Here is a 54,978-nt window from a genome sequence, read left to right on the forward strand (position 1 = left end):
GGCGCGGCGCAAGCCGCGTTGGCTGCGCTGGCATCAGCGGCTGCGCCGCCAGGGCGAGCCCCGTCCCCTGCGGCTGGCGCCGCTGCACATGGACGTCCATGCCGGCAATATTATTCATAATGAGTCCGGCCTGAGGCTGATCGACTGGGAATATGCCGGCGATGGCGATATCGCGCTGGAGCTGGCCGCGGTGTGGATCACGCCTGGCGAGCGCCGTCGGCTGGTAGAAGCGTATGCCCGGCGGGCGGCCATCGACGCGCAGCTGCTTTGGCGGCAGGTTGCACTCTGGCGCCCGTGGGTACTGCTGCTGATGGCGGGCTGGTATGAAATGCGCTGGCGGCAGAGCGGGGACCGGCAATTTATCACGCTGGCAGATGAAATATGGTGTCAGTTAGACAACGAACGTAAAGGATAAGAGAGGTCAGTGTGGGCCCAGTGATGTTGGATGTCGAAGGGTATGAGCTGGATGCGGAAGAGCGAGAGATTCTGGCGCATCCGCTGGTGGGAGGGTTGATCCTCTTTACCCGAAATTATCACGATCCGGCGCAGCTGCGCGAGCTGGTGCGCCAGATCCGCGACGCCTCCCGGAACCACCTGGTGGTGGCGGTCGATCAGGAAGGGGGCGGGTTCAGCGTTTCCGCGAAGGGTTTACCCGTTTACCGGCGGCCCAGTCTTTCGCCGCGCTGCTGGGGATGGAAGAGGGGGGCAAACTGGCCGCCGAAGCCGGCTGGCTGATGGCCAGCGAAATGATCGCCATGGATATCGATATTAGTTTTGCGCCAGTGCTGGACGTCGGCCATATCAGCGCCGCAATCGGCGAACGTTCTTATCATGAAGATCCGCAGAAAGCGCTGACGATGGCGCGTCACTTCATTGACGGGATGCACGCCGCGGGCATGAAAACCACCGGCAAACACTTCCCGGGACACGGGGCGGTGACTGCCGATTCGCACAAAGAGACGCCGTTCGATCCGCGGGCGGCATCGGTTATCCGCGACCATGATATGGCGGTGTTCAAAAGCCTTATCGCCGAGCAGCGTCTGGATGCCATTATGCCGGCGCATGTGATTTACCCGGAGCTCGATCCGCGTCCGGCCAGCGGCTCGGCGTACTGGCTGAAAACGGTGCTGCGCGGCGAACTGGGCTTTGACGGGGTGATTTTCTCCGACGATCTGTCGATGGAAGGGGCGGCGATCATGGGCAGCTATGCCGAACGCGGTCAGGCATCGCTCGACGCCGGTTGCGATATGATCCTCGTCTGCAATAATCGTAAAGGCGCGGTCAGTGTGCTGGATAACCTGTCGCCGATCAAAGCAGAGCGTGTTACGAAATTGTATCATAAAGGTTCCTTTTCCCGTCAGGAGTTAAGGGATTCAGCCCGTTGGAAAACGGTGAGTGCCCAGCTGGAGCAGCTTCATGCGCGCTGGCAAGAGGCGAAGTCCGCGTAACGCTCTACGGGGCGTTGTTGTCTGGTGAGGATGCGATGATTATCTATTTACACGGTTTTGACTCGAACAGCCCCGGTAACCATGAGAAGGTGATGCAGCTGCAGTTTATCGACCCGGACGTGCGGTTGATTAGCTACAGCACGCGGCATCCCAAGCACGATATGCAGCATTTGCTGAAAGAGGTCGATAAAATGCTGCAGCTCACTGCCGATGACCGGCCGCTGATCTGCGGCGTCGGCCTTGGCGGCTACTGGGCGGAGCGGATTGGTTTTCTGTGCGATATCCGCCAGGCGGTGTTCAATCCAAACCTGTTTCCGCATGAGAACATGGAAGGCAAAATCGACCGACCGGAAGAGTATGCTGACATCGCCACCAAGTGCGTGACCAACTTCCGCGAGAAGAACCGCGATCGCTGCCTGGTGGTGCTTTCCCGCCAGGACGAGGCGTTGGACAGCCAGCGTTCCGCCGATCTCCTGCACCACTATTATGAAATTATCTGGGATGAAGAGCAGACCCATAAGTTTAAAAATATCTCGCCGCATCTGCAGCGGCTGAAAGCGTTTAAAACCCTCGGCTAACTGCTTTTCCCTTGTTCCCAAACCCGCGTCGGGTTCACCACGCGGGTTTTTTCATGTCTACACTTATTGGTTTCGCTGAAAAAATACGCGACAAAACTTGATGCACATCAATTTTGGTATGACCAATGCACCGTTCATGGTATTCTCGACAGTGCTGAATGGTTTCATTAACGTAACTTGTTGTTAAATAAAGGCTATTTCAATAACTTTTATTTAACAATTGGTTAATAATTTTAGGGGTACACATGACTACGCCATTGAAAAAAATCGTAATTGTGGGTGGCGGCGCTGGCGGACTGGAACTGGCAACTCAGCTGGGGAGAAAGTTAGGGCGCCATAAGAAAGCGAAAATCACCCTGGTGGACCGTAACCACAGCCATCTGTGGAAGCCGCTGCTGCACGAAGTGGCCACCGGTTCTCTGGATGAAGGCGTTGATGCGCTGAGCTATCTGGCCCATGCCCGCAACCACGGTTTCCATTTCCAGCTGGGCTCGGTGGTTGATATCAACCGCGAAGGGAAAACCATCACCCTCGGCGAGCTGCGCAATGAAAAAGGCGAGCTGCTGGTGGCTGAGCGTAAACTGCCGTACGACACGCTGGTCATGGCGTTGGGCAGTACCTCGAATGACTTTAATACCCCTGGCGTAAAAGAGAACTGCATTTTCCTCGACAACCCGCACCAGGCGCGTCGCTTCCATCAGGAAATGCTCAACCTGTTCCTTAAATACTCTGCTAACCTCGGCGCTAACGGTAAAGTAAATATCGCCATCGTCGGCGGTGGCGCCACCGGCGTGGAGCTCTCCGCTGAGTTGCACAATGCGGTGAAACAGCTGCACAGCTACGGCTACAAAGGGCTGACCAACGAAGCGCTGAACGTCACGCTGGTCGAGGCGGGTGAGCGCATTCTGCCTGCGCTGCCGCCGCGCATTTCCGGGGCAGCGCATAATGAGCTGACTAAGCTGGGCGTACGGGTTCTGACGCAGACCATGGTCACCAGCGCGGATGCGGGCGGCCTGCACACTAAAGATGGCGAATATATTGAGGCGGATCTAATGGTCTGGGCGGCGGGGATCAAAGCGCCAGATTTCATGAAAGAGATCGGCGGCCTCGAAACCAACCGTATCAATCAGCTGGTGGTCGAGCCGACGCTGCAGACTACCCGCGATGCGGATATTTTCGCCATCGGCGACTGCGCCTCCTGCGCCCGTCCGGAAGGCGGCTTTGTGCCTCCGCGGGCCCAGGCGGCGCACCAGATGGCTACCTGCGCGCTGAACAACATCCTGGCGCAGATGAAAGGCAAACCGCTGAAGGCATACACCTATAAAGACCATGGCTCGCTGGTGTCGCTGTCAAATTACTCCACCGTCGGCAGCCTGATGGGTAACCTGATGCGCGGTTCGATGATGGTGGAAGGGCGCATTGCGCGCTTCGTGTACATCTCCCTGTACCGTATGCACCAGATTGCTCTGCATGGTTACTTCAAGACCGGCCTGATGATGCTGGTCGGGCGCATCAACCGCATCATTCGCCCGCGCCTGAAGCTGCACTAATCGCTGTCGCGACCCGGAGGCGCGCTCTGAGGGCGCCTCCGGGCTCTTCTGCTGGAACCGCAGAGATCCCGCTCGGAATCCTCTGAATCCCTTTGATTTGCAGCGAATTCTCGCACTTTTCATCCGCTATCTGATTTGCGCCCTCCCGGCTCCGGTTGCAAAATTGTATCAACAGCAACAAAGGAGGAACTCCCGTGAATAAATCTATGTTGGCGGGTATAGGGATAGGCGTGGCTGCCGCGCTGGGCGTTGCAGCTGTCGCTGGTCTCAACGTGTTGGATCGCGGCCCGCAGTATGCGCAAGTGGTCTCCAGTACACCGATTAAAGAAACCGTGAAAACGCCGCGTCAGGAATGCCGCAATGTCACGGTGACTCATCGTCGTCCGGTACAGGATGAAAACCGCATCGCCGGTTCGGTGCTGGGCGCGGTGGCGGGCGGGGTGATTGGCCACCAGTTTGGCGGCGGTCACGGACGCAGCGTGGCGACGGTCGTAGGTGCGCTGGGCGGCGGCTATGCAGGCAACCAGATCCAGGGCGCGATGCAGGACAACGATACCTACACCACCACCCAGCAGCGCTGCAAAACGGTGTATGACAAATCCGATAAAATGCTCGGCTACGATGTGACCTATAAGATAGGCGATCAGCAGGGGAAAATCCGCATGGATCACGATCCCGGCAGCCAGATCCCGCTGGACAACAACGGCCAGCTGGTCCTGAACAACAAAATCTAAAAACAGATTTGTGTAGTGATTAGCCCCTCAATCGCTCAGGCTGAGGGGCTTTTTTTATCAGAAGGTTAAGGCGTAGTTCAGACCAAAGGTGCGGCCACGACCTTTGTACTCATACAGCGATGAACTGCCGTAGGTTGGGCTGTAGAGCAGCGGCGCGCGCTGGCCCCAGATAGTGACATAGTCTTCGTTAAGCAGGTTTTCGATACTGAAGGTCAGTTTCCCCACCGGCAGCGCGTAACTACCGATAAAATCGACGGTGTTATAGCCTTCCAGCTTGTTACCGGCGGCGTCGCTGAGGTCAAATACCTGCTGACTCTGCACGCGCAGGCTCCACGGATCCGGCGCCCAGCCCACCCAGGCGGTGGCTTTAGACGGCGAGGCGAGGGTGACGTCCCATTTTTGCCAGCGGCCGTCGGTCTGCACCTGGGATTTCAGCACGTTAAAGTTACCGCCGACGCTCCAGTCGCTATCCGGAATAAAGTAGTCGACCGCCCCCTCAACGCCGTAAATACGCCGTTTGTCGGACTGAACGTCGATGGTCATGTCGGTGCGGTTGACGACAATGGTCTTATCCGAGGTCGAGTAGTACGCCGCCAGCTGGGTGCGCAGGTTATCGCCAGTGTAGCGCCAGCCCAGCTCGTACGAGTTAACTTTGATCCCCTGCAGCGGCGAGTCATCGACGTTGACGCTGGAGATCAGCGGCAGATGACCATTCACCGCAGCGCCATATTTACCGATGCCATAGTATTTACCAGGGTCCGGTAGCTCGACACCCTGCGAGAAGTTAAACCAGGTTTGTTGACGCTCGGTCAGGTGGGCCACGATCCCGGCGTTAAACAGGAAATTGTCATAATCGGTTTTGCCGCCTTTGATGGCGTCGGCGGAGCGCGCTTTGCCGTTGGCGATATCCTGCTGCTGGGCGTAGCCGACAAAGTCGTCGACCCGGTTTTCGGTCCACTGGTAGCGTACCCCGCCGCTGACGGTAAAGATATCGTTCAGATCGTAGCTGGACTGCAGGAATGGCGCGACATTGGAAATACTGTATCCCGGGTAGCGGCCGGTTGTGTAGATCGATTCGTTGTGCAACCCGCCGGAGGCCATCGATTGTGGCAGATCGAAGAACATCTGGTTGGCATTAAAGGTCTCATGATCGGCGTCGAGACCCCAGGTGAGATCCCACCCCGCCAGCGGTTGGCTGTTGAGGGTCAGCTTGGCCCCATACTGATCGGTATCCTGCTGCGACGAGGAGAAGCTACTGACCTGACCTTTCGTGAGCGTCGGGAACGGATAGAAGGTGAGGGACTCATCGCGATAGTACACCTGGCTCACCAGATTCTGGCCGAAAAAGTCGGCATCGGAGTACTGGAGGCTGATCAGATGGCGTTCGGTGCCGGGGATACGGTCGGAATTGAGCCCGTCGGTGGTATACGCTTTGCCGCCGCTGGTGACCGCGGACATGTTCTTCCCGAGCCACAGACCGTAGTCATCATCGCCCTGGCTTTTATAATACTGGGTGACCAGCTGCAGCTGGCGGTTATCATCGATCTCAATCGTCCCCGTCCCCATCACGTCGAGGCGGTCAGAGTGCTGGAGCCCCGTTTGGGTATTATCGAGGATCAGCGCATCGTTATTGCCGTCGTACCAGCCGCCGAAACGCTGATAGGCTACCGACAAGCGGCCGGATGCGTGGTCTGTTCCGCCGCTGACGGCCGCCGCGACGCGCTCATCATGATCGTTGCTGTTCGCAAAACCGCTCTTGCTGCCCACCTCAAGATCGACCTGACGATCCTGCTGCCCCTTTTTGGTAACGATGTTGATAAGCCCGCCGGTACTGCCCCCGCCGTACAGCGAGGTCGCTCCGGAGATCACTTCGATATGTTCGATGTTGAATGGATCGATGGCGTCGAGCTGGCGGCTGTCGGTGCGTGAGGAGTTGAGTCGGACGCCGTCAATCAGCACGACGATCGCGCGCCCGCGCATGTTCATCCCATAGTTGGTCCGCCCCTGGCTGCTGACGTCGATGCCGGGGATCAGCTGCGCCAGCACGTCTTTGAACTCTTTCCCGCCCTGGACCTGCTGCTCAATCTCCTGGCCCTCAATGACCCAGGTGGTTTGGGCCATTTCGGCCACGGTGCGATGGGTGCGGTTTGCGCTAACGATGATGCTGTCTTCATCAGACTGAGCCGCCAGCGCAGGCAGCGTGCTGGCCAGCAGCAGAGGGTGGAGCACCCAGAGGCGCTTTTTCATATCCATTCCTTTTATGAGCAAGTTGCTTTGTCGTTGTTATGGGCCGGCGTCGGCCGGTATTCGTTACAATGCGAAACATCTGGAAAAACTCAAAAAAGGATTTTGCACATAATGAATATCGCAATCAATATCATTTGCGTTTATCTTGCGCGAGAAAAGGTAATAAAAATCAATCTATTTTGTGGGGATAAAGCCAACAGGAGAGCGGATCCGGCGGCAGAATACCGCCGGAAGCAGGGCGCATCAGGACCCGAGGACCTGCGGCCAGAGACGGAGAGTGGTATCGGTGATTTGCATCAGCTTGTCGAAATCCGCGCCTTCCCGGGCGCTAATCGACATCCCCTGCAGAATGCAGTTAAGAAATTGCGCCAGCTGCGCGACATCGCGGCCCGCGGGCAGTTCGCCCTGCGCCTGCCGCTGCTGCAGAAACTGGGTTAGCGCCTGCTCCTGCATCGCATGGCGGGATTTGATGGTATTGGCGATATCCGTCGAGGAGGCGGCCAGCGCGGCGGAGGTATTGATGATAAAGCAGCCGGCCGGCGTCTCTTTGCTGGTAAAGCAGGTGGCGACCGCCGTGAAGTAGTCACGCAACGCGCGATCGACGGATTTTCCCTCGGCAAACAGCACGGCTTCGTGCTTCGCGGCAAAGCGCGAAATGTAACGATCCAACACTGCGCGGAATAGGCCTTCTTTATTCACAAATTCCGCATACAGGGTGGGGGCTTTTGCTCCTGTCGCCTCGACCAGATCGGCGAGCGAGGTCGCCTCATAGCCGTGCTGCCAGAAGAGTGTCATGGCTTTGTCCAGCGCCGCATCCCTGTCGAACACCTTCGGTCGGCCACGGCTTTTTTTGGCGCAACTTTGAACGTCAGTTGTCATGGTGCCGTTGTACCTATGTTGGTTTGGTGAAAGGCCATTATAAAAATAAACGATCGCCGGGGCCAGCGCTGTCGGTTTAAAAATAAATAATTCATATATGTATGAAATTTAAGCATTTTATAAATAGTTAAACGATCGTTATAAAAATGCATTGACGTGTGATATAGATCACATTATTATTTACCTATCGATCGTTAAGTTAATGCTTGCGACCCTACTATAAAATTCATCTGCACAGGTATAATAATCATGAAAACCGTTAATACTCTGGCTATTGCCGCCGTTTTAAGTTCCCTTTCTTTCGCCAGCTTTGCCGCTGTAGAGGTGCAGTCCACCCCTGCAGGACAGCATAAAGTAGGCACCATCTCTGCTTCTGCCGGGACTAACCTGGGCTCGCTGGAAGACCAGCTGGCGCAGAAAGCGGATGAGATGGGCGCCACTTCATATCGTATTACTTCGGTAACCGGTCCGAATACCCTTCACGGTACCGCCGTTATCTACAAGTAAGCCCGATGCGTCGCTGCCCGGCCCCCTTCACCGGACGGCGATGAGTAAGACCCTGTTGTACCCCTGTTTGACCCTTGCCAACAAAAAACCCGCCATCAGGCGGGTTTTTTGTTTTATGCAGCGTAAGACTACAGCGACTGCGGTCCAGGCTCAGCATGACGGGTGACGTCAATCGGCATGCCCGAGCGATAATTCATCGCGCGCTCCATCACCGTCCCGTCGGTCTGCGGCGCCTGTTTGAACGCAGTCATGGCCGCATTAAGCGTAATGGGCAGGGTCTGCGGGTCGTCATCGATATGCTCAGACAGCGGCTGATGGACCTCAACCAGACGGCGGCCATCCGGCTCAACCGACGCCTTGATCGGCGTGTTGATAATGTTCACCTTCGTGCCCGGCGAGATAGTGTTGTACAGCGCCTTGATATCGTTATCGCGCAGACGAATGCAGCCGGAACTGACGCGCATACCGATGCCGAAATCGGCATTGGTGCCGTGCAGGAGATAGACTCCGCCATAGGCGGCGAGGCGGATGGCGTGATGGCCCATCGGATTGTCAGGACCAGCAGGCACTACCGCCGGCAGCTCAATCCCCATAGCCTTGTAGCGCGCGCGAATGTTGGCGGTAGGTGTCCAGGTCGGATTGGCCCGTTTGTCGGACACGGTTGTGACCATCGTCGGTGTGATGGTGGTTCCGCCCAGCTGACCGATGCCGATTGGGTAGACGGTCACTTCATTCTTGCCCGGCGGGTAATAATAGAGGCGCAGTTCGGCGAGGTTAATCACCAGCCCTTCGCGCGGCGCATCGGGCAGCAGCGTCTGCAGGGGGATGGTCAGCACGCTGCCGGCGCGCGGAACATAGGGGTCAACCCCGGGATTGGCCTGCAGCAGGGCCAGGAAGCCGACATTGTACTTCTTGGCAATCGCTTCCAGCGAACCGCCGTCATCCTGTACCACATGGAACTGATTCTGACCCACCAGCCGGCTGCCCGGCGGGGGAAGGGGCCAGGTGTTAGCGCGCGCGGGGAGGGCCAGCGCGGCGACTAACGCGACTAGCGTCAGCCAAAGCGTCACGGGGAAACGGTTTCTCATTACCATAACTCCAAAATATGTAAGTGGTTATTTTTATACGAAAAGCAGATGAGATTATGGCGTGAGTCTGTGTGGGGAAATCCAGGCGGATTGCAAAATGTTTGTAAAGATTGCGAGGTATGTGGGAAGGGAGATACGGCAGCGGGGCCGTATCTCCTGCCAGTCAGGCGACGGCGTTCTCTTCCAGCTGGCGCATAAACTGGCGAACCCAGTCCATCCGCGTTTTACGCTCCTCCAGGTCCTGCATGAACTTCAGGCGCGTGGGACCGTCCAGGCGGAAGTGCTGGGGCTGCTTCTGCAGCAGGCCGATCAGCCACACCGGATTGACGTTGTTTTTCTCGTTAAATTCGATCACGCCGCCTTTTTCGTTGCTTTCCAGCTTGCGGATCCCTAACTTTTGCGCCTGCTGACGCAGACGGGCGATATCCAGCAGGTTGCGGGCGGCATCGGGCAGGCGGCCAAAACGATCGATCAGCTCGACTTTGATCTCCTCCAGATCCTGTTCGTTTTTGGCGCTGGCAATGCGCTTATAGAATGACAGGCGCGTATTGACGTCAGGGATGAAATCATCAGGCAGCAGGGAAGGCATGCGCAGTTCAACCTCCGTCTGCTGACTGGTGAGATCTTCCAGCGAGGGTTCACGCCCGGCTTTCAACGCATCGACTGCGTTCTCCAGCAGCTCCATATACAGGGAGAAACCGATGGTTTCCATCTGACCGCTCTGATCTTCCCCAAGCAGTTCCCCGGCCCCGCGAATCTCCAGATCGTGGGTTGCCAGCGCAAAGCCGGCGCCGAGATCTTCCAGCGACGCAATGGCCTCGAGGCGCTTTTGCGCATCGGTGGTCATCGCTTTCGGATGCGGCGTCAGCAGCCAGGCATAGGCCTGGTGATGCGAACGGCCAACGCGGCCGCGCAGCTGGTGCAGCTGGGCGAGGCCAAAATGGTCGGCGCGTTCGATGATGATGGTGTTGGCGGTGGGAATGTCGATCCCGGTTTCGATGATGGTGGTGCACACCAGCACATTGAAGCGTTGGTGATGGAAGTCATTCATCACCCGCTCCAGTTCGCGCTCCCTCATCTGACCGTGACCGATGGCGATCCGCGCCTCCGGCACCAGCTCCGCCAGCTTGTCGGCGGCTTTCTGGATGTTCTCAACGTCATTAAACAGATAGTAGACCTGGCCGCCGCGCAGCGTTTCGCGCAGGATCGCCTCGCGCACCACCAGGGCGTCATATTCGCGAACGAAGGTCTTCACCGCCAGGCGGCGCGCCGGCGGCGTGGCGATGATCGACAGATCGCGCATCCCGCTCATCGCCATGTTCAGCGTCCGCGGGATCGGCGTGGCGGTGAGGGTCAGGATATCGACATCGGCGCGCATCGCTTTGATGCGCTCTTTATGCCGCACGCCAAACCGGTGCTCTTCGTCGACGATCAGCAGCCCGAGATCGCGCAGCTTCACCTCGCTCTGCAGCAGCTTGTGGGTGCCGATCAAGATATCGATTTTGCCTTCCGCGGCCTGCTCGAGGATCTGCGCCTGCTCTTTAGCGCTGCGGAAGCGGGAGAGCATTTCGATGCGTACCGGCCAGTTGGCGAAACGATCGCGGAAATTGTCATAGTGCTGCTGAGCCAGCAGGGTGGTCGGCACCAGCACCGCCACCTGCTTGTGGTTCTCCACGGCGAGGAAGGCGGCGCGCATGGCCACTTCGGTCTTGCCGAAGCCCACATCGCCGCACACCAGGCGGTCCATGGCCAGCGGCTGGCACATATCGCTGAGGACGGCGTTGATCGCCTGCGCCTGATCCGGCGTGGTTTCAAATGGGAAACCGTCGCAGAACAGCTGATACTGTTCGCGGTCGTGTTTAAAGGCAAAACCCGCCTTCGCCGCGCGCTGGGCGTAGATATCCAGCAGCTCGGCCGCCACGTCGCGTACTTTCTCAGCCGCTTTTTGTCGCGCCCGGGTCCAGGCATCGCCGCCCAGCTTGTGCAGGGGGGCGTTTTCTTCCGCCCCGCCGGCGTAGCGGCTGATAAGATGCAGGGACGATACCGGAACGTATAGCTTGGCATCGTTGGCGTAGGTCAGCATCAGATATTCGCCGGTGATGCCGCCGGCTTCCAGGGTAGTCATGCCCGCGTAGCGGCCCACGCCGTGTTCCAGGTGAACGACCGGCTGGCCGATATGCAGTTCGGCGAGGTTGCGAATCAGAGTGTCAGGGTTAATGGTGCGTCGCGAATCCTGACGACGGCGCGCCACCCGCTCGCCGAGCAGGTCGCTCTCGCAAATCAGCGCCAGGCCGCGCTGGCTGTCGATAAACCCGTGCTCGGCGGCGCCAATCATCAGATAGCGGCCGTTGCCGGTGGCTTCCTCCAGACGCAGCACATGTTTTGGCGCAACTTTAATCCGCGCCAGCATTTCGCTCAGCGCTTCACGGCGGCCTTCGCTTTCCACCGAGAAGATCACCGGACCGGTAAAGGACTCGAGGAAGCGGCGCAGATTATCCAGCGGCGCTTTGTTCTGCGCCTGGACGGCGAGGTCCGGCAGCGTCTGGTAGCCCAGATTAGTATTCGCCGCTTTGTCCGCCAGACGTTCGGTTTTCAGCTGCACGCGCGGCCATTTTTTCAGTTCGCTGAATAGCTCATCGCTGCGCAGCCACAGCAGCTCAGGCGGCAGGAGCGGGCGCATCGGGTCGACGCCGCGGTTTTCAAAGCGGGCGCGGGCTTCATTCTGGAATCGCTCCGCGCTGGCCTCGAGATCGCCGGTGTTGACGATCAGCGTGCTGGTCGGGAAATAGCTGAATAACGGCGGCAGCGGCTCGCTGAAGAACAGCGGTTGCCAGTATTCGATACCGGCAGGTAGCGTCCCTTTACTGACCTGCTGATAGATGTGCTCGGCATCGCGCTTCACCTCAAAGCGGTCGCGCCACTGGCTGCGGAACAGCTCAATAGCGGTCTGGTCGGTGGGGAACTCGTGCGCCGGCAGCAGGTTAATGGCCGCCACTTCCTCCAGCGTGCGCTGGCTGTCAACGTCGAACAGGCGCAGGCTGTCGATTTCATCGTCAAAGAAATCAAGGCGGTAGGGCTGTTCGCTACCCATCGGGAACAGGTCGAGCAGCGCGCCGCGGGTAGCATATTCGCCGTGCTCCATCACCTGATCGACATGGCGGTAGCCGGCCCCCTCCAGCTGATCGCGCAGCGCATCGCGCGACAGGCGCTGGCCCTTTTTCATCACCAGCGCGTGGCCGTGAAGGAAGCTGTGCGGACAGACGCGCTGCATCAGGGTGCTGACCGGGACGATCAGTACGCCGCGCTGCATGGTGGGTAACTGGTAAAGGGTGGCAAGACGGGAGGAGATGATGTCCTGATGCGGCGAGAAGCTGTCGTAAGGGAGCGTTTCCCAGTCCGCCAGCCCCATCACCATGCTGTCGGTAAACTGCCTGATCTCGTCGTTCAGACGCAGCGCGTTTTGCATGTCAGGCGCCACCAGCACCACCGGGCCCTTGTGGCGTTCGGCCATCTCCGCCACCAGGGTGGCGCAGGCTGCGCCGGTCAACTCGCCAAGCTGGCGCTGGTCGCCGGCTTTCACCGGCAATGAGTATCGATATTGTTCAGGCATAGACGGTTTCATGATCTCTTAGGGATTCGCTCTGCCGATATGGAGGGCAACTCGCTGATATTCAATAGTGAGATTATCCGCGATTGGTCTGGATTCGCCAACCCGAATTGCCATCGCGTATTGGGTGAAGAAAGGTCAGCGCTGTCGATAAGCGTAAAGATAAATAAGTAAGTACTTATCTATCCGTTTGTATTTACTTGGTTTTTAGGTTTTTTGCTAATAAAGTCGTCATGTATCAGTCGTTTACGCTGCCCCTAATCGCTTATATACTCGGGCATCGGCTATCAGCAACCAGATGGATGACATGTACCAACCTGCCGCACTCTTTATCGGCCTACGCTATATGCGCGGGCGCGCAGCCGACCGCTTCGGTCGTTTCGTCTCCTGGCTCTCAACTATCGGTATTACGCTTGGCGTAATGGCGCTGGTGACGGTCCTGTCGGTGATGAACGGCTTTGAACGCGAGCTGCAAAACAACATCCTGGGGCTGATGCCACAGGCCATTCTTAGCGCCAAACAGGGTTCGGTGAACCCTCAGCAACTGCCGGAGCGCGAAGCGAAACTTAATGGGGTAACCCGCGTAGCGCCGATCACCACCGGCGACGTGGTGCTGCAGAGCGCGCGCAGCGTGGCGGTCGGGGTTATGCTGGGCATTGATCCGGCGCAGAACGATCCTCTGACTCCATACCTGGTGAACGTCAAACAGAGCGATCTGCAGGCGGGCAAATATAACGTTATTCTCGGCGAGCAGCTGGCGGGCCAGCTGGGGGTTAATCGCGGCGATAAAATTCGCGTGATGGTTCCTTCCGCGAGTCAGTTTACGCCGATGGGCCGCGTGCCGAGCCAGCGTCTGTTCACGGTCATCGGCACCTTCGCCGCCAACAGCGAAGTCGATGGTTATCAGATGCTGACCAACATCGACGACGCCTCCCGTCTGATGCGCTATCCGCTGGGGAATATCACCGGCTGGCGCCTGTGGCTGGATCAACCGCTGCAGGTCGACACCCTGAGTCAGCAGACGCTGCCGCCGGGAACTCAGTGGCAGGACTGGCGCGAGCGCAAGGGCGAACTGTTCCAGGCGGTGCGCATGGAGAAAAATATGATGGGCCTGCTGCTGAGCCTGATCGTCGCCGTCGCGGCCTTCAACATTATTACCTCGCTGGGGATGATGGTGATGGAGAAGCAGGGCGAAGTGGCGATCCTGCAGACCCAGGGGCTGACGCCGCGGCAGATTATGGCCGTCTTTATGGTGCAGGGGGCCAGCGCCGGGATCGTCGGCGCGCTGCTGGGAGCGGTGCTTGGCGCCCTGTTGGCCAGCCAGCTGAATAATTTAATGCCGATCATCGGCGCCTTCCTTGACGGCGCGGCGCTGCCGGTGGCGATTGAGCCGCTGCAGGTCATTGTTATCGCCCTGGTGGCGATGGTGCTGGCCCTGTTGTCTACGTTGTACCCTTCCTGGCGCGCTGCCGCCACCCAACCCGCTGAGGCTTTACGTTATGAATAAGATCCTGCTGCAATGCGACAACCTGTGCAAACGCTATCAGGAAGGCAATGTGCAAACCGATGTCCTGCACAATGTCAGCTTCAGCATTGGTGAAGGCGAGATGATGGCTATCGTCGGCACCTCCGGCTCTGGCAAAAGTACGCTGCTGCATCTGCTCGGCGGCCTGGATACGCCCACCTCTGGCGACGTGATTTTCTCCGGTCAGCCGATGAGCAAGCTATCCACCGCCGCGCGCGCCGACCTGCGTAACCGCGAGCTGGGCTTTATCTATCAGTTCCACCATCTGCTGCCGGACTTTAGCGCACTGGAAAACGTGGCGATGCCGCTGCTGATTGGCAAAAAGAAGCCGGCGGATATTGAACGCCAGGCGAAAGCGATGCTGCAGGCGGTCGGGCTTGAACACCGCAGCCATCACCGTCCGTCGGAGCTCTCCGGCGGCGAGCGCCAGCGGGTGGCGATTGCCCGCGCGCTGGTGAATAAACCGCGGCTGGTGCTGGCGGACGAGCCAACCGGTAACCTCGACGCTCGCAACGCCGACAGCATCTTCCAGCTGCTGGGCGAACTGAACGTCGCGCAGCGCACCGCGTTTCTGGTGGTGACCCACGACCTGCAGCTGGCGAAGCGCATGAGCCGCCAGCTGGAGATGCGCGATGGCCGTCTGACCGCCGACCTGACCCTGATGGGGGCCGAGTAATGGCGTCTCCGTTATCGTTACTGATTGCATTGCGTTTCAGCCGCGGCCGGCGGCGCGGCGGCATGGTGTCGCTGATCTCGGTGATCTCCACCATCGGCATTGCGCTGGGGGTGGCGGTGCTGATCGTCGGCCTCAGCGCGATGAACGGCTTTGAGCGCGAGCTGAATAACCGCGTGCTGGCGGTGGTACCGCACGGCGAAATCGAACCCGTGAATCAGCCGTGGAATAACTGGCAGGAAGCGCTGGCGAAGGTGCAGAAGGTGAAGGGGATTGTCGCGGCAGCACCCTATATTAACTTCACCGGCCTGGTGGAGAGCGGCAGCAATATGCGCGCCATCCAGGTGAAAGGCGTCGACCCGCAGCAGGAGAGCCAGCTCAGCGCGCTGCCTACCTTTGTGCAGAATAACGCGTGGGCCGGATTCAAGGCTGGCGAACAGCAGGTGATCCTGGGCAAAGGGGTCGCCGATGCCCTGCACGTGAAGCAGGGGGACTGGGTGTCGATCATGATCCCTAATGCCGACGCCGACCATCAGCTGCTGCAGCCAAAACGCGTCAGGCTGCATGTGACCGGAATTTTACAGCTGAGCGGCCAGCTCGATCATAGTTTTGCCATGATCCCGATGCAGGATGCGCAGCAGTATCTGGAGATGGCCGGCAGCGTGACCGGCATCGCCATCAAGGTCACCGACGTTTTCCATGCTAACAAGCTGGTACGCGACGCCGGCGAGGTGACCAATAGCTACGTCTACATCAAGAGCTGGATCGGCACCTATGGCTATATGTATCGCGACATCCAGATGATCCGCGCCATTATGTACCTGGCGATGGTGCTGGTGATCGGCGTGGCCTGCTTTAACATCGTCTCGACGCTGGTGATGGCGGTCAAAGACAAAAGCGGCGATATTGCGGTGCTGCGCACGCTTGGCGCAAAAGACGGCTTAATTCGCGCGATTTTCGTGTGGTATGGTTTATTAGCCGGATCGGTAGGCAGCCTGTTTGGGGTGGTGATCGGCGTGATCTGCGCGTTGAACCTGACGTCGATCATCAACGGCATCGAATACCTGATTGGGCATAAATTCCTCTCCGGCGACATCTATTTTATTGACTTCCTGCCGTCAGAATTGCACTGGCTGGACGTCTTTTATGTGCTGGTGACAGCACTGTTGCTGAGTTTGCTGGCCAGCTGGTATCCCGCCCGCCGCGCCAGCCGCATCGACCCGGCGAGGGTGCTGAGTGGCCAGTAATTTATCGTCATCGTCGGCCTGGCTGACGACACAAGAGGAATTGCTGAAATGTATTATGGATTTGACATTGGCGGCAGCAAGATAGCGCTGGGCGTATTTAATCAGGAGCGGCGACTGCAGTGGGAAAAACGCGTCGCCACGCCGAAAAGTAGTTATGAGGATTTTCTCCAGGCGGTAGAGGCGCTGGTCCGCGAGGCCGATGAGCGCTTCGACCAGCAGGGTTCGGTGGGGATCGGTATTCCGGGAATGCCGGAAACGGCGGACGGCACGCTGTATGCCGCTAACGTGCCAGCCGCCAGCGGCCGGCCGCTGCGCGCTGACCTCAGCGCGCGGTTGGGGCGCGATGTGCGTCTCGATAATGACGCCAACTGTTTCGCGCTGTCGGAAGCGTGGGACGATGAGTTTACGCAATACCCGTTGGTGATGGGATTGATCCTCGGCACCGGCGTGGGCGGCGGCCTGGTGTTGAACGGTAAATCGATTACCGGACATAGCTATATCACCGGCGAGTTCGGTCATATTCGCCTGCCGGTGGATGCCCTGGAGGTGGTTGGGCGCGATTTTCCGCTGCTGCGCTGCGGCTGCGGCCAGCTGGGCTGTATTGAAAATTATCTCTCCGGTCGCGGTTTCGCCTGGCTGTACGAACATTTTTATCAGCAACCGCTCTCCTCGCCGGAGATTGTGGCGCAGTGGCAGCAGCACGATCCGCGCGCGCAGGCGCACGTTGAGCGCTATCTCGATCTGCTGGCGGTGTGTCTGGGGAATATACTGACCATTGTCGACCCGGATTTGCTGGTGCTCGGCGGTGGATTATCTAACTTTACGGCCATTAGCGAAGGGCTGGCGCAACGATTGCCGCGCCATCTTCTGCCGGTCGCCAGGGTTCCGCGCATTGAGCGCGCGCGCCACGGCGATGCCGGGGGAATGCGCGGTGCGGCCTTCCTTCACCTGACCCATTAATCACAGAGGTAGCTATGCAGTCGCGCCGTTTACATCGATTGAGCCGTTTTCGTCGCAATAAACGTCGGTTGCGTGACCGTCTGCGTCAGCGGATTTTCTTTAGGGAGGACAGGATGAAGCCTGAAGCGATGGCAAAACCGAGAGTGGTGGTGTTAACCGGCGCGGGCATCTCGGCAGAGTCGGGGATCAAAACCTTCCGCGCGGCCGATGGCCTGTGGGAAGAGCATCGGGTGGAAGATGTGGCGACGCCGGAAGGCTTCGCCCGCGATCCGGCGCTGGTGCAGGCGTTCTACAACGCCCGTCGTCGTCAGCTGCAGAGTCCGGAAATCGCGCCGAACGCGGCGCATCTGGCGCTGGCGCGTCTGGAGGATCTGCTGGGCGACCATTTTCTGCTGGTCACCCAGAATATTGATAATCTGCACGAGCGCGCCGGCAACCGCCGGGTGATCCATATGCACGGCGAGCTGCTAAAGGTGCGCTGTTCGTGGAGCGGCCAGGTGCTGGAGTGGACCGGCGACGTCACCGCCGAGGACAAGTGCCACTGCTGCCAGTTCCCGGCGGCGCTGCGTCCGCACGTGGTCTGGTTTGGCGAAATGCCGCTGGGGATGGATGAGATCTACAGCGCGCTGGCCGACGCAGATATTTTTATCGCCATCGGCACCTCCGGCCATGTCTATCCGGCGGCTGGCTTTGTGCACGAGGCGCGACTGCACGGCGCCCATACCGTTGAACTGAACCTGGAGCCCAGCCAGGTGGGCAGCGAGTTTGCCGAGAAGCACTACGGGCTGGCAAGCGAAGTGGTGCCTGCCTTTATCGATAAGCTGCTGCAGGAAAACGCGCTGTAAACTGAAGCAGCCTGCCGGTAGCCAGGGCGCAGCCCACGGCCGCCGGCAGCGCTGCTGACAAGGATGTCACGTCATGACAGGAGTCAGACCATGCATAATCCGCTGGTTATCGAAGCGATCATGTTGATCGCGGCCATTATCGTTGGCGTCTGGAGCCAGCGCGCTTTACCGCTACACGCCGATAGCCGACCGATCCTCTTCCTGCTATGTCTGTTCCTCGGCACTGGCAGCGCGTTGTGCCTGCTGCTGGATATCTTAGCCCTGCTGTTGACCGGTCAGGTCGCGACGGGCGGTGTGCGAATATACGGCCCGTTGCTGCTGCTGGTGGTGCTGTGGAAACCTCTCAACTGGGTTGTCGGCATCATTGAAGATTTTGTGCAGCGGCGAGCCGAAAAAGGGAAGGGCAAAGGCCAGCGCGACGGCGGTCAACGCTGATCGTTTTCCGCTGCGCCACGCACGCTATCGCCCGGCCCGGAGTCGGGCGATACGCTCTCTGAGTAATGATCTTCCGGTCATGAGTTTGTCTTTTCCTTTCTGAACCATTTCCCACTCTATTTTGTGCGTGACCGCTGATTTCTGTACGTTTTTTTGTGCAGACCGGCAAATGTAGACCAGATTCAATAGGCGCCCGCACGATCGCGCCGCGCCCCTCGATTCCGCCGGACGTCTGTAAAGGAGACCCCGCCATGCCGTCACCGATGATTTATCAGGATCTCACCACTGCCGCGCTGCTCGGCCATGCGGCGCAGTATCACAGCGAGACCGAGATTGTCTCGGTGAGTACTGGCGGTGAGAAGGAGCGCAGCTGCTGGGGGGAGGTGGCCAGCCGTGCTCAGCGGCTGGCATCGGCGCTGGCGTCGCTGGGGCTGCCGCCGGGCGCCCGCTGCGCCACGCTGGCATGGAACAACCGCCGCCATCTGGAGATCTATTTTGCCGTCGCCTCCGGCGGCTGGGTGACGCATACCGTCAATCCGCGGCTGTCGGTTGACCATCTGCGGTATATCCTCAACGACGCTGCCGATGAAGTGCTGTTTTTTGACCAGACCTTTTTGCCGCTGGTAGCGCAGCTGCTGCCGCAGCTGCCGACGGTGAAACACGTCGTGCTGATGGAGTCCCGCAGCGAAGCGGCGCTCAGCCAGCTGCCCTCATTGCTGTTTTATGACGATCTGTTGCAGCAGGGGATGGCAGACTATCGCTGGCCGCAGCTCAATGAACTGACTCCGGCTTCGCTCTGTTACACCTCGGGAACCACCGGCCGGCCGAAAGGGGTATTGAACACCCATCGTTCGCTGGTCCTGCACGCCCTGAGCGGCAACCAGCCGGACGCCGCCGGCATATCGGCGAAGGACAGCCTGTTGCCGGTGGTGCCGATGTTCCATGTCAACGCGTGGGGGACGCCGTTTATCGCCGCCATGGTCGGCGCGCGGCTGGTGCTGCCGGGGCCGCACCTCGATGGCGACAGCCTGCTGCAGCTGCTGGCCGCCGAGAAGGTGACGGTGGGGTTTGGCGTGCCGGTGATCTGGGCCGGCTTGCTGGCGGCGATGCGCCGGACAGAGGTCCGGCTGCCTGAATTTAAACGTGCGCTGGTCGGCGGCTCCGCGCTGCCGCCGTCGATGGCCGAGGCCTTTCAGCGTGATTACGGCATTGCGCTGACCCACGCCTGGGGAATGACCGAAACATCGCCCATCGGCACCATCAACACACCGTTGAGCAAACATGACGCGCTCCCGGCACAGGAGCAGCAAAAGCAGCGCGCCGGTCAGGGGCGGCCCATTTTCGGCATCGAACTGCAGGTGGTGGACGTGGATGGCGAACCGTTGCCCCGGGATGGTCAAAGCCAGGGGTATCTGCAGGTCAGAGGGCACTGGGTGGTAGAGCAATACTATGGTCAGGACGCGAGTGCCCTGACCGCGGCAGGCTGGTTTGATACCGGTGATATCGGTACGCTCGACGCCAATGGTTATCTGGTGATCAGCGATCGGGCAAAGGATATTATCAAGTCCGGTGGCGAGTGGATCTCCACCGTTGAGCTGGAGAATATCGCCATCGCGCATCCGGGGGTGCGCAGCGCGGCGGCCATCGCCGCCCGCCATCCGCGCTGGGACGAGCGGCCGGTGCTGCTGTGCGTCCGTGCGGAAGGGGGCGAAGTGGAGGAGACCGATCTGCTGAGCTGGTTTGAGAAGCGGGTGCCTAAATGGCAGATCCCGGACCGGGTGATATTTGTCGATGCGCTGCCGGTCAGCGCCACGGGTAAGGTGCTCAAAAATCAGCTGCGCCAGGCCTACGGAGAGATTTTAATGAGTGAGGGAAAATGAGCCATGCGCGACCCGGTCTGACGACCTGCTCTCAGTATGATGCTGCCCTGCACGCCTTGTCGGCGGCGCGCCAGCGCTGGGCTGAAACCTCAGTGAACCGTCGTCTGGCGCTCCTGCGCCAGATCAAGGATGCCCTGGCCGGCATTGCCCCGGCGTGGGTGGCCGCCGCGGCGGCGGCCAAAGGGCTGCCGGCGGGCGATCCGCTGGCGGGGGAGGAGTGGCTGGCGGGCCCCTGCGCGCTAATGGTCGGCTGCAACGGGCTTATCGCCACCCTGGAGCAACTGGAGGAGAAGACCTTTCTGCGGCGGATCCCACTGCGGACGCTGGCGGACGGCCGCCTGGCGCTGCGGGTGGTGCCCGGCACGCTCTGGGATCGGCTGCTTCTGTCTGGTGTTCGCGCTGAGATATGGATGCAGCCAGGCGTCACCCGGGCCCATCTCGACCGCTATGCGGCGCGGGCATACGACATCCCGCCTGCCGCGCGGCAGGGCAAGCTGGCGCTGGTGCTTGGCGCCGGCAATGTGGCCTCGATTGCGCCACTGGATGTGCTACACAAGCTGTTTATTGAGAATCAGGTCTGCCTGCTGAAGCTCAATCCGGTGAATGATTATCTGCACGATCTGCTGGCCCAGGCCCTGGCGCCGGTGATTGCCATGGATGCGCTCCGCATCGTCACCGGCGACGCCCGGGCGGGAGCGTGGCTGACTACCCATCCCGCTGTCGATGAGATCCATATCACTGGCTCCCGCGAGACCCATGACGTCATCGTCTGGGGCGAGGGTGAGACGGCTCGCCAGCGTCGGGCCGCCGGGACGCCGCTGAACCCGCGTCGGGTGACCTCGGAGCTGGGCGGCGTCAGCCCCACCATTATCGTACCCGGGCCGTGGAGCGAGGCGGACATCGCTTTTCAGGCGCAGCAGCTGGCGACGCAGAAGATGAACAACGGCGGGTTTAACTGCGTGGCCAGCCAGGTGCTGATCCTGCAGCAAGGCTGGGAGCCTGCGACGGCCTTGCTGAATCAGCTGTACCGACTGATCGCCGCGAATCCCCGCCCGGATTACTACCCCGGCGCTGAAAACCGACTGACCGACTTTCGCCTGCGCGCCCGTCAGCCGCTGGAGATAGCCCGCGGTGACGCGCTGCCGTTGATTGTGGCGAATACCGACGATGATCCCGGGTTCTGCCAGCAGGAGGTCTTTGGCCCGGGGCTGTCGGTCACCCGTCTTGAGGCCGATAGTGCGGAAAGCTTTCTGCGCCAGGCGATCGGCTATGCGAATCAGCGGCTGCAGGGCTCGCTGGGGGCCAATATTGTGATCCACCCGCGCACCCGCAAAGCGATCGGGCGTAAGCGTTTTAACGCGCTGATCGCCGAGCTGCGCTACGGCACAGTGGCGATCAACTGCTGGAGCGGGGTAGCCTTCCTGTTAGCCCCCTGCCCGTGGGGGGCATTTCCCGGCCACACGCTCGACGATATTCAGAGCGGGCGAGGCAAGGTACATAACAGCTTTATGCTGGAGAAAACCGAGCGCACGGTGATTGAGGCGCCGTTTCGGCCGTTTCCACGCAGTCTGTGGCATGGCGAACTGACGCTGATGCCGCTGCCGCCCTGGTTCATCACCCACCGGGAGCAGGACGCGGTGGCGCAGCGGCTGGTGGATTTTTACCATCGACCGCGCTGGCGCAAATTGCCGGCGATCCTGTGGCGCGCGCTGCGGGGCTGAGTGTCGAATTCTTATCTTCGCTTTCGCGTCCACAGTAAGGTGGCCAGAAATGTGCTAACTCCGATGATTGTGGCCCACAGCGGAGCGACTCGGTTTAAAGTGTGGACGCCTGAGCCAAAGTACAGGCACAATGCCTGATAACATAAGTTGCCGCAGGCCATGGCGAACGCAAATTTCAGGGCATAACGCAGGCGGGTGGTGTAACGGAATATCCAGGTGCAGCACATAAACACCAAGATCCAGAGGAGAAAGCCCAGAGGATGGCCTGGGAAATCATCCTGATGGGGATTTTCCGATGATGCATACCAGGTTAGCGATGGCGTGGGCTGTTGTAGTAATGCCGCTTGTAATACGTCCAGCGCAGTGTTGATTCCCTGGAACCACAGGCCATGCTGTAGGTAAGCGCTGGTGTGATTTACGATGATGGTTAAGGCGCGGCTGGCTTTGAGGCGAGGCTGGAGCGCAGAGGAGCTGAGCAGATATATCTGCTGGCTATCAGCAGTGACGATCAGCAGTATACTGTTGTGATCCATATCAGTGATGGGATGAGCGACTGCCTGAAGTTCAGAATTATTTGCCGGGATAATATTTTCCTGATGGGTGAACAAAATGTAAACTGTGATCCCCGTATTCTGTTGAAAGCGTTCAGCGCGATCGATGATATCTTTTTTTCCCGTTAGTAGCCCTGTGGTATCAGTGACAGATCCCGTGAGAGAGGGGAAGGGAGCTGCATAAGCTGGATGAACAAATATAAAAGTACATAGGCAAATTAGCAGGGAAAAGGTATTTTTCATTGCACAATCCTCTGTCCTTTTGCGGAGGATGGACGGATAAGCAAACTGGCTCCTGAAAAGGCGAGTCCAATAATACCGATGATGCCCCACTTAAAAAAATTAATCCATATATTGTATATTTTAGCTTCGTACGGTTTTCCTGGTGGATAAATCACGTCAACCGTAGTGCCTTCACTTTTTTCATACAACGAACTGCTGGTTTTTGACGTAAAAATGAGAGTAACCTCGTTGGAAGGGCGGAAAGCAACGACGGGGAACCATGACTTAGCATTACGGGATACGCTATTGCGTCGATATGGGTTGGGTTTACGCTGCTGGGTATCGACGATAATGCCAGTGGTATGTATTACGTTGCCTATTGAATGGCGTTGGTAATAATAAATAACGGCAGAAATAAATATCATGACCAAGCCAAGGATGAGAAAGATATAATAAAGCGTGCGATCATTTTTTTTCATGCGTATCAGTCCTTGTTACACATATGAATTTTGATTATTGAAAGCGCGTGATACCTGCAATTGGCTTCTGTTTAGAAATTTTAAAGAAAGGGTAGATTAGCAAAAATAGGTTAGTCGGGTAAACAACGTTTACCCGACTAATAATAAACTTAACGGCCCGCTTTCAGCTTCTGGTAATACTCTTCATAAATGGCGCTGGCGCTGCCGACGTCATTCTGCCATTCGCCTTTCTCAATGGTCGCAGCATCCGGATAGAGCGATTTATCGTTGGCCACTGCCGGGCTGAGCATCTTGCGCGCCGCAAGGTTCGGCGTCGGATAACCGATGGTTTCAGCGACCTGTTTGGCGACATCCGGGCGCAGCAGGAAGTTAATCAGCTTCAGCGCGCCGTCGACGTTTTTGGCGTTCGCCGGGATCGACAGGCTGTCCATCCAGAAGATGCCGCCCTCTTTCGGCCAGATCACTTCCAGCGGAGTACCTGCCTGGCGGGCGACGTAAGCCGAGCCGTTCCATACCATCCCGAGGTTCACTTCGCCTTCCATATACGGGTTCGCCGGGTTATCAGAGTTAAACGCTGCGACGTTGGGCATCAGCTTTTTCAGCTCGTTATAGGCGGCTTCAATCTCTTTCGGGTCGGTGGTGTTGCCGGAATAGCCCAGCTTACGCAGCGCCATCTGGAACACTTCGCGCGCGTCGTCGGTCAGCAGCAGGCTGCTTTTGTATTCCGGCTTCCACAGGTCGGCCCAGCTGGTGATAGTTTTCGGGTCAATCGCCTCGCTGTTGACGCCGATGGCCGTCGCCCCCCAGATATAGGGGATGGAGTAGTCGTTATTCGGATCGAACGGTTTATTCAGCATCTGCGGATCGAGGTTGCTGAAGTTAGTCAGCTTGCTCTTATCGATCTTCTGCAGCATGCCTTCTTTGCGCATCTTGTCGACAAAGTAGGTCGACGGGACGACCAGGTCGTACGCGCCGTCTTTATAGGTTTTGAGCTTGGCGTACATGGTTTCGTTCGACTCGTAGGTCGAATAGATAACCTTGATGCCGGTCTCTTTGGTGAACTGCTCCAGCAGGCCCGGCGGCACATACTCGGTCCAGTTATAGAAATAGAGCGTTTTGCTATCGTCCGCGTGCGCAGCGCCCATGCCGATTGCCAGAGCGCTCGCCGCGAGCAGGTGGCGTGACCATTTTTTCATTTTAACGTCCCCTGAGTTTTATCACGTGCAATTAACTGACTGGCGATGACCATCACCAGCGACAGAACCAACAAAATCGTGGCCAGGGCGTTCACCTCTGGCGAAACGCCAACCTTGACCATCGAATAGATCTTCAGTGGCAGGATTTCATACCCCGGACCGGTCACGAACGAGGAGACTACCACGTCATCCATCGACAGGGTGAAGCTCAGCAACCACCCAGCGGCTACCGCCGGCAGGGCCAGCGGCAGGATAATTTTGCGCAGGATGGTCATCTCGCTGGCGCCCAGATCTTTCGCCGCCTCCAGCATCCGCACGTCAAAGCCTTTCAGGCGGGAGTAAACGGTGACCACCACAAACGGCAGGCAGAAGGTGATATGCGAAAACAGCAGCGACCAGAAACCAAGCTGGACGCCGATCAGCATAAACAGCACCAGCAGAGAGATGGCCATCACAATATCTGGCGACATCATCACCACAAACAGCATGCCGCTGACAAACGGTTTGCCGCGAAAGCGGTAACGGTACAGCGCCACGGCGGTCAGCGAGCCGATAAGGGTGGCGAAGGTCGCCGACAGCACCGCCATGGTCAGCGAGTGCTGGGCGGCCTGCAGCAGGCTATCGTTGTTCATCAGCAGGCTATACCAGTCGGTGGTGAACCCCTGCCAGTTGATGCCGAAGCGCGACCGGTTAAACGAGTTAACGATCAGAATAATAATAGGGATGTAGAGATACGCGTAGATGGCGGTCATAAAGCCGCCGCGCAGCAGTCGACCGATCATTCCAGCTCCACCTTTTTATTCAGCAGGCGCGCCGCGCGCCAGTAAATCAACAGCATCAGGCCCATCACCAGGGTTAAGGTAATGCTGGTTGCCGCGCCGAACGGCCAGTCGCGGATATTGAGGAACTGGCTTTTGATCACGTTGCCGATCAGCAGGTTCTTGGCGCCGCCCATCAGGTCGGAAACGTAGAACAACCCCATCGCCGGCAGCATCACCAGCAGACAGCCGGCGATGATCCCCGGCATGGTCAGCGGGATGATAATGCGGATAAAGGTCTGCAGCTTGCTGGCGCCGAGATCTTTCGCCGCTTCCAGCAGCGGGCGATCCAGTTTCTCAATGCTGGAGTAGAGCGGCATCACCATAAACGGCAGCAGGATGTACACCAGGCCGATGATCACCGCCGAGGGGGTGAACATAATGCGTATCGGGGTGTCGATCACCCCCAGCCACAGCAGAAACTCGTTCAGGTAACCTTTAGTGCTGAGGAAAATCTTCAGCCCGTAGATGCGGATCAACGAGTTGGTCCAAAAAGGGACGATCAGCAGGAACAGCAGCAGGGGCCGTACCTTCTGCGGCAGCCGGGCGAGGAACCACGCAAACGGATAGCCAAGCGCCAGGCAGGCGAGGGTCGCCAGCAGCGCCATGTTTAGCGAATGCAGCAGAACGTCATAATAGAGCGGATCCAGTAGCCGCGAATAGTTATCCAGCGTGAAGACCAGTTTGACGAAGTTGGCATCGTCGCGGGTCAAAAAGCTGGTGGCGATGATCATCAGGTTGGGCAGGAAGACAAACAGCACCAGCCAACCGACGATAGTAGCGATCACCACATTCTGGAATTTACTGGTGTTCTTCATCGGCCAGCACCACCTCCCAGCTTTCCACCCAATTGATAGACATTTTCTGGTCAAGAGAGTGGTCGAAATCCGGGTCGTCTTCGTTAAAGAACTCGCTGACCATCACCATTTTGCCGTTCTCCAGTTCCACCACCGACTCCAGAGTCATGCCTTTATAGTTGCGCTCGCGGACATAGCCGATCAGGCCGTCGGCGTCGCTGTTATGGTGGATCTCGTCGACGCGCAGATCTTCCGGGCGCAGCAGGACATGCAGACGCTGGCCGGCCTCCACGGCAAAATTGACGGTGATGTTGCATTCCCGTCCTTCAACGCGGGCGCGCACGCGCTGTTCGTCGAGACGTTCAATTACCGTGGCGTCAAAGATATTGATCTCGCCGATAAAGCTGGCGACAAACAGGTTCTTCGGCTCTTCGTAGATCTCTCGCGGGGTGCCGTCCTGTTCGATTTTGCCATCACGCATCACCACGATGCGATCGGACATGGTCAGAGCCTCTTCCTGATCGTGGGTGACGAAGACGAAGGTGATCCCGAGCTTACGCTGCAGCGCTTTCAGTTCGTTCTGCATCTGCTTGCGCAGCTTGTAATCCAGTGCCGAAAGAGACTCATCGAGCAGCAGCAGACGCGGTTTGTTGACCACCGCGCGGGCGATGGCCACGCGCTGCTGCTGGCCGCCGGAGAGCTGGTGCGGTTTGCGCTGGGCAAACGCCTCCAACTGCACCATCTTTAAGGCATCCATCACCCGTGGGGTGATTTCCGCCGCCGGTGTTTTCTGCATCCGCAGGCCAAAGGCGACGTTCTCGAACACCGTCATATGCGGAAACAGGGCGTAGCTTTGGAATACGGTATTGACGTGGCGGTTTTCCGCCGGAACATGAGTGATATCGTGATCTTCGAGATGGATCCGTCCGCTGTCGACGTTTTCCAGGCCGGCAATAAGGCGCAGAACGGTGGTTTTACCGCAGCCAGAGGGGCCAAGCAGAGTGAGAAACTCACCATTGTTGATGGTCAGGTTAAGGTTGTCGATGACCGTTTTACCATCAAAGCTCTTGCGAATTCCCGCCAGATGCACCAGCGGCGAACGCGAACGCGGTTGTATATTCAATTTTTGACTCTGTCCCATGTAGACGCAACGGCAAATTTCCGGCCGCTGCGGGGTTTGTGATTAACCACCTTTGGGGTTGCACGTTTTTAATAAGGGCCAGCATTCTACGGCAAACGAGGGTAATCGCCAATCCTTGATACGCCCGCATAGTCTACCTTTACACCATAACGTCGGTTCCGTTATTAAATTTCGCTTTACGGGCTAAAAATGACCTGACGCAATATTTGTCTTTTCTGGCTTATGAATAATGTTGTCACAAAAGAAGAGGGTGGCTACATGGATAAATTGCTTGAGCGTTTTTTTGCAGTACGTTTCTTTGGACACGCAGTCAAAGCCTGGCGTTCGTCAGGTCCCCAGCACGGAAGGGCAGTGGAAGCTGTTACGCCTGTTGCAGGCGCAGCTGGAAGAAATGGGACTGGTCAAGGTAACGCTGAGTGAAAAAGGGACGGTAATGGGAACTTTGCCCGCTAACGTTGAGGGCGATATCCCGGCCATCGGTTTTATCTCCCACGTCGACACCTCCCCGGATTTCAGTGGTAAAAACGTTAATCCGCAGATTGTTGAAAACTATCGCGGCGGCGATATCGCGCTGGGTATCGGCGATGAGGTGCTCTCCCCGGTGATGTTCCCGGTTCTGCATCAGCTTTTGGGACAGACGCTGATCACCACCGACGGGAAAACGCTGCTCGGGGCGGACGACAAAGCCGGCATTGCCGAAATTATGACCGCGCTGGCGACCCTGCAGGCGAAAAATATTCCTCATGGCGATATCCGCGTGGCCTTCACCCCTGATGAAGAGGTGGGTAAAGGGGCGAAGCATTTCGACGTCGAGGCCTTTGACGCCCGCTGGGCCTATACCGTCGACGGCGGCGGGGTCGGCGAACTGGAGTTTGAAAACTTCAACGCCGCCTCGGTGACGATAAAAATTGTCGGTAATAACGTGCACCCCGGCACCGCGAAAGGGGTGATGGTCAACGCGCTGTCGCTGGCCGCGCGCATTCATGCCGAAGTACCGGCCGATGAAGCGCCGGAGACCACTGAAGGCTATGAAGGTTTTTATCATCTCACCAGCATGAAAGGCAGCGTCGATCGGGCCGAGATGCATTACATCATCCGCGATTTTGACCGTAAGCACTTCGAGGCGCGCAAGCGCAAGATGATGGAGATCGCCAAAAAGGTCGGCAAGGGACTGCACCCGGACTGTTATATTGAGCTGGTGATCGAGGACAGTTATTACAACATGCATGAGCAGGTGATCGCCCATCCGCACGTGGTCGATATTGCCCGCCAGGCGATGGTGGACTGCGATATTGAACCGCAGATGAAGCCGATCCGCGGCGGCACCGACGGCGCGCAGCTCTCATTTATGGGACTGCCGTGCCCAAACCTGTTTACCGGTGGCTACAACTATCACGGCAAACATGAGTTTGTCACCCTGGAAGGAATGGAGAAAGCGGTGCAGGTGATCGTGCGTATCGCCGAGCTGACGGCGGCACGCAAAGGGCATTAATCTTCTCAGGCGGCCCGGTAAGGCCGCGTGTCGGACAAGATGCCGGATGGCGGCTTCGCCTTATCCGGCCTACGATCCAGCCGGTGACCGCGGGACCCGTAGGCCCGGCAAGCGCAGCGCCGCCGGGCGGTGAACAGCAGAGCGGGTGCCTGTCTTTATGCCGGATGGCGGCTTCGCCTTATCCGGCCTACGGTCCAGCCGGTGAGCGCGGAACCCGTAGGCCCGGCAAGCGCAGCGCCGCCGGGCGTTCGACATTAGAGCGGGTCCTGTCTTTATGCCGGATGGCGGCTTCGCCTTATCCGGCCAACGGTTCAGCCGGTGACCACAGAACCCGTAGGCCCGGCAAGCGCAGCGCCGCCGGGCAAAAGCGATAAGGCTAATACTGAGGAGGGAACCTCACATGTCTGATTATCGTCGCAGTTATATCCCTGGCGGCTGCTGGTTCTTCACCGTTAACCTGCAAAATCGGCGCAGCGATCTCCTGACGCGACATATTGTTCATCTGCGTGCCGCTATAGCGTCTGTTAAAAGCAAAAAACCTTTTCTGATTAACGCCTGGGTGGTTTTACCAGAGCATATGCACTGCATCTGGACCCTGCCTGAGGGGGATACCGATTATTCCGGTCGCTGGCGGGACATTAAAAAAATGTTTACCCGAGCGCTGGCGCAGCGCCATATCTGGCAGCCGCGATTCTGGGAACATGCCATCCGTAATGAAGAAGATTACCGACGGCATATGGATTACGTTTATATCAATCCCGTTAAGCACGGTCATGTCCGTCGGGTGCAGGATTGGCCGTATTCGACCTTTCATCGCGATGTGCGCCGGGGATGGTATCCGCCGGATTGGGCGGGTGAGGTAAGCGAATTTGATGCAGGCGAGAGGAGATAATACTCGGGTAAGACATTGCCGCCATCGAAACCACAAAGTGCCGGATGGCGGCTTCGCCTTATCCGGCCTACGGTCCAGCCGGTGAGCGCGGAACCCGTAGGCCCGGCAAGCGCAGCGCCGCCGGGCAGGATGATGGCTCAGTCGCCAAAGAACCAATAGCCGCTGTTGACCAGCGCTGCCAGCATGGCGAGGAAAGAAGGATCTTCCAGCGCATCGCCAAAATGGTCGGCGCGCAGCGTCAGATGGGTGGCTAAGGCGTCCAGCGCCGGACGGTGCGGGGAGTTGATCTTCTCGCCGTTAACGAATACCTCGCCGTCAATGCGCAGCACCCGCAGGCCGCCCAGGCGTTCCAGGGTATCGCCCTGCTGCAGGGCATCGTAAATCTCATCTGGCTGATACGGCGGCTCCGGCGGCGCGACGTCGAGCTCATGACGCGACTGGGTGATAAACTCGCCGAACCACTGCTTAAAGTGCTCCGGTTGGTTAATCAGACCCAGCATCATCTCGCGCAGGCGGTCGAGTTCGGTCGGTAAAATATCCGCCGGATGGTCGCGGGACGGCACGTCCGGATCGGCGTAGCGCTGGCTGCCCAGTTCGCGCTGAAGGACATAGTCGGCAAAGCCGCTAAACAGCTCGCGGGCATTCGGCGCGCGATAGCCGACCGAATAGTTAAGCGAGTTTTCCAGCGAATAACCCTCATGCGGGAATCCCGGCGGAATATAGAGAATATCGCCAGGCTCCATCTCTTCATCGATGATCGCCTCGAAGGGGTCAACCTGCAGCAGGTCCGGATGCGGGCAGTGCTGTTTCATCGGCACCTTTTCCCCAACGCGCCAGCGCCGACGGCCGGTGCCCTGAATGATAAACACATCATACTGATCCAGATGCGGGCCGACGCCGCCTCCCGGCACCGAGAAGGAGATCATCAGGTCGTCGATACGCCAGTCCGGCAGGGCACGGAACGGATGCATCAGCGCTGCGGACGGTTCATGCCAGTGGTTAACCGCCTGCACCAGCAGGGACCAGTTGTTTTCGCTCAGGTGATCGTAGCTTTCGAAAGGACCGTGACTGACCTGCCATTTTCCATCCTGATGGCTGACAAGGCGGCTATCGACCTCGCTCTCCATGGCCAGTCCTGCCAGTTCGTCCGGGCTTAGGGGGTCGATAAAATTGGCGAAGCCGCGCTTCAATACCACCGGCCGTTTTTGCCAGTAGCGTTCGATAAAGTCGGGCCAGTTAAGCGTTAATTGATAATCCATATTGATATTCCACTGCAGGTGTCTGACAGGGATTATAACGGATGCGGCGCCCTGGCGATGCAGGCGCCGTGAAAAATCTCAACGATTAACTCTGTTTATCTTCCATCTGCTGGCGGCCAAACACCACCTCCATGCAGGCGCCGCCGAGCAGGCTTTCCCCGGCGATGATCTCTCCATCATATTGTTCGACAATTTCACGCGCAACGGAGAGCCCTACCCCCTGGCCGGGACGCAGGGTATCAGCCCGCTGGCCGCGGTCGAAAACGGCCCGGCGCTGGCTCTGCGGGATCCCCGGCCCATCGTCTTCCACCAGGATGTGCAGATGGCTGTCGGTGGTCTGGCGCACGGAAACTTCCACGAACTCCAGGCAATACTTACAGGCGTTATCAAGAACGTTACCCATCACTTCCATAAAATCGTTCTGCTCGCCGACAAAAGTGATCTCCGGCGAGATGTCGAGCGAGATATTGACCCCTTTGCGCTGATAGACCTTGTTGAGAGCGGAAGTCAGGCTGTCAAGCAGGGGGGCGATCGGGTGTAATTCCCGGCTCAAGAGGGTGCCGCCGCTGCGCATGCTGGCGCGATGCAGGTAATAACCAATCTGCTGCGAGATGCGGCTTATCTGCTCCAGCATCACCGGCTCCGCCTCGTCGACGCTGATCTTCTCGCCGCGCAGCGAGCGCAGTGTACTCTGCATCACCGCCAGCGGCGTTTTCAGACTGTGAGTGAGATCGGTGAGGGTAGTGCGGTATTTGTCATAGCGTTCGCGCTCGCTGCGAACCAGGCGGTTGAGGTTGCTGACCAGCCGGGTCAGCTCGCGAGTGGTGTTGGGATTGAGCTTTTCGCGGTGATGTTCCTCCAGTTCGCGCACCTCTTTGGCCAGCGACTCAATGGGCCGCAGGCTCCACCAGGCGGCGACCCACAGCAGGGGGATCACCAGCAGCAGGTTGGCGGCCAGCACATAGACAAACCAGCTCCACACCATATAGCTGCGCTTGAGCTCCACCGGAATGGTGTCGACAACCACAATGCTGAGCTGAGGCATTTTGCTGGTGGCCGGGTAGAGGTTGATCGCCACCGAGTGGGTCATCTCAGAGTCGTCGCCCTGTTCGCGGATAGCGTCCAGCTGTTCCTGAATCTCATGGTTATTGCGCAACAGCATACTGCTGCTGTCGACATCGGCTTCAATCTCATGGAAGCCATTGCGTTTCAGCCATTCCGGTTGAATGCGTTTCGCCAGCCAGGGAACATCACGCTGCGCCCACAGCAGTTTGCCCTGCTCATCGTAGATAAGGGTCACCGTCGGGCTTTCCATATTCAGGTTTTCCGGGATATCGACGTCAATAGCGCCGTTTTCCCATCTCGCCAGCATATAAAAGAGATTGCTCTCGCCGCGCAGCAGGCGAAAGGTGGTTTTATCGAAGCTAACGCTATAGCCCACCAGGGCCACCATGCCGTAGGCCAGGGAGAGCACCAGCACCACCCCGGCGGTCGCCAGCAGGAAGCGAACCCGTAATGACAGCGGGAAGATATGCCGCAACAGTCCCTTCATCAGCGCAATTCGAACAGATAGCCCTGGCCGCGCACCGTGGTGATGACGTCCTGTGGGTATTCAGCCTGAATTTTCTTGCGCAGCCGACCCATCAGCACGTCGATGGTGTGGCTTTCTCGCAGTTCGGCATCCGGGTAAAGCTGGAGCATCAGCGAATCTTTGCTGACCACTTTGCCGCGGTTACGGATCAGGGTTTCCATAATGGTGTATTCAAAGGCGGTCAGCTTGATCGGCTGGTCATTCACCGACAGCTCGCGCCGGGAGAGGTCGACCTGGAACGGCGGCAGGGAGATCACCTGCGAGGCCAGACCGCTGTTACGGCGCAGCAGCGCCTGCATGCGGGCGGCAACCTCTTCAATATGGAAAGGCTTGGTGACGTAATCATCCGCCCCGGCGCTCAGCACTTCCACTTTATCCTGCCATCCTTCGCGGGCGGTCAGCACCAGCACCGGCAGCGACACGTCGTGGCTGCGCCAGCGGCGGATCAGTGATAAACCGTCTTCATCCGGCAGGCCGAGATCGACGATGGCGATATCCGGGAGATGTTCGCCCAGATAGTAGTCCGCTTCCCTGGCATCTTCCGCCGCATCGACCTGATGGCCCAGCTCCTGCAGCTGAACTTTGAGGTGGTGACGCAGCAGGGCATTATCCTCAACCACGAGTACGCGCATGGCTGTTCTCCCTAGCATTTTCGATAGTAGTCTGACGCTCATTATATACGCAAAATATAAACGGCTGTTAAATAAAGCTTTTTATAAAAAGGGCCCCTGATGCCCCCGGGCTGGCCAGCATTCGGCGGCGCCCTTTGCGCATACTGCATGGAACTCCTTCATTCTATGCGTAATTTCAGTAAACGCCCAGCGGCAGGATGCGAACGGCGAGCGGGTTGGTGATGTTAATTTTTTGTGTAATAGTGCTGGAATCACCCCTCAAGAACGTCGCAGGTTATCCATTATGTCTCAGCAGCAGAGCGCGGACTGGGTCAGGCTGGCGCAATCGCCCAGCCGGACGGAACGCATCGAAGCCTTCTTCGGCGGCCACGGCTATGAGCCGCACCGGCATGATACCTACGCCATCGGCCAGACGATCGCCGGCGTGCAGAGCTTTCACTATCGCGGCGGACTCCAGCACAGCCTGCCCGGCGGAACGATGGTGCTTCATCCGGACGAAATACACGATGGCGAGGCGGGCACCGAGGCGGGGTTTCACTACCGCATGGTTTATATCGAACCGGCGCTGATCCAGAAGATACTCGGCGGCAGGCCACTACCGTTTATCCCCGACGGCTTGTCGGCGGATCCACGGCTACGTCGCGCCGCGCAGCCGCTGTTGAAAGCGGTCACGGATACCTTCGAGCCGCTGGAGGAAGAGGACGCCCTGTACGACCTGGCGCAGACCCTGGCCGTTGTCGGCGGCCAACGTTCCCGTCGCCAGGCGTTTGATTATCAGGCGGCGGAGAGGGCCCGGGAGTATATCCATGCCTGTTTTATGCAGGATATGACCCTCGACACCCTGTCGCAGGTCAGCGGCCGGGACCGCTGGAGCCTGAGCCGGGATTTCAGAACGCTGTACGGCACCAGCCCGTGGCGCTACGTCATGATGCGCCGGCTCGATTTTTGCCGCCAGCGGATGCGCGCCGGGGAGCGTCTGGTGGATATTGCCGCCGACGCGGGCTTTGCCGACCAGAGCCACATGACGCGCCAGTTTATCAGCCGCTTTGGCCTCTCTCCGGGGCGCTGGCTGCGGGCGATCCGCGGATAAGGCGGCGCAGGTTGCACAATCGTTCAAGCGTCAACGCGGCGAGGCGAACTATGCTGACTGCCTTTATCACAAGGAGACAGCCCATGTATCAACTCGTTAATCTTGCTCATAAATTTTCCCTGTTCAGCGAACAATGGCAGCCCAAAGTGGTGGCTGAAATGAACGACTATCAGTTCAAGGTCGTGCGCATCGCCGGCGACTTTATCTGGCACAGCCACCCGGAAACCGATGAGACATTGATGGTGGTGGAGGGGGTATTGCGCGTGGACTTCCGCGACGGGCATGTGCTGGTGAAGGCCGGGGAGATGATCGTCGTGCCGCGCGGGGTGGAACATAAGACCTCGGCGGAGACGGAAGCGAAGCTGATGCTGATTGAGCCGCGCGGGGTGTTGAATACCGGCCAAGAGGGCGGCGAGCGGACGGCGGTGAACGACGTTTGGATCTGATCGCTTTCCGGCGATAAAACGCCCCTCTTTCCGGCGGAAAGAGGGGCAGGGCGATTACTTCAGCTCGTCAACCATGGTGATTGCCCGACCGATATAGTTGGCCGGGGTCATCGCTTTGAGACGCACTTTTTCCTCTTCCGGCAGGGCGAGGCTGTCAATAAACTGCTTCATCCCTTCCGCGTCCACGCGTTTGCCGCGGGTCAGCTCTTTCAGCTTCTCGTACGGTTTTTCGATACCGTAACGACGCATCACGGTCTGGATCGGCTCAGCCAGTACTTCCCAGTTGTGATCCAGTTCGTCCAGCAGGCGATCCTGGTTCAGCTCCAGCTTGCTGATCCCTTTGAGGGTGGACTGATAGGCGATCAGCGCATAGCCGATGCCCACGCCGAGGTTACGCAGAACGGTGGAGTCGGTCAGGTCGCGCTGCCAGCGGGAAACCGGCAGTTTGCTGGCCAGGTGCTGCATGACCGCATTGGCCAGGCCGAGATTGCCTTCGGAGTTTTCGAAGTCAATTGGGTTCACCTTGTGCGGCATGGTGGAGGAGCCGATTTCCCCGGCGATGGTTTTCTGTTTGAAGTGGTTGAGCGCGATGTAGCCCCACACGTCGCGATCGAAGTCGATCAGAATGGTGTTGAAGCGCGCGATGCAGTCAAACAGCTCAGCGATATAGTCATGCGGCTCGATCTGCGTGGTGTACGGGTTCCACTGAATACCCAGCGAGGTAACGAACTCTTCGCTGAACTGATGCCAGTCGACTTCCGGGTAGGCGGCGATGTGGGCGTTGTAGTTACCCACCGCGCCGTTGATTTTACCGAGGATTTCCACCTGGTTCAGCTGACGATACTGCCGCTCCATACGGTAGGCGACGTTCGCCATCTCTTTACCCATGGTGGACGGCGTTGCCGGCTGGCCGTGGGTACGGGAGAGCAGCGGCACATCGCGATACTGGGTCGCCAGATCTTTTACCGCGTCAATCAGCTTGCGCCAGTAAGGCAGAACCACTTCGTCGCGGGCGGTTTTCAGCATCAGCGCGTGGGAGAGGTTATTGATGTCTTCAGACGTACAGGCGAAGTGAATAAACTCTGATACCGCGTGCAGCTCGGCGACGTCAGCGACTTTTTCTTTCAGGAAATACTCTACCGCTTTCACGTCGTGGTTAGTGGTGCGCTCGATGGTTTTGATGCGCTCCGCGTCTTCAACGCTGAAATCGGCGACGATTTTATCAAGGAAACCGTTTGCGTCGGCAGCAAAAGCAGGAACTTCCTTGATCGCTGCGTGGGCGGCCAGTTTTTGCAGCCAACGTACTTCCACCTGAACGCGGAATTTCAGCAAACCGAATTCGCTGAAGATACCGCGCAGCGCGCTGACTTTATCGCCGTAGCGGCCGTCTACAGGGGAAACGGCGGTCAGTGAGGATAATTCCATAGATCACAACTCCGGGGTTAAATGAGCAAGAATTTGCTTTGCCTGGTTAACCAGACGATTACGGGAAAACATAAGCTGCAGACGTCCGCCGCCCACCTGATGCCAGAGCACCGCGGCGCGAATACCCGCCAGCAGCGCTGAGCGAACTTTCGCCTGCACCTGCGGGCTTTGCAGCACGGCAGGGGAGCCGGTCACCTGAATACGCGGCCCCAGCGGGCTTATCACATCGACATAGATGCCCGCCATGGCGCTGAGCAGCGTTTCGGACTGCAGGTCAAAGTGTTCCAGCTGACGGTGCAGGCCGGCGATGCGGTTGCCGAGCGTGTCCATCGCCCCTTTACTGGCGGCGAGCTTGCGCTCCAGCACCATCAGGCTCAGGGTATAGCGGGTGAGTTCCGCATTGAGGCCCTGACGGCTGCTGGTATTGAGCACCCCGAGCAGCGTTTCAAGACCGAGGCGAAGATTGGCTTCACTGCCACCGAACACCGCCAGCGTCGACTCAGGATCGAGGTCGATGATGCTGTTCAGCGACACATGCAGGGCATCGCTGTCGCAATGTCCCTGATGCGCCAGTTGCTGAACCAGTCGCGCCGCCTGGCAAACGCCAGCCAGCGCCAGGGTGATGTCATAGTAATTCTTCGCCACACATACTCCTTGTCAGCCGCCAGGGCGGTTCGTCCCGGCGGAAATAACGCGCGTTCAGGACTGCAGAGGCAGTCGTTGTTCAATAATTCCGCCGCCGAGGCATACTTCCCCTAAATAGAACACTGCGGACTGGCCCGGGGTCACCGCCGCGACCGGCTCATCGAAGCGGACTTCGATACGGTCTTCATCCAGCGCGGTAACGGTGCAGGGGATATCGGTCTGGCGATAGCGGGTTTTCACCGTGCAGCGCAGGGTGCCCTGCAGCGGTTCACGGTTTACCCAGTGCAGCTGTTGGGCAATCAGACCGACGGACATCAGGCGCGGGTGGTCATGGCCCTGGGCGACGATAAGAATATTATTCTCAACGTCTTTATCGACCACGTACCATGGATCTTCGCTACCCTCTTTGGTGCCGCCGATACCCAGCCCTTTACGCTGGCCCAGGGTGTGGTACATCAGCCCCTGATGAGTACCGATCTCCTCGCCGTCGACGGTGAGGATTTTGCCCGGCTGCGCCGGCAGATAGCGGCCAAGGAAATCGCGGAATTTACGCTCGCCGATAAAGCAGATGCCGGTGGAATCTTTTTTCTTCGCGGTGATCAGATCCAGCTCTTCGGCGATCTTACGCACCTGCGGTTTTTCCAGCTCACCCACCGGGAACAGGCTCTGGGCAATCTGCTCGTGGCTAAGGGTGTAGAGGAAGTAGCTCTGATCTTTGTTGCCGTCGAGGCCGCGCAGCAGCTGGCTTTTACCGTCGACATCGGCGCGGCGCACATAGTGCCCGGTGGCGATGTAGTCGGCGCCGAGGTCTTCGGCAGCAAACTCGAGGAAGGCTTTAAATTTGATCTCTTTATTGCACAGAATATCCGGGTTCGGCGTGCGGCCGGCTTTGTACTCTTCCAGGAAGAGCTCAAAGACGTTATCCCAATATTCGGCGGCAAAGTTAACGGTGTGCAGTTCAATGCCCAGCTTATCGCAGACCGCTTGCGCATCGGCAAGGTCGGCGGCGGCGGTGCAGTATTCCTCGCCGTCGTCTTCCTCCCAGTTCTTCATGAACAGGCCTTCCACCTTATACCCTTGCTGCAGCAGCAGGTACGCGGAGACCGAGGAGTCGACGCCGCCGGACATGCCGACGATCACTTTTTTCTGGCTTTCTGACATGGAAATACTCGCTACATTGAACTTCGAGGCGGCGTATTCTAGCACGCGCTCACCGTTCATTCACCCCCTGTGAACGGCCAGTTAAATGCGCCAATCAGCGACAGCGGCTGCCGCGGGTCCTGCAGGTAGCAGCAAATGCTTTCGGCAACCAGCGGCGAGCGCAGGTTCGGCGCGTTAAGAATTTCCTCAGCACTGAGCCACAGGCAGCGATCGATATCGCTGTCGTGTGGTTCAGTGGCGCACAGATCGCTAAGTTCGATGGCGAACAAGAAGCGCAGAAACGGCGTGTTATCGGGAGCCAGCCACTGATGCATGCGGATGAAGTGCTGCGGCGTGGCGCGAATGCCGGTCTCTTCCCACAGTTCACGTTCGGCGGCCTGCAGCAGCGTTTCATTGGCCTCGAGATGGCCGGCCGGCTGGTTCCACAGCGCTTTGCCGTTAATGGTTTCTTCGACGATGAGAAATTTATCCTGGGCGTGAACCACGCAGGCAACGGTGACATGAGGTTTAAACATCGCTTTTCCTTTTCAGTTATTCGGCTTTGCGCCAGTCGCCGTTGGCCAGTCCGTCGAGGGTATAGCCGCCCATGGCGTAGCGGATCAGCCGCAGGGTGGGGAAGCCGACGTGGGCGGTCATCCGGCGCACCTGGCGGTTGCGTCCCTCGTAGAGCGTGATTTTCAACCAGCGGGTGGGAATCGATTTGCGCTCACGAATCGGCGGGTTGCGCGGCCACAGCCAGACGGGCTCCTCGACAAGTTCTACGCCGGCAGGCAGGGTGGGGCCGTCGTTAAGGGTGACGCCGTCGCGCAAGGCGGTCAGCGCCTCGGGCGTGGGTTCGCCTTCCACCTGAACATAGTAGATCTTGCCGGTGCGCTTACCCGGCTGGGTCAGCTTCGCCTGCAGCGCGCCGTCGTTGGTCAGCACCAGCAGGCCTTCGCTGTCGCGATCGAGCCGACCTGCGGCGTAAACGCCCGCCACCGGAATAAAATCTTTCAGCGTGCTGCGCCCGGCTTCATCGGTAAATTGCGGCAACACATCATAGGGTTTATTGAACAAGATCACAGTTTTTGGCTGGCGTTCTTTACGTTGTCTGGTGACTTGTTGTGTGCTGAATCGCTCAACGCGATGTTTTCTAAATGAAGTTTTCTGCATGGTATTTTCAGGCTTTATCAATTGCCGCATTATAGCCTAATTACGAATGCCTTTCATGGACGCAAACATTCAGGTAGTATTGACATGCTCATTACAAATTATTAACAAAAAATTGCTCAAACCGATTCGCACTACAGGCAGGAAGGCGACACGGACGCGATAGCTCCGGTTAGCGGGAAGACCCGGTACGCCGAAGCTGGCCGACTCAGCCAACACCAGGCTCGCGTGAAGAGGGAAGAGCAGAACCAGAAGCGCTCGAAGGAGAGGTTAATGGAAAGCAAAGTAGTAGTTCCGGCGGAAGGTCAAAAAATCACCCTGCAAAACGGCAAACTGAACGTCCCTCACAATCCGATTATCCCGTTCATTGAAGGTGACGGTATCGGCGTTGACGTTACCCCAGCGATGCTGAAAGTGGTTGATGCCGCCGTTGAGAAAGCCTATAAGGGCGAGCGTAAAATTTCCTGGATGGAAGTTTACACCGGTGAGAAATCAACCCACGTCTATGGCCAGGACGTCTGGCTGCCAGCTGAAACCCTCGATCTGATTCGTGACTACCGCGTTGCTATCAAAGGTCCTCTGACCACCCCAGTCGGCGGCGGCATCCGTTCTCTGAACGTGGCGCTGCGCCAGGAGCTGGACCTCTACGTCTGCCTGCGTCCGGTACGTTACTACCAGGGCACCCCGAGCCCGGTTAAACACCCGGAACTGACCGATATGGTTATCTTCCGTGAAAACTCAGAAGATATCTATGCCGGTATCGAGTGGAAAGCCGACTCTGCGGAAGCAGACAAAGTCATCAAATTCCTGCGCGATGAGATGGGCGTGAAGAAAATTCGCTTCCCGGAACATTGCGGTATCGGCATCAAGCCGTGCTCTGAAGAAGGCACCAAACGCCTGGTTCGCGCCGCGATTGAATACGCGATCACTAACGATCGTGATTCCGTCACTCTGGTGCACAAAGGCAACATCATGAAGTTCACCGAAGGCGCCTTCAAAGACTGGGGCTACCAGCTGGCTCGCGAAGAGTTCGGCGGCGAGCTGATCGACGGCGGCCCGTGGGTGAAAATCAAGAACCCGAACACCGGCAAAGAGATCGTGGTGAAAGACGTGATCGCCGATGCGTTCCTGCAGCAGATCCTGCTGCGTCCGGCGGAATACGACGTTATCGCCTGTATGAACCTGAACGGCGACTACATCTCTGACGCCCTGGCGGCGCAGGTTGGCGGTATCGGTATCGCCCCGGGCGCCAACATCGGTGACGAGTGCGCGCTGTTCGAAGCGACTCACGGTACTGCGCCGAAGTATGCCGGCCAGGACAAAGTGAACCCGGGCTCCATCATCCTGTCCGCAGAGATGATGCTGCGCCACATGCAGTGGTTCGAAGCCGCAGACCTGATTGTCAAAGGCATGGAAGGCGCTATCGCCGCCAAGACCGTAACCTATGACTTCGAACGTCTGATGGAAGGCGCTAAACTGCTGAAATGCTCAGAGTTTGGCGACGCGATTATCGCGAATATGTAATCCCGTTGGTGGATTAAGTAAAAGCGGGAGCCGATGGGCTCCCGTTTTTTTTCGCCTTCAGGCAATTATTCTGCCGGACGCTTGAAGCATTAGGCGATGGCGAATGTCCCGCAGCGCAACGTTCAACAAAGCTATATACCTCATGACAGGGAGAGATCCATTTGCCGTAAGAGCTCGCATGAAAACGGATTGCACGCCAGGCGTCATACTGATGGCCCGACCGGCTTAAACCGGTGCCGTTCGGCGAAAATGTGCTGTAGCCTAAACTCAGGCTATCCGCTCACTTTCAGATTAAACAGCCGGGACAGCGCCGCTCTGCCGCTATCCGTCACTTGTACTTCCCGATATCCCGGCGCGCGCGTTATCCATCCTTTTTGCAGGAACAGCGTCATTAGTGCCGAGCCGGCGTCGCCTCCCAGATGAAAACGTCTTTCGCTCCAGTCGAGACAGGGGCAGCAGGGCTTACGCCGTGGGCGGGCGTTCAGTACTGCGCCAAGGCGTTCAAGCTGGGTTTTACCGGCTGACGTCAGGGCCAGGCCATCTGCCGCCAGCCATTTTTCCCTCAGCATAAATTCATAAATATTGACCGCCAGCTCGCCCGCCAGATGATCGTAGCAGGTCCGGGCGTAGCGAAGATTAACCGGCGTGCTGGGGAGAAGCGTCTTATGCGCTTGCATAGAGACGCCCATCAGGTTTTCCAGCAGCCCGGCAATATGCGAGCCCGCCAGGCGGTAATAGCGGTGGCGCCCCTGCGCGAGACACACCACCAGTCCGTTGCTGAGCAGCCGGGCAAGATGGCCGCTGGTGGTGGAGGCGGACACCTCGGCGACCGTACTGAGTTCGGTTGCCGTCCATGCGCGCCCGTCCATCAGCGCGCAGAGAATACTGACCCTTGACGAGTCAGAGAGGGCGGAGGCCACCATCGCCATAGCTGTTTCCAGCGCCTCCTCTGGCTCACTGTCTTGCTGCGGTTTCAGGAGATTCATTCAGAAAGTATGGCCCATTTTTTGGTCACTTCCGCTGCCCGGGCGTCATCATCGGTAAGGAGAATGAGCCGGTTACGGTGGTCGCTGTACTGTACCAGAATATTAATACCATTATGGGCCAGGGTGTCCGCGATGTCTCCCAGTTCCCCAGGACGTTCCTGAGGTAACTTTCGTATCAGAGGACGGCATACATTGCTGACCGTAAAGCCGGCCTCGGTCAGCACCCTGCGGGCTTTCTCACCGTCTTCCACCAGAAAATGCGCATGTCCGGCATCAGGCGTGGTGAATACGCCACCGCCTTCGAGCCCCACGCCGTTGTTACCCAGCGCCATACCCATTGCGCCAAGCGAGCCCGGCGAGTTGCTGAGAATCACGTGAATGTCATACATCCGACTGTGCTCCCCGATCCGATGCGTAATCCCGGAACACGCGGGCGACGCGTATTCTGTAGTATGAAAAAATCGATGCTTTGCCTTCGCGCTGGGCAGCCAGATGCCGCTCATTTTGCTGCCAGTTGGCCACCGAGGCTTCATCTTCCCACCAGGATAACGAGAGTATTTTGCCGGGCGTACTCAGGCTCTGAAAGCGCTCGATGGCAATAAACCCCGGCGTGTCTGATAGCAAAGGCGTCAGCCCGGCCGCCAGCTGAAGATATCTTTCCTGTGCTTGTGGTAAGGCGTCGGCCTCAAAAAGTACCGCAATCATAACTCTGCTCCATGGTGAATTTCCCTGCAGTCTACTGACGGCCAGAGCAGGAAGCTTCGGTATGCAGCGAAATATGCCAGGCAGGAGATCAACGATTGCAACGGAAATGCTCCCAGGCGTTATTGCGATGGTGAATAAAAAAGAACGCCAGCCATGCGATACGGCAGCCTGAGCGCACAGGGCTGGCTGAGTTTTAGTGAAATCGCGATGTGGGGGGATAAACCCTGACGGCTGCGGCTATCGATGAAAGCGATCGCCGACGGGCAGTACGGGCGGGAAAGCCGTTTTACTGACATGCAGAATATGAACCCGGAAACGCTCGCCCGGACTAGCGAAGCGCCGCCGGGCGATAATCGAAAGAGCACGTTGTCTGCCACCGGTCACGCCTTCAGGCTCCGCGCTCTCCTCGGGCGTGGATTTTTACCTTAGCCGGGAGACCTGCGTCTCGCCTACTGTGCATGGCGGCGCAGGGTGGAGGCGGGGTGGCGCCGCAGCGCCTCTTCGGGACGCACAGGGCGCCGCACCAGTTCGCCGCCGCAGTTCGGGCAATGTCCGTTCAGTCGCGTCGTCATGCAGTCCCGGCAAAAGGTGCACTCGAACGAACAGATAAACGCCTCGGGTGAGTCTGGCGGCAGATCTTTATCACAGCATTCGCAATTCGGACGTAACTCGAGCATCAACTTCTCCTCTGGTGAACGGCTATATCAGCGACGGCGGGCCAAAGCACGCTATGTTTATATCATGCCGCGATCGGTCCGCCGAGAATTTCCTTGCGCGGTAATCGCCTTCTCAGAGGGTCGCTTTCCCGGGCTGCATTCCCGGTACGAGGATCACTTTGCGGCACGCCTCTTCACGTTTCTCAAAGATCTGATAGCCGCGCGCGGCCTCCTCCAGCGGCATATGGTGAGTGACAATCTCCTCCGGGGTAAGCAGCCCTTGCTCAATAAGCGCCAGCAGATCCGGCAGCCAGGCGTGGACGTGGGTTTGTCCCATCCTGAAGGTCAGTCCTTTATCAAAGGCATCGCCAAACATAAAGCCGTGGATGAAACCGGCGTAAACCCCGGGTACGCTGACGATGCCGCCGCGGCGCACGGCGGCGATGCACTGGCGCAGGGCTTTTCCGCTGCTCCCCTCGATTTTCAGGGTGCTGAGGACGGTTTCCGTAAGGCTACCTTTCGCCTCGAAGCCCACGGCGTCGATCACCGCGTCGACGCCGCGATGGCCCGGCGTGTTATCGATAATCCACTGCGCAGGATCGTCATGGTGGTCAAAGTTTATCGGGATCGCGCCATAGCGTTGTTGCGCGAAATCGAGTCGGTAATCGTTATGATCGATGATAAATATCTGTTCTGCGCCATTGAGCCTGGCGCAGGAGGCGCAGAGCAGGCCTACCGGGCCGGCGCCAAAAATAGCCACGCTACTGCCGGGTTTGACCTCGGCGTTTTTAACCGCCTGCCAGGCGGTGGGCAGAATATCTGACAGAAACAGCACCTTTTCATCGGGTAAGGTGTCTGGCACTTTAAACGGTCCGGTATTGGCTTTGGGGACCCGTACATATTCCGCCTGGCCGCCCGGGATCCCGCCGTACAAATCGCTATAGCCAAACAGCGCCGCCGGTGGCGAAATGCCTTTTCGATTGAGCGTCGCTCCCTGGCCGCTATTGGTGCTTTCGCAGGCGGCATACTGCTGCAAGCGACAAAAGAAGCAGTCTCCGCAGGCGATGACAAACGGGATAACCACCCGGTCGCCTTTGCGGACCGCGGTGACCTCGGAACCGGCTTCCACCACTTCCCCCATAAATTCATGGCCGAAAATATCACCATGGTGCGTGCCGGGGATCTTTCCGCGGTACAGATGCAGATCGGAACCGCAAATCGCTGTCGCGGTGACGCGCAGAATAATATCGTCCGCTGCCTCAAGAGCCGGGTCAGGCATGGTGTCGACGCTGACATGATGCGGGCCGTGATAAGTGAGTGCTTTCATAGAATATTCTCCTCGAGAGAAAGGTTGACAGCATGCGGTTCTTTGGCCTGGTGAACGGCTGCTATCGTCACCGATAAATCATCGTAAAAAATAAAGCGTAGAGTACTAATAATAGAACTGCGTGATATTCCATGGGCTGAATATATTCCACGCTTCGCTTATTTCCCGGCTGGTCTGTTCGAGTTATTTGCCTATTGCCCTTATGTGTGCCAGTATTAATCGGGCATGATATTCGCTCCATTTTGTTTGCTAGCCGCTTCCCCAGCGGCTTTTTTTATCCGTAAAATCAGGGAAAATTCTTAATTTCCGTCTGGCAAAGGACAATGCTGCCGCTTCGTTATATAACCCAACGGTAGTAATCCTCCGGTATAGATAATTATTTGCCGCAGAGGTGATCTGCATACATTATTTCCCTGAACACAGTGAGTTAGCGGCAAGGTGCCGTCTGGTTATTTTTGAGGTGTCTTGTAGAATTATTCCGAATTACTGCTAAAAGGTGTCGAAAAAACGGAATAATAATTTGACTAACCAGCATTACCCGCTAGATTTAAATATCGAACGACGAGTGATACGGAATATTTTCGTATCGTACTGACATAACCGATATACATGAGGTGAAATATGGCAGAGCATCGTGGTGGTTCCGGTAATTTTGCTGAAGACCGTGAAAAAGCTTCTGAAGCAGGTCGTAAAGGTGGTCAGCACAGCGGCGGGAACTTTAAAAATGATCCGCAGCGTGCGTCCGAAGCGGGTAAAAAAGGCGGACAGAATAGCCACGGCGGTGGCCGCAAGTCCGATAATTCCTGATTATCCTTTTCCTTGCACCCTGAAGTGAAAGTATCTCCTGCGAGTCTGTCACAGACTCGCAGTTATTTTCTGACTCCAGAAGGTATTTCTATGAATATGAAAAGCATTGAAGATGTATTTATTCACCTGCTCTCAGATACCTACAGCGCAGAGAAACAATTAACCCGCGGGCTGGCTAAACTAGCCAGAGCGGCGTCCAGTGAAAAACTCAGCGCGGCGTTCAATGCTCATCTTGAAGAAACCCAGGGCCAGATCGAACGTATCGACCAGATTATTGAACAGGAATCCAACCTGAAAATCAAACGCATGAAATGCGTGGCCATGGAAGGATTAATCGAAGAAGCTAATGAAGTCGTTGAGAGCACGGAAAAAAATGAGGTACGTGATGCTGCATTAATTGCCGCTGCGCAAAAGGTCGAGCATTACGAAATTGCCAGTTACGGTACTCTGGTCACCCTGGCAGAGCAGTTGGGCTATAAAAAAGCAGCCAAACTGCTTGCCGAAACCCTGGAAGAAGAAAAACAAACCGATGTGAAATTAACCGATCTGGCGGTAGGTAATATTAATAAGAAAGCGGAAAAATAAACTCTCCCTGACACGAGGAAATCACGATGAATCACGTTGAACATTACCATGACTGGCTACGAGATGCGCATGCCATGGAAAAACAGGCAGAGTCCATGCTGGAATCAATGGCTGGCCGTATCGATAATTATCCGGATCTCCGTGCCAGAATCGAACAGCATGTTAACGAGACCAAACGGCAAATTACCGTGCTGGAAGAGATCCTCGACCGCAATGAGATTTCGCGCTCGGTGATTAAAGATTCGATGAGTAAAATGGCGGCTCTCGGCCAGTCCATCGGCGGGATGTTTCCTTCCGATGAAATCGTCAAAGGCTCGATCAGCGGGTACGTTTTCGAGCAGTTTGAAATCGCCTGCTATACCTCTCTGCTGGCGGCCGCTGAAAAAGCGGGCGATACCGCCTCCATCCCAGCCATTGAAGCCATCCTGGAGGAAGAGCGGGAAATGGCCGACTGGCTGATTAAACATATTCCTCAGACTACGGAGCAGTTTCTCCTGCGTTCAGATGCTGACGGCGTAGAAGCGAAAAAATAACCCAGGAGGCAGGCCCATGTTTCGTCATGTGAAACAACTGCAGTATACCGTACGCGTTGCTGAACCGAATCCGGGGCTCGCGAATTTACTGCTCGAACAGTTTGGCGGCCCTCAGGGCGAGCTGGCCGCCGCGTGTCGTTATTTCACCCAGGGATTAAGCGATGACGATCCCGGCCGCAAAGATATGCTGATGGATATCGCGACAGAGGAGTTGAGCCATCTGGAGATCATTGGCACTTTGGTCGGCATGCTGAATAAAGGCGCCAAAGGAGCCCTGGCGGAGGGCACCGAGAGCGAAGCGGAACTCTATCGTTCGCTCACCGCCAACGGCAATGACAGCCATATTACATCCCTGCTGTACGGCGGCGGTACCCCGCTGACCAACTCGGCGGGCGTGCCGTGGACGGCGGCCTACATTGATACTATCGGCGAACCCACCGCCGACCTGCGGTCGAATGTCGCGGCGGAGGCGAGGGCGAAGATCGTCTATGAACGCCTGATCAACGTGACCGACGATCCTGGCGTGAAAGACGCGCTGGCCTTCCTGATGACCCGCGAAGCGGCGCATCAGCTCTCTTTTGAGAAGGCCCTGCAGTCGATTCGCAACAACTATCCACCGGGCAAACTGCCGCCCATTAGCGAGTACGCTAACACCTACTACAATATGTCTGAAGGTGGAGAAGTACGCGGCAGCTGGAACAGTGACAAACACTTCGATTATGTCAAGGATCCACAGCCGGCCGTAGATGGCGGAGATGGCAGTGCTTCTGTCGGCCTGACGCCAGAGCAGGAAGCGCTGTGCAAAGCGATGCTGAAGCGAACGCAGTCTGACCCGCAGGGCGATCCTTTGACCGGCGCCGAACTCGGCGCCGGGAAGCAAAACACTTCATCATCAGCTAAGTGATGTTCGCATGAGCCCCGGCTGCGGCCGGGGCGATTCACAATGATGGGTGTGGAATATGTTTGAATTCGACGCGTTTCATCTGGCCCGATTGCAATTCGCCTTTACCGTATCCTTCCATATCCTCTTTCCGGCCATCACCATCGGCCTTGCCAGCTACCTTGTGGTGCTTGAGGGGATGTGGCTGCGAACCCGGGATAATGTCTGGCGTTCACTCTACAATTTCTGGCTGAAAATCTTTGCCGTCAATTTTGGCATGGGCGTAGTCTCCGGATTAGTCATGTCCTATCAGTTCGGCACCAACTGGAGCGGATTTTCCCAGTTCGCTGGCAGTATTACCGGCCCGCTGCTGCTGTACGAAGTGCTGACCGCCTTCTTCCTTGAAGCGGGATTCCTCGGGGTGATGCTGTTTGGCTGGAATAAAGTGCCGCCAGCGCTGCATTTTTTTACCACCTGCATGGTGGCGCTTGGCACATTGGTTTCTACCTTCTGGATCCTTGCCTCCAATAGCTGGATGCAGACGCCGCAGGGTTTTATCATCGAAAATGGCCATCTCATCCCGCAGGACTGGCTGGCGATTATCTTTAACCCCTCTTTTCCGTATCGCTTGTTCCATATGGCGATAGCCGCGTTTCTCAGTAGCGCCATGTTCGTCGGGGCGTCTGCCGCGTGGCATCTTCTGCGCGGCAACGACTCGCCGGCCATCCGCAAAATGCTGTCGATGGCGATGTGGATGGCGCTGCTGGTGGCGCCGATCCAGGCGGTGGTGGGGGATATGCATGGTCTTAACACCCTTGAGCATCAGCCGGCGAAGATCGCGGCCATCGAAGGGCACTGGGAAAATCGCCCCGGCGAGGCCACGCCGCTGCTGCTGTTTGGCCTGCCGGACATGGAGCAGGAGCGGACCCGCTATGGTCTTGAGATCCCCGCTCTCGGTAGCCTGATCCTTACCCACAGCCTGCATAAGCAGGTGCCGGCCCTGAAAGACTTCCCGAAAGAGGACCGACCCTATTCGCCCGCCGTCTTCTGGTCGTTTCGCATCATGGTCGGGATGGGCGTGTTGATGATCGCCTTAGGGATCTGCAGCGCCTGGCTGCGCTATCGGCGGCGGCTGTACCACTCGCGTCCCTTCCAGTGGTTTGCGCTCTGTATGGGGCCCGCCGGTCTTATTGCCCTGGTCGCCGGGTGGGTGACCACCGAGATGGGCCGCCAGCCGTGGGTGATATACGGGTTGCTGCGCACGCGGGATGCGGTGTCGTTGCACAGCACCCTGCAGATGGCCATCAGCCTGCTGGTATTTATCGTGGTTTACTGCGCCGTGTTTGGCGTGGGGTATTACTACATTTTCCGGCTTATCAAAAAAGGGCCGCAGCCGGTGACGGAGCTGATCTCGCAAACCGCAGGCACCCCGGCGCGTCCGCTCTCAGCGGCTGAGCCGGTGCGTGATGAGGAGAACGCATCATGAGCATCGATATCTCGGTGATTTGGTTTGTCATCATTGTCTTCGCCACGCTGATGTATATCGTGATGGATGGTTTCGATTTAGGTATTGGGATGCTGTTCAGCGTGGTGCATGATGGCGAAGAGCGCGATGTGATGGTCAACAGCGTCGCCCCCGTCTGGGATGGTAACGAAACCTGGCTGGTGCTCGGCGGGGCAGGGCTGTTCGGCGCCTTTCCGCTGGCCTATGCGGTGATCACCGATGCGCTGGTTATCCCGCTGACGGCGATGCTCATCGGCCTGATTTTTCGCGGCGTGGCCTTTGAATTTCGTTTTAAAGCGGTTCCCTCGCATCGCATCTTCTGGGACTATGCCTTTGCCGGCGGCTCGCTGTTGGCGACCTTCAGCCAGGGGATTGTCGTCGGCGCGTTTATCAACGGCTTTGCGGTGGCTGACCGCCGCTTCGCCGGTTCGACGCTGGACTGGCTTACCCCTTTCAATCTGTTCTGCGGTCTGGGGCTGGTGGTGGCCTATCTGCTGCTGGGCACCACGTGGTTGATTATGAAAAGCGAAGGCGCGCTGCAGCAGCGGATGCGCGAGCTGACCCGCAAGGTACTGCTGGCGCTGATGGTGGTGATTGCGGTGGTCAGCGTCTGGACGCCGTTGGGCTGGCGCTACGTGGCGGAACGCTGGTTTACGCTGCCCAATTTCTTCTGGTTCGTGCCGGTGCCAATTCTGGTGTTGGCTCTGAGCCTGTGGATCTGGCGCCTGAGCGCGCGCCCCGCCAGCCACGCCCGTCCCTTTATCCTGACGCTGGGCCTGATTTTCCTCGGCTTCAGCGGGCTGGGGATCAGCGTCTGGCCGAACATTATCCCACCGCATATCTCTCTGTGGGATGCCGCTGCGCCGCCCTCCAGCCAGGTATTTATGCTGCCGGGGGCGCTGCTCATTATCCCGGTGATCCTGATGTATACCGCCTGGAGCTACTACGTCTTTCGCGGCAAAGTCTCCGGCAGCGAGGGCTATCACTGAGCCTGATTCGCGCCGGCAGGTGAGGATTTGCCGGCGCGTCGCGCCGTCCGGTCAGGGATGACCGAGAGGGATGCGCACAAACCGGTGATCTGCTGCAACGACTCGGGCCGGGTGTTTATGCCTTCGGCGGCTTGATCTTAATAATAAATCGTTCGTTAACCCGGGTGATCCTCGCGCCAATATCGCCAAACTCGGTGGCGATTTTAAAAAAATCGTCCGCGGCGACATCAAAATCGAGTTCAATCTTCGGGTGTTGTCCTGTCGCCAGTAATTCATAGAAATGGTCAAGGCTGCGGGCTTTTTCGCTAGGCATCTTATTTCTCCATGGTAAACCAATCTGCAGGGGTTTTATTGCTTACGGCGCTTTTACGGATTATTCAGCAGGATGACAAACGTGCCTGGTATAAAATTATGCAATGACAGTAAGAATGAGGCAGGGCGAGGTTATTCCGTGTTGTTAAACCGCGTGGCGACGCGTTGTCCGCCATACCATGACGGCAGAGACGACCCTGCGGCGCCGGTTGATGATAGACATTTTTTGATGACAAATTAATGACAATAAAATGAATCTGTCCGGGCTCGGGATGGCATCGTGCTAAATAATTTTATTCTGTGGCTGTTAAGGTGGTTGTTAACTACTTTATGGTGATGGAGCGTCTTTTTTAGGGCCAACGGCGAGGGAACAACGATGCAATTACTTGATTTATTCGCAGGCTTATTATGGTTAAGCAGCGTTATCTTCCTGCTGTTTGTTCTTGATGTGATCATCACCCGTTATCTTTATCGTAAATAATCGACAACGACAGCGGCGTTGGGCATAGGGGACGGCGTCGGAGGATGATAATATAACCCGCGGACTGATTCAGAAAGGAATGCGTGGTGGCCGGGAGAATTGATTACGATATTGAAAAATACCAGTTTACCGAAGCCGGTGAGACGCCACGGCTCCGGGAGCAGTGGCGCGAAGTATACCTGGAGTGTCGTCAGCTGCGGGCCGGGGCAGAGGAGCGCCTGCGCATTGCGTTACTGAACGTCGACTATGTCACCAGCTTCGAGCTGCCTTTTCGCCTGCTGCTGGTGCGCGCGCCGCAGCTAATCGCCGATGTTCGCGAGACGTTGCAGCTTAGCCGTAAAGCCGCCGTTTTCAACGGCAAACGTTACGGCTGCGTCTATAGTTTGAAACAGGATTTACAGACTGTCCCGGAAGCCTTTCATTACCGCCTGGCAAACCGCATTCGTCGCGTCGATGCAACCGGGCTGACGGCGGCCCCGTACCAGCAGATTGCCCGGGAGATAAAGCCGGCCCGGGAGCGGCTCCGCCAGGCGCTGAACGCCGGCCTGCCGGTCACCGCTCTCGACGCCCTGTTCTGGTTCGGCAGTCAGCGAGTGGCGGCGGACATCGCGCAGTTGCGCCGGTCCGGCATGGCGATTGTCACGACGGAGGTGGAGGTCAGCGACAATTTGTTCAATACCACCCGACGAGTGCCCGTTTACCGCCTGGCCAGCGAGTGAATCGGCAACCTTTCGCCCAGCCGTTGCCTCTGCAGACAGTTGACCATTGCCCCGTCGAACCAGACGCACAGCCCTCTGGCGACAGGCCGCAGGGCCGGTTCCAGCCATGCGCTGGCGATGAGCATGAGGAGCATTAGCGCCAGTGGAACCATGTATTTTCTTTTCACTGCCCTTTATCCGCTGCGCCTGTTCTGCCAGCAAGGTAGCGGTAAAGTATGACGTTTCGTTGACCGGGGCAGCGTTTTTATTATCGGCAAGCGGTTGCGTTGGGCCAGAGATTATTCATCTTTTGGCATACGAGAGGACGAAAACTGGCGGCTTGTATTTTTGATTTTTATTACACCACGCTTTTTTTTGCCGCCGGGGAAAAGCGTAATGTGGCTACGACTGGATGCGGCTCGTCATGTAACTGGCTGGTTTGAAACAATATTTTAATTGTTGTCTAAACGCATGCGACAGCGGTGGCTAATTTATATTAATTCACTTTACCGATCAATAAATTATATGTTGATAGTTTTTAGCTATCGAATGTTTCTTATCGATCATTTTAAACTATTTTTGTTGGCGGGAAATATATGACATGCTTTAACCCTTTCTTATTTTGGGTATTTTTTAAATGGTTGAAGAAAACGCGAAAAATACCTCCTATCGCTTCGTACTGGAGCCCGCTATTAGCGATGATGGCAGCTGCCACTCGTGGGAATTGCTCACTAAAGATATTATAGCACCCGCACGAAATAACGCCTCAGCGCCCGCGTTTTCTTTCTCCACGCTTACCGAAAGCGATAAGCTTGCACTATTTACCCGACAAATCGAGTTGCTTTCCGTATTTGATTTTTCCCTGGTCGATAATAAGCCGATCTCGCTCAATATCGATGATTTATTAAGCCATTTTATTCTGACGGACCGCTATCTCTGCGATTTTCTGCGCTCGTGTAAGCATATTGCTTTGGAGATAAATGAGAATTTTCATGAGTTTATCGCCGGCCGCGAGCTGACGGCGCTAAGCACGCTGGCGGCGCTTTGTCCGGTCTGGCTGGATGATTTTGGTCGCGGGCGAACCTCCTTCCCGCTGCTGGAGAGATTCCGCTTCGATTGCGTCAAAGTGGATAAGGATTACTTCTGGGATAAAGAAAACGACCCCGCTTTGCCCGGTCTGTTGCAGTCTATTCATACCCTGACCGGCCATGTGATCGTTGAGGGTATCGAAACCGAAAAGCAAAAACGGTTAATCACTTCTGCCGGGGACATCATAGGTCAGGGCCGCTACTGGAAGGAAGAATATATTTTTCTTTGCGGTTGAGGGTCGACCGGGGGCTGGTTTCGGTTACCTGCTATTCTTTTATTATCCAGTTTTAAATACCCCCTTTGCTACAGATAGTCTTTATTAGCGCAGTGATAAGCGCCTCTCTTTTTTATGAAGGATCATTCCCTGTAAATACCCCCATGCGTAACGCCCCGATCGCCATTTCGACGTAAGCCAGGAGCTGACCTCTGAGCAGCGCGAGCTGGTGAAAAAAGATCTCGCCGCTGCGATCAATTAATCCTGCCTGCGCCATCCGCTCAGGATCGCGCGGCATGGAAAAATGCCGCCGTTTACCGGCGGCTATTGCTTATTTTGCGCTACCCTGGTTTTTTTCCAGCCGGGCGAAATACTCCGGTGCAAACGGGCGCGGATCGACGTCGGCAAACGGCGCGCGCTCAAAGTGCGATTTCAGCGCCCAGGGGACCGTGCAGTCAAAAATGGTCTTGCAGCTGATGCCATTTCCACGGATCGACGGGCTGTATTCCGGCGTCTGGGACGGATCCAGCTGGTGACCGCGAATGCCGGGGATTGTCGTAATGCTGACGTCCCCCTGCATGCGGGTGGTCATCGCCCACAGGATATCGTCGCTGTCAAAGATGTCGACATCTTCATCAACCAGAATAATATTTTTTAGCTCGGAATAGGTCGCCAGCGCCAGCAGCGCGGCCTGCCCCTGCCGGCCTTCATCGGCGGGTTGACGTTTTTTCACCTGCAGGATCCCGAGGAACTTACCGCCACCCGCGGTGTGGGCGTAGACATTTTGTAAAAAGCCCGGAATGGCGGCCTCGACGGCATTCCAGATACTGGCTTCCGTTGGCAGGCCGGCTAGGGTGGTATGCTCTTCCCCCGGTCCCACCAGGGTCTGCAGAATCGCATTGTTTCGCATGGTCACTGCTTTGACTTTGATTACCGGCAGCGATGGATTAGCGCCGCCGCAGTAGCCAGGAAATTCCGGCATCGCGTGGCCGCTATTGGTGTGCTGATCCTCTCTGACGCGCACGCCAGGCAACAGCTCACCTTCGATAACGATCTCGGCGCGGGCGATGGCTTTCTCCGGGACGCTGACGCCCTGAACCAGCTCCACCGGACGTTGACGCAGCGCGCCGGCGACGCCCAGCTCGTTATAGCCGAACGGCGTGGTAGGGGCTTCGAAGCAGGCGCCAATATAGATGGCCGGATCGAGACCCATATTGATGGTTATCGGCAGCGGTTTGCCTGCGGCCTCGGCCTTCTGGCGAAACACTTCGATATGGCGGCCGGCGGCAAGAAACATCGACAGCTCATCCCGGCCCTGGACGCACAAGCGGTGGATGGTGACGTCGGTCAGCGAGGCGTCGACGGGATCGCTGGCCAGCGCCAGGCCCAGGCAGAAGAAGGGGCCGGCGTCGATAGGGGTGTTGGTGGGCGCCGGAAGCAGCGTGCGCAAATCAAAATCCGGATCGTCGGCCAGAAAGATCTGTTCCTGGCAGGGGGCGCTGCTGGCCGGGACGACCACCGGCGCGACCGGTTTTTTCACCGCCTTACCCACTTCAAGGGCCAGCTGCGAGGCTTCGCAGCCCAGCAGCAGCGCGGCCCGCTGGCGGCTGGCGTGCATACCCACCAGAATGCGCGAGTGTGGATAACCCTTAATATTGTTAAACATCATCGCCGGCCCGATGCGGGTGGGGCGCTTCACGGTGCCGCCCGCGCCGATATGGCGATAAACACCGGCCAGCTCGGCGTTAGGGTCAACCGGATGATCGGTTTCGAGATACTGATTGTCATGCTGTTGCAGCAGCGCGATGGCGTCGCGCAGATCCTGAATCGGTGCGGTCATGATGTTCTCCTTAGCGTATCGATGCGCACAGTATGCTTCGCAGGCTAATGGTTATCAATTGCATCATTTATGCTTTATTGATAAGCTTTTTCTTATCAATTTGTAGGGAGGAGTCCGACCATGTCCTTGCGAGCGTTACGCCATTTTGTGGTCGTTGCCGAAGAGTTGCATATGCACCGGGCGGCGGAGCGGTTACATATCGCCCAGCCCGCCCTCAGTCAGCAGATTAAGCAGCTTGAGCAGCGCCTGGGCGTGGTGCTCTTTTCCCGCGCCAACCGCCGTCTGACTCTGACCGCCGCGGGCGAGGCCTTTTTACACAAGACGCGGCTGGCGCTGGAAATGGCCGATCAGGCGGTGCTGGACGCCCAGCGCACCGCGCGGGGCGAGCAGGGGAGGCTGCATTTGGGGTATGTCTCCAGCGCGATGTACGACAGTAAACTGCCGGGGCTCCTGCGCCGGCTGCGCGCCGACTGGCCGGGGATTGAGCTGTCGCTGGTGCAGGGGGATGTGCAAATGCTCTACGAAGCGCTGTTGGATCTGCGTCTGGATATCGCCATCATCCGCGCGCCGCTGGCCTCGCCGCCGGACGCGCTGGTGGTCAGGCCGTTTGTACGTGAAAAGCTCTGCCTGGCGCTCTATCAACAGCATCCGCTGGCCGGCGTGGGCGCGCTTAATCTGGCCTCATTGCGCACTGACAACTGGATCTCGCTTGACGATCCGCAGGGCACCGGACTGGAGCAGGTTTTTATGGATGCCTGTCGCGTCGCGGGCTTTACGCCGCAGGTGGCGCAGCGGATTAACGACGTTACCTCGATGATTAGCCTGGTCTCCGCCGGGGTGGGAGTGGCGTTGGTTCCGCTCTCGGCGCGGGCCTTACGCCTTGATAACGTGGTGTATATCGATCTCCAGGATCGGCTGGCGGAGAGTGAGCTGAGCAT

Annotated in this window: 58 protein-coding genes and 2 pseudogenes (2 of these 60 cut by a window edge); 32 read left to right on the forward strand and 28 right to left on the reverse strand. The window is 57.6% G+C overall.

Translation table 11 applies throughout. The features are described from left to right. The 5 genes and pseudogenes from thiK to HMPREF1024_RS15690 form a co-directional block, all read left to right on the forward strand. A protein-coding gene (gene thiK, locus HMPREF1024_RS15705; RefSeq protein ID WP_009308410.1) for a thiamine kinase crosses the window boundary here: on the forward strand, window positions 1-415 show its 3' portion. Its footprint begins 413 nt before the window's first position; only the last 415 of its 828 coding nucleotides appear in the window; its start codon lies beyond the left edge, outside the window; the stop codon is at window positions 413-415. A gap of 11 nt (window positions 416-426) precedes the next feature. Continuing rightward, window positions 427-1,448, forward strand: a pseudogene (gene nagZ / locus HMPREF1024_RS0126270) (beta-N-acetylhexosaminidase). A 35-nt stretch (window positions 1,449-1,483) separates the two neighbouring features. Further along, a complete protein-coding gene (gene ycfP, locus HMPREF1024_RS15700) occupies window positions 1,484-2,026 on the forward strand; it encodes an alpha/beta hydrolase YcfP (protein ID WP_002900775.1) in 543 nt (180 codons plus the stop codon). Window positions 2,027-2,271: 245 nt separating this feature from the next. Further along, window positions 2,272-3,576, forward strand: a complete 1,305-nt coding sequence (locus HMPREF1024_RS15695; protein ID WP_009308413.1) for an NAD(P)/FAD-dependent oxidoreductase — start codon at window positions 2,272-2,274, stop codon at window positions 3,574-3,576. Between the two features lie 194 nt (window positions 3,577-3,770). Next, window positions 3,771-4,310, forward strand: coding sequence for a glycine zipper 2TM domain-containing protein (locus HMPREF1024_RS15690; RefSeq protein WP_002900781.1), 540 nt, complete (start codon window positions 3,771-3,773; stop codon window positions 4,308-4,310). Between the two features lie 57 nt (window positions 4,311-4,367). Here HMPREF1024_RS15690 and HMPREF1024_RS15685 read toward each other — a convergent pair whose 3' ends face one another. Beyond that, window positions 4,368-6,557, reverse strand: coding sequence for a TonB-dependent siderophore receptor (locus tag HMPREF1024_RS15685; RefSeq protein WP_004150817.1), 2,190 nt, complete (start codon window positions 6,555-6,557; stop codon window positions 4,368-4,370). Window positions 6,558-6,625: 68 nt separating this feature from the next. On the opposite strand from HMPREF1024_RS15685, the gene HMPREF1024_RS31255 reads away from it, so the two are divergent. After that, entirely contained in the window at window positions 6,626-6,748 is a 123-nt protein-coding gene (locus HMPREF1024_RS31255; RefSeq protein ID WP_004140642.1) for a hypothetical protein, read from the forward strand. Window positions 6,749-6,800: 52 nt separating this feature from the next. Here the strand turns inward: HMPREF1024_RS31255 and HMPREF1024_RS15680 are convergent, their stop codons facing one another. Both HMPREF1024_RS15680 and HMPREF1024_RS31260 read right to left on the reverse strand, forming a co-directional pair. Continuing rightward, on the reverse strand, window positions 6,801-7,436 hold the full coding sequence (locus HMPREF1024_RS15680) for a TetR/AcrR family transcriptional regulator (RefSeq protein WP_009308414.1): 636 nt from the start codon (window positions 7,434-7,436) through the stop codon (window positions 6,801-6,803). Continuing rightward, window positions 7,433-7,588 (reverse strand): hypothetical protein, encoded by a 156-nt coding sequence (locus HMPREF1024_RS31260; RefSeq protein ID WP_004147941.1) that lies wholly within the window; start codon window positions 7,586-7,588, stop codon window positions 7,433-7,435. Before HMPREF1024_RS31260 ends, HMPREF1024_RS15680 begins: the two co-directional genes overlap by 4 nt. A 97-nt stretch (window positions 7,589-7,685) precedes the next feature. Here HMPREF1024_RS31260 and bhsA point away from each other — a divergent pair, with 97 nt between their 5' ends. Then, window positions 7,686-7,943 carry a multiple stress resistance protein BhsA gene (bhsA, locus tag HMPREF1024_RS15675; protein ID WP_002900788.1) on the forward strand — a complete coding sequence of 86 codons (258 nt, stop codon included), beginning with the start codon at window positions 7,686-7,688 and terminating at the stop codon, window positions 7,941-7,943. A 128-nt stretch (window positions 7,944-8,071) separates the two neighbouring features. On the opposite strand, the gene HMPREF1024_RS15670 is transcribed toward bhsA, so the two are convergent. Together HMPREF1024_RS15670 and mfd are read right to left on the reverse strand one after the other, a co-directional pair. Beyond that, on the reverse strand, window positions 8,072-9,031 hold the full coding sequence (locus HMPREF1024_RS15670) for a L,D-transpeptidase family protein (RefSeq protein WP_002900790.1): 960 nt from the start codon (window positions 9,029-9,031) through the stop codon (window positions 8,072-8,074). A 163-nt stretch (window positions 9,032-9,194) separates the two neighbouring features. Continuing rightward, window positions 9,195-12,641 (reverse strand): transcription-repair coupling factor, encoded by a 3,447-nt coding sequence (mfd, locus tag HMPREF1024_RS15665; RefSeq protein WP_009308415.1) that lies wholly within the window; start codon window positions 12,639-12,641, stop codon window positions 9,195-9,197. A gap of 39 nt (window positions 12,642-12,680) precedes the next feature. Here mfd and HMPREF1024_RS31265 point away from each other — a divergent pair, with 39 nt between their 5' ends. From HMPREF1024_RS31265 to HMPREF1024_RS15625, 9 genes are all read left to right on the forward strand, one after another. Beyond that, complete coding sequence (locus tag HMPREF1024_RS31265) at window positions 12,681-12,812, forward strand: hypothetical protein (protein WP_004140630.1); 132 nt, start codon at window positions 12,681-12,683, stop codon at window positions 12,810-12,812. 133 nt (window positions 12,813-12,945) lie between these two features. Then, on the forward strand, window positions 12,946-14,145 hold the full coding sequence (gene lolC / locus HMPREF1024_RS15660; protein WP_002900795.1) for a lipoprotein-releasing ABC transporter permease subunit LolC: 1,200 nt from the start codon (window positions 12,946-12,948) through the stop codon (window positions 14,143-14,145). Next, the gene (lolD, locus tag HMPREF1024_RS15655) at window positions 14,138-14,839 is read left to right on the forward strand and encodes a lipoprotein-releasing ABC transporter ATP-binding protein LolD (RefSeq protein ID WP_002900798.1); all 702 of its coding nucleotides are present in this window, start codon (window positions 14,138-14,140) and stop codon (window positions 14,837-14,839) included. Before lolC ends, lolD begins: the two co-directional genes overlap by 8 nt. Next, window positions 14,839-16,083 carry a lipoprotein-releasing ABC transporter permease subunit LolE gene (lolE, locus tag HMPREF1024_RS15650; protein ID WP_009308416.1) on the forward strand — a complete coding sequence of 415 codons (1,245 nt, stop codon included), beginning with the start codon at window positions 14,839-14,841 and terminating at the stop codon, window positions 16,081-16,083. Before lolD ends, lolE begins: the two co-directional genes overlap by 1 nt. Window positions 16,084-16,131: 48 nt before the next feature. Further along, window positions 16,132-17,043 (forward strand): N-acetylglucosamine kinase, encoded by a 912-nt coding sequence (gene nagK / locus HMPREF1024_RS15645; protein WP_004140619.1) that lies wholly within the window; start codon window positions 16,132-16,134, stop codon window positions 17,041-17,043. Window positions 17,044-17,057: 14 nt separating this feature from the next. Beyond that, entirely contained in the window at window positions 17,058-17,888 is an 831-nt protein-coding gene (cobB, locus tag HMPREF1024_RS15640; protein WP_004176563.1) for a Sir2 family NAD+-dependent deacetylase, read from the forward strand. Between the two features lie 90 nt (window positions 17,889-17,978). Beyond that, window positions 17,979-18,323: a hypothetical protein gene (locus HMPREF1024_RS15635; protein ID WP_004183647.1), complete on the forward strand. Its 345-nt coding sequence runs from the start codon at window positions 17,979-17,981 to the stop codon at window positions 18,321-18,323. Window positions 18,324-18,574: 251 nt separating this feature from the next. Next, window positions 18,575-20,203 (forward strand): long-chain fatty acid--CoA ligase, encoded by a 1,629-nt coding sequence (locus HMPREF1024_RS15630; protein ID WP_004183652.1) that lies wholly within the window; start codon window positions 18,575-18,577, stop codon window positions 20,201-20,203. After that, on the forward strand, window positions 20,200-21,924 hold the full coding sequence (locus HMPREF1024_RS15625; protein ID WP_009308417.1) for an aldehyde dehydrogenase family protein: 1,725 nt from the start codon (window positions 20,200-20,202) through the stop codon (window positions 21,922-21,924). Before HMPREF1024_RS15630 ends, HMPREF1024_RS15625 begins: the two co-directional genes overlap by 4 nt. An 11-nt stretch (window positions 21,925-21,935) precedes the next feature. Here the strand turns inward: HMPREF1024_RS15625 and HMPREF1024_RS15620 are convergent, their stop codons facing one another. The 6 genes from HMPREF1024_RS15620 to potA all read right to left on the reverse strand — a co-directional run bounded on the left by HMPREF1024_RS15620 (window position 21,936) and on the right by potA (window position 27,128). Beyond that, window positions 21,936-22,718 carry a YgcG family protein gene (locus tag HMPREF1024_RS15620; protein WP_009308418.1) on the reverse strand — a complete coding sequence of 261 codons (783 nt, stop codon included), beginning with the start codon at window positions 22,716-22,718 and terminating at the stop codon, window positions 21,936-21,938. Further along, window positions 22,715-23,176 (reverse strand): DUF3592 domain-containing protein, encoded by a 462-nt coding sequence (locus HMPREF1024_RS15615; protein ID WP_009308419.1) that lies wholly within the window; start codon window positions 23,174-23,176, stop codon window positions 22,715-22,717. The genes HMPREF1024_RS15620 and HMPREF1024_RS15615 overlap by 4 nt, the downstream gene beginning before the upstream one ends. Before the next feature lie 149 nt (window positions 23,177-23,325). Next, window positions 23,326-24,372 carry a spermidine/putrescine ABC transporter substrate-binding protein PotD gene (gene potD, locus HMPREF1024_RS15610; RefSeq protein WP_004140590.1) on the reverse strand — a complete coding sequence of 349 codons (1,047 nt, stop codon included), beginning with the start codon at window positions 24,370-24,372 and terminating at the stop codon, window positions 23,326-23,328. Further along, window positions 24,369-25,154, reverse strand: a complete 786-nt coding sequence (gene potC, locus HMPREF1024_RS15605) for a spermidine/putrescine ABC transporter permease PotC (RefSeq protein ID WP_004150813.1) — start codon at window positions 25,152-25,154, stop codon at window positions 24,369-24,371. Before potC ends, potD begins: the two co-directional genes overlap by 4 nt. After that, the gene (potB, locus tag HMPREF1024_RS15600; protein ID WP_004150812.1) at window positions 25,151-26,008 is read right to left on the reverse strand and encodes a spermidine/putrescine ABC transporter permease PotB; all 858 of its coding nucleotides are present in this window, start codon (window positions 26,006-26,008) and stop codon (window positions 25,151-25,153) included. The genes potC and potB overlap by 4 nt, the downstream gene beginning before the upstream one ends. Next, entirely contained in the window at window positions 25,992-27,128 is a 1,137-nt protein-coding gene (gene potA / locus HMPREF1024_RS15595) for a spermidine/putrescine ABC transporter ATP-binding protein PotA (RefSeq protein ID WP_004147966.1), read from the reverse strand. The genes potB and potA overlap by 17 nt, the downstream gene beginning before the upstream one ends. A gap of 258 nt (window positions 27,129-27,386) precedes the next feature. On the opposite strand from potA, the pseudogene pepT reads away from it, so the two are divergent. Together pepT and HMPREF1024_RS15585 are read left to right on the forward strand one after the other, a co-directional pair. Next, a pseudogene (gene pepT, locus HMPREF1024_RS15590) lies at window positions 27,387-28,620 on the forward strand (peptidase T). A gap of 400 nt (window positions 28,621-29,020) precedes the next feature. Next, window positions 29,021-29,512, forward strand: coding sequence for a transposase (locus HMPREF1024_RS15585; RefSeq protein ID WP_009308421.1), 492 nt, complete (start codon window positions 29,021-29,023; stop codon window positions 29,510-29,512). 137 nt (window positions 29,513-29,649) lie between these two features. Here HMPREF1024_RS15585 and HMPREF1024_RS15580 read toward each other — a convergent pair whose 3' ends face one another. The 3 genes from HMPREF1024_RS15580 to phoP form a co-directional block, all read right to left on the reverse strand. After that, window positions 29,650-30,771: a cupin domain-containing protein gene (locus HMPREF1024_RS15580; RefSeq protein ID WP_004176560.1), complete on the reverse strand. Its 1,122-nt coding sequence runs from the start codon at window positions 30,769-30,771 to the stop codon at window positions 29,650-29,652. 85 nt (window positions 30,772-30,856) lie between these two features. Continuing rightward, window positions 30,857-32,323, reverse strand: a complete 1,467-nt coding sequence (gene phoQ / locus HMPREF1024_RS15575; RefSeq protein ID WP_004147969.1) for a two-component system sensor histidine kinase PhoQ — start codon at window positions 32,321-32,323, stop codon at window positions 30,857-30,859. Continuing rightward, window positions 32,323-32,994 carry a two-component system response regulator PhoP gene (gene phoP, locus HMPREF1024_RS15570; protein ID WP_004150807.1) on the reverse strand — a complete coding sequence of 224 codons (672 nt, stop codon included), beginning with the start codon at window positions 32,992-32,994 and terminating at the stop codon, window positions 32,323-32,325. Before phoP ends, phoQ begins: the two co-directional genes overlap by 1 nt. Window positions 32,995-33,277: 283 nt before the next feature. Between phoP and HMPREF1024_RS15565 the strand changes: the two genes are divergently transcribed. Together HMPREF1024_RS15565 and HMPREF1024_RS15560 are read left to right on the forward strand one after the other, a co-directional pair. Next, entirely contained in the window at window positions 33,278-34,084 is an 807-nt protein-coding gene (locus HMPREF1024_RS15565) for an AraC family transcriptional regulator (RefSeq protein WP_004179353.1), read from the forward strand. 83 nt (window positions 34,085-34,167) lie between these two features. Beyond that, window positions 34,168-34,530 carry a cupin domain-containing protein gene (locus HMPREF1024_RS15560; protein ID WP_009308422.1) on the forward strand — a complete coding sequence of 121 codons (363 nt, stop codon included), beginning with the start codon at window positions 34,168-34,170 and terminating at the stop codon, window positions 34,528-34,530. A 54-nt stretch (window positions 34,531-34,584) separates the two neighbouring features. On the opposite strand, the gene purB is transcribed toward HMPREF1024_RS15560, so the two are convergent. From purB to rluE, 5 genes are read right to left on the reverse strand one after another with little or no spacing between them, the layout of a single operon-like run. After that, on the reverse strand, window positions 34,585-35,955 hold the full coding sequence (gene purB, locus HMPREF1024_RS15555; protein WP_009308423.1) for an adenylosuccinate lyase: 1,371 nt from the start codon (window positions 35,953-35,955) through the stop codon (window positions 34,585-34,587). 3 nt (window positions 35,956-35,958) lie between these two features. Beyond that, window positions 35,959-36,600, reverse strand: coding sequence for a high frequency lysogenization protein HflD (gene hflD / locus HMPREF1024_RS15550; protein WP_004140557.1), 642 nt, complete (start codon window positions 36,598-36,600; stop codon window positions 35,959-35,961). A gap of 54 nt (window positions 36,601-36,654) precedes the next feature. Next, window positions 36,655-37,761 carry a tRNA 2-thiouridine(34) synthase MnmA gene (gene mnmA / locus HMPREF1024_RS15545; RefSeq protein WP_004150803.1) on the reverse strand — a complete coding sequence of 369 codons (1,107 nt, stop codon included), beginning with the start codon at window positions 37,759-37,761 and terminating at the stop codon, window positions 36,655-36,657. A gap of 56 nt (window positions 37,762-37,817) precedes the next feature. Further along, entirely contained in the window at window positions 37,818-38,276 is a 459-nt protein-coding gene (locus tag HMPREF1024_RS15540) for an NUDIX hydrolase (protein ID WP_009308424.1), read from the reverse strand. Between the two features lie 16 nt (window positions 38,277-38,292). Further along, on the reverse strand, window positions 38,293-38,943 hold the full coding sequence (gene rluE / locus HMPREF1024_RS15535) for a 23S rRNA pseudouridine(2457) synthase RluE (RefSeq protein ID WP_004150801.1): 651 nt from the start codon (window positions 38,941-38,943) through the stop codon (window positions 38,293-38,295). Between the two features lie 240 nt (window positions 38,944-39,183). Between rluE and icd the strand changes: the two genes are divergently transcribed. After that, complete coding sequence (gene icd, locus HMPREF1024_RS15530) at window positions 39,184-40,434, forward strand: NADP-dependent isocitrate dehydrogenase (protein ID WP_004150800.1); 1,251 nt, start codon at window positions 39,184-39,186, stop codon at window positions 40,432-40,434. Window positions 40,435-40,706: 272 nt separating this feature from the next. Here icd and HMPREF1024_RS15525 read toward each other — a convergent pair whose 3' ends face one another. From HMPREF1024_RS15525 to HMPREF1024_RS31270, 4 genes are all read right to left on the reverse strand, one after another. After that, on the reverse strand, window positions 40,707-41,420 hold the full coding sequence (locus HMPREF1024_RS15525) for a helix-turn-helix transcriptional regulator (RefSeq protein WP_004140538.1): 714 nt from the start codon (window positions 41,418-41,420) through the stop codon (window positions 40,707-40,709). Next, window positions 41,417-41,809 carry a hypothetical protein gene (locus tag HMPREF1024_RS15520; RefSeq protein ID WP_004190914.1) on the reverse strand — a complete coding sequence of 131 codons (393 nt, stop codon included), beginning with the start codon at window positions 41,807-41,809 and terminating at the stop codon, window positions 41,417-41,419. Before HMPREF1024_RS15520 ends, HMPREF1024_RS15525 begins: the two co-directional genes overlap by 4 nt. Further along, the gene (locus HMPREF1024_RS15515) at window positions 41,802-42,125 is read right to left on the reverse strand and encodes an antibiotic biosynthesis monooxygenase (protein ID WP_004150797.1); all 324 of its coding nucleotides are present in this window, start codon (window positions 42,123-42,125) and stop codon (window positions 41,802-41,804) included. The genes HMPREF1024_RS15520 and HMPREF1024_RS15515 overlap by 8 nt, the downstream gene beginning before the upstream one ends. A gap of 119 nt (window positions 42,126-42,244) precedes the next feature. Next, on the reverse strand, window positions 42,245-42,421 hold the full coding sequence (locus tag HMPREF1024_RS31270; protein WP_020805510.1) for a hypothetical protein: 177 nt from the start codon (window positions 42,419-42,421) through the stop codon (window positions 42,245-42,247). Here HMPREF1024_RS31270 and HMPREF1024_RS32075 point away from each other — a divergent pair. Then, complete coding sequence (locus tag HMPREF1024_RS32075) at window positions 42,369-42,554, forward strand: hypothetical protein (RefSeq protein ID WP_004140532.1); 186 nt, start codon at window positions 42,369-42,371, stop codon at window positions 42,552-42,554. The two genes, HMPREF1024_RS31270 and HMPREF1024_RS32075, sit on opposite strands and share 53 nt — an antisense overlap. Before the next feature lie 20 nt (window positions 42,555-42,574). On the opposite strand, the gene HMPREF1024_RS15510 is transcribed toward HMPREF1024_RS32075, so the two are convergent. Together HMPREF1024_RS15510 and HMPREF1024_RS15505 are read right to left on the reverse strand one after the other, a co-directional pair. After that, a complete protein-coding gene (locus HMPREF1024_RS15510; RefSeq protein ID WP_004140530.1) occupies window positions 42,575-42,802 on the reverse strand; it encodes a DUF1272 domain-containing protein in 228 nt (75 codons plus the stop codon). Between the two features lie 112 nt (window positions 42,803-42,914). Further along, window positions 42,915-44,108 (reverse strand): zinc-dependent alcohol dehydrogenase, encoded by a 1,194-nt coding sequence (locus HMPREF1024_RS15505; protein ID WP_004140529.1) that lies wholly within the window; start codon window positions 44,106-44,108, stop codon window positions 42,915-42,917. Between the two features lie 621 nt (window positions 44,109-44,729). Between HMPREF1024_RS15505 and HMPREF1024_RS15500 the strand changes: the two genes are divergently transcribed. From HMPREF1024_RS15500 to cydB, 6 genes are all read left to right on the forward strand, one after another. Beyond that, window positions 44,730-44,915, forward strand: coding sequence for a general stress protein (locus HMPREF1024_RS15500; RefSeq protein WP_004150795.1), 186 nt, complete (start codon window positions 44,730-44,732; stop codon window positions 44,913-44,915). A gap of 90 nt (window positions 44,916-45,005) precedes the next feature. After that, the gene (locus HMPREF1024_RS15495; protein WP_004148027.1) at window positions 45,006-45,500 is read left to right on the forward strand and encodes a ferritin-like domain-containing protein; all 495 of its coding nucleotides are present in this window, start codon (window positions 45,006-45,008) and stop codon (window positions 45,498-45,500) included. 26 nt (window positions 45,501-45,526) lie between these two features. After that, window positions 45,527-46,033, forward strand: a complete 507-nt coding sequence (locus tag HMPREF1024_RS15490) for a ferritin-like domain-containing protein (protein ID WP_004190904.1) — start codon at window positions 45,527-45,529, stop codon at window positions 46,031-46,033. A 16-nt stretch (window positions 46,034-46,049) separates the two neighbouring features. Next, entirely contained in the window at window positions 46,050-46,937 is an 888-nt protein-coding gene (locus HMPREF1024_RS15485) for a manganese catalase family protein (RefSeq protein ID WP_004140512.1), read from the forward strand. A gap of 55 nt (window positions 46,938-46,992) precedes the next feature. Continuing rightward, window positions 46,993-48,399 (forward strand): cytochrome ubiquinol oxidase subunit I, encoded by a 1,407-nt coding sequence (locus HMPREF1024_RS15480; RefSeq protein ID WP_009308425.1) that lies wholly within the window; start codon window positions 46,993-46,995, stop codon window positions 48,397-48,399. Further along, a complete protein-coding gene (gene cydB / locus HMPREF1024_RS15475; RefSeq protein ID WP_004183659.1) occupies window positions 48,396-49,406 on the forward strand; it encodes a cytochrome d ubiquinol oxidase subunit II in 1,011 nt (336 codons plus the stop codon). The genes HMPREF1024_RS15480 and cydB overlap by 4 nt, the downstream gene beginning before the upstream one ends. A gap of 115 nt (window positions 49,407-49,521) precedes the next feature. On the opposite strand, the gene HMPREF1024_RS15470 is transcribed toward cydB, so the two are convergent. Continuing rightward, window positions 49,522-49,719, reverse strand: a complete 198-nt coding sequence (locus HMPREF1024_RS15470) for a hypothetical protein (RefSeq protein ID WP_004140506.1) — start codon at window positions 49,717-49,719, stop codon at window positions 49,522-49,524. A gap of 566 nt (window positions 49,720-50,285) precedes the next feature. Between HMPREF1024_RS15470 and HMPREF1024_RS15465 the strand changes: the two genes are divergently transcribed. From HMPREF1024_RS15465 to HMPREF1024_RS15460, 3 genes are all read left to right on the forward strand, one after another. Beyond that, window positions 50,286-50,918, forward strand: coding sequence for a helix-turn-helix domain-containing protein (locus tag HMPREF1024_RS15465; protein ID WP_009308426.1), 633 nt, complete (start codon window positions 50,286-50,288; stop codon window positions 50,916-50,918). A gap of 39 nt (window positions 50,919-50,957) precedes the next feature. After that, window positions 50,958-51,137, forward strand: coding sequence for a hypothetical protein (locus HMPREF1024_RS0126300; RefSeq protein WP_032416507.1), 180 nt, complete (start codon window positions 50,958-50,960; stop codon window positions 51,135-51,137). Between the two features lie 397 nt (window positions 51,138-51,534). Further along, window positions 51,535-52,221: an EAL domain-containing protein gene (locus HMPREF1024_RS15460; RefSeq protein ID WP_004150790.1), complete on the forward strand. Its 687-nt coding sequence runs from the start codon at window positions 51,535-51,537 to the stop codon at window positions 52,219-52,221. Between the two features lie 112 nt (window positions 52,222-52,333). On the opposite strand, the gene HMPREF1024_RS31275 is transcribed toward HMPREF1024_RS15460, so the two are convergent. Next, entirely contained in the window at window positions 52,334-52,498 is a 165-nt protein-coding gene (locus HMPREF1024_RS31275; protein WP_004140498.1) for a hypothetical protein, read from the reverse strand. 33 nt (window positions 52,499-52,531) lie between these two features. After that, complete coding sequence (locus HMPREF1024_RS15455; protein WP_004224180.1) at window positions 52,532-54,040, reverse strand: UbiD family decarboxylase; 1,509 nt, start codon at window positions 54,038-54,040, stop codon at window positions 52,532-52,534. A 120-nt stretch (window positions 54,041-54,160) separates the two neighbouring features. Between HMPREF1024_RS15455 and HMPREF1024_RS15450 the strand changes: the two genes are divergently transcribed. Next, a protein-coding gene (locus HMPREF1024_RS15450; protein ID WP_004150788.1) for a LysR substrate-binding domain-containing protein crosses the window boundary here: on the forward strand, window positions 54,161-54,978 show its 5' portion. The gene runs 73 nt beyond the window's last position; 818 of the gene's 891 nt are visible here — the first part of the coding sequence; its start codon is at window positions 54,161-54,163; its stop codon lies off the right edge, out of view.

The sequence above is a fragment of the Klebsiella sp. 4_1_44FAA genome (assembly GCF_000238715.1).
GTDB lineage: Bacteria > Pseudomonadota > Gammaproteobacteria > Enterobacterales > Enterobacteriaceae > Klebsiella > Klebsiella pneumoniae.

Bases quoted from the DNA above. Each gene is read 5' to 3' on its own strand.
- potD (WP_004140590.1), bottom strand. From the start codon at position 24,372: ATGAAAAAATGGTCACGCCACCTGCTCGCGGCGAGCGCTCTGGCAATC.
- HMPREF1024_RS15510 (WP_004140530.1), bottom strand. From the start codon at position 42,802: ATGCTCGAGTTACGTCCGAATTGCGAATGCTGTGATAAAGATCTGCCG.
- HMPREF1024_RS15520 (WP_004190914.1), bottom strand. From the start codon at position 41,809: ATGTATGACATTCACGTGATTCTCAGCAACTCGCCGGGCTCGCTTGGC.
- lolE (WP_009308416.1), top strand. From the start codon at position 14,839: ATGGCGTCTCCGTTATCGTTACTGATTGCATTGCGTTTCAGCCGCGGC.
- potA (WP_004147966.1), bottom strand. From the start codon at position 27,128: ATGGGACAGAGTCAAAAATTGAATATACAACCGCGTTCGCGTTCGCCG.
- HMPREF1024_RS31265 (WP_004140630.1), top strand. From the start codon at position 12,681: ATGGAGGGCAACTCGCTGATATTCAATAGTGAGATTATCCGCGATTGG.
- HMPREF1024_RS15500 (WP_004150795.1), top strand. From the start codon at position 44,730: ATGGCAGAGCATCGTGGTGGTTCCGGTAATTTTGCTGAAGACCGTGAA.
- HMPREF1024_RS31270 (WP_020805510.1), bottom strand. From the start codon at position 42,421: ATGTCAGTAAAACGGCTTTCCCGCCCGTACTGCCCGTCGGCGATCGCT.
- HMPREF1024_RS15580 (WP_004176560.1), bottom strand. From the start codon at position 30,771: ATGGATTATCAATTAACGCTTAACTGGCCCGACTTTATCGAACGCTAC.
- potC (WP_004150813.1), bottom strand. From the start codon at position 25,154: ATGATCGGTCGACTGCTGCGCGGCGGCTTTATGACCGCCATCTACGCG.
- cobB (WP_004176563.1), top strand. From the start codon at position 17,058: ATGCAGTCGCGCCGTTTACATCGATTGAGCCGTTTTCGTCGCAATAAA.
- HMPREF1024_RS32075 (WP_004140532.1), top strand. From the start codon at position 42,369: ATGAAAGCGATCGCCGACGGGCAGTACGGGCGGGAAAGCCGTTTTACT.
- HMPREF1024_RS15480 (WP_009308425.1), top strand. From the start codon at position 46,993: ATGTTTGAATTCGACGCGTTTCATCTGGCCCGATTGCAATTCGCCTTT.
- HMPREF1024_RS15505 (WP_004140529.1), bottom strand. From the start codon at position 44,108: ATGAAAGCACTCACTTATCACGGCCCGCATCATGTCAGCGTCGACACC.
- HMPREF1024_RS31260 (WP_004147941.1), bottom strand. From the start codon at position 7,588: ATGCATTTTTATAACGATCGTTTAACTATTTATAAAATGCTTAAATTT.
- HMPREF1024_RS15585 (WP_009308421.1), top strand. From the start codon at position 29,021: ATGTCTGATTATCGTCGCAGTTATATCCCTGGCGGCTGCTGGTTCTTC.
- phoP (WP_004150807.1), bottom strand. From the start codon at position 32,994: ATGCGCGTACTCGTGGTTGAGGATAATGCCCTGCTGCGTCACCACCTC.
- HMPREF1024_RS31255 (WP_004140642.1), top strand. From the start codon at position 6,626: ATGCGAAACATCTGGAAAAACTCAAAAAAGGATTTTGCACATAATGAA.
- HMPREF1024_RS15485 (WP_004140512.1), top strand. From the start codon at position 46,050: ATGTTTCGTCATGTGAAACAACTGCAGTATACCGTACGCGTTGCTGAA.
- HMPREF1024_RS15540 (WP_009308424.1), bottom strand. From the start codon at position 38,276: ATGTTTAAACCTCATGTCACCGTTGCCTGCGTGGTTCACGCCCAGGAT.
- purB (WP_009308423.1), bottom strand. From the start codon at position 35,955: ATGGAATTATCCTCACTGACCGCCGTTTCCCCTGTAGACGGCCGCTAC.
- HMPREF1024_RS15670 (WP_002900790.1), bottom strand. From the start codon at position 9,031: ATGAGAAACCGTTTCCCCGTGACGCTTTGGCTGACGCTAGTCGCGTTA.
- HMPREF1024_RS15455 (WP_004224180.1), bottom strand. From the start codon at position 54,040: ATGACCGCACCGATTCAGGATCTGCGCGACGCCATCGCGCTGCTGCAA.
- cydB (WP_004183659.1), top strand. From the start codon at position 48,396: ATGAGCATCGATATCTCGGTGATTTGGTTTGTCATCATTGTCTTCGCC.
- HMPREF1024_RS15685 (WP_004150817.1), bottom strand. From the start codon at position 6,557: ATGAAAAAGCGCCTCTGGGTGCTCCACCCTCTGCTGCTGGCCAGCACG.
- HMPREF1024_RS15560 (WP_009308422.1), top strand. From the start codon at position 34,168: ATGTATCAACTCGTTAATCTTGCTCATAAATTTTCCCTGTTCAGCGAA.
- mfd (WP_009308415.1), bottom strand. From the start codon at position 12,641: ATGCCTGAACAATATCGATACTCATTGCCGGTGAAAGCCGGCGACCAG.
- HMPREF1024_RS31275 (WP_004140498.1), bottom strand. From the start codon at position 52,498: ATGCCGCGCGATCCTGAGCGGATGGCGCAGGCAGGATTAATTGATCGC.
- HMPREF1024_RS15495 (WP_004148027.1), top strand. From the start codon at position 45,006: ATGAATATGAAAAGCATTGAAGATGTATTTATTCACCTGCTCTCAGAT.
- HMPREF1024_RS15695 (WP_009308413.1), top strand. From the start codon at position 2,272: ATGACTACGCCATTGAAAAAAATCGTAATTGTGGGTGGCGGCGCTGGC.
- nagK (WP_004140619.1), top strand. From the start codon at position 16,132: ATGTATTATGGATTTGACATTGGCGGCAGCAAGATAGCGCTGGGCGTA.
- HMPREF1024_RS15680 (WP_009308414.1), bottom strand. From the start codon at position 7,436: ATGACAACTGACGTTCAAAGTTGCGCCAAAAAAAGCCGTGGCCGACCG.
- HMPREF1024_RS15525 (WP_004140538.1), bottom strand. From the start codon at position 41,420: ATGAATCTCCTGAAACCGCAGCAAGACAGTGAGCCAGAGGAGGCGCTG.
- HMPREF1024_RS15620 (WP_009308418.1), bottom strand. From the start codon at position 22,718: ATGAAAAATACCTTTTCCCTGCTAATTTGCCTATGTACTTTTATATTT.
- potB (WP_004150812.1), bottom strand. From the start codon at position 26,008: ATGAAGAACACCAGTAAATTCCAGAATGTGGTGATCGCTACTATCGTC.
- HMPREF1024_RS15460 (WP_004150790.1), top strand. From the start codon at position 51,535: ATGGTTGAAGAAAACGCGAAAAATACCTCCTATCGCTTCGTACTGGAG.
- HMPREF1024_RS15565 (WP_004179353.1), top strand. From the start codon at position 33,278: ATGTCTCAGCAGCAGAGCGCGGACTGGGTCAGGCTGGCGCAATCGCCC.
- ycfP (WP_002900775.1), top strand. From the start codon at position 1,484: ATGATTATCTATTTACACGGTTTTGACTCGAACAGCCCCGGTAACCAT.
- HMPREF1024_RS15630 (WP_004183652.1), top strand. From the start codon at position 18,575: ATGCCGTCACCGATGATTTATCAGGATCTCACCACTGCCGCGCTGCTC.
- HMPREF1024_RS15635 (WP_004183647.1), top strand. From the start codon at position 17,979: ATGCATAATCCGCTGGTTATCGAAGCGATCATGTTGATCGCGGCCATT.
- HMPREF1024_RS15490 (WP_004190904.1), top strand. From the start codon at position 45,527: ATGAATCACGTTGAACATTACCATGACTGGCTACGAGATGCGCATGCC.
- HMPREF1024_RS15470 (WP_004140506.1), bottom strand. From the start codon at position 49,719: ATGCCTAGCGAAAAAGCCCGCAGCCTTGACCATTTCTATGAATTACTG.
- bhsA (WP_002900788.1), top strand. From the start codon at position 7,686: ATGAAAACCGTTAATACTCTGGCTATTGCCGCCGTTTTAAGTTCCCTT.
- icd (WP_004150800.1), top strand. From the start codon at position 39,184: ATGGAAAGCAAAGTAGTAGTTCCGGCGGAAGGTCAAAAAATCACCCTG.
- HMPREF1024_RS15515 (WP_004150797.1), bottom strand. From the start codon at position 42,125: ATGATTGCGGTACTTTTTGAGGCCGACGCCTTACCACAAGCACAGGAA.
- phoQ (WP_004147969.1), bottom strand. From the start codon at position 32,323: ATGAAGGGACTGTTGCGGCATATCTTCCCGCTGTCATTACGGGTTCGC.
- mnmA (WP_004150803.1), bottom strand. From the start codon at position 37,761: ATGTCAGAAAGCCAGAAAAAAGTGATCGTCGGCATGTCCGGCGGCGTC.
- lolD (WP_002900798.1), top strand. From the start codon at position 14,138: ATGAATAAGATCCTGCTGCAATGCGACAACCTGTGCAAACGCTATCAG.
- rluE (WP_004150801.1), bottom strand. From the start codon at position 38,943: ATGCGGCAATTGATAAAGCCTGAAAATACCATGCAGAAAACTTCATTT.
- HMPREF1024_RS15615 (WP_009308419.1), bottom strand. From the start codon at position 23,176: ATGAAAAAAAATGATCGCACGCTTTATTATATCTTTCTCATCCTTGGC.
- lolC (WP_002900795.1), top strand. From the start codon at position 12,946: ATGTACCAACCTGCCGCACTCTTTATCGGCCTACGCTATATGCGCGGG.
- HMPREF1024_RS15625 (WP_009308417.1), top strand. From the start codon at position 20,200: ATGAGCCATGCGCGACCCGGTCTGACGACCTGCTCTCAGTATGATGCT.